The organism is Patulibacter ginsengiterrae (assembly GCF_056269115.1).
This window is the reverse complement of record NZ_JBWDOG010000021.1, coordinates 1-55,317: the sequence shown is the minus strand read 5'-3', so window position 1 is coordinate 55,317 and position 55,317 is coordinate 1. Positions and strand designations below refer to the sequence as shown.

General features: G+C 73.1%; 52 protein-coding genes and 1 pseudogene (1 of these 53 only partly in view). 33 read left to right on the top strand and 20 right to left on the bottom strand.

The window, feature by feature from the left end:
- On the bottom strand, nucleotides 1–570 hold the 5' portion of the coding sequence (locus tag ACVUH9_RS20060; RefSeq protein WP_475760201.1) for a hypothetical protein. It extends 111 nt beyond the left edge of the window; 570 of the gene's 681 nt are visible here — the first part of the coding sequence; the start codon lies at nucleotides 568–570; its stop codon lies beyond the left edge, outside the window.
- A 176-nt stretch (nucleotides 571–746) separates the two neighbouring features.
- Here ACVUH9_RS20060 and ACVUH9_RS20055 point away from each other — a divergent pair, with 176 nt between their 5' ends.
- The 3 genes from ACVUH9_RS20055 to ACVUH9_RS20045 are packed head-to-tail and all read left to right on the top strand — an operon-like array spanning nucleotide 747 to nucleotide 5,937.
- The gene (locus ACVUH9_RS20055; RefSeq protein WP_475760199.1) at nucleotides 747–3,071 is read left to right on the top strand and encodes a winged helix-turn-helix domain-containing protein; all 2,325 of its coding nucleotides are present in this window, start codon (nucleotides 747–749) and stop codon (nucleotides 3,069–3,071) included.
- Nucleotides 3,062–3,439 (top strand): response regulator, encoded by a 378-nt coding sequence (locus ACVUH9_RS20050; RefSeq protein WP_475760196.1) that lies wholly within the window; start codon nucleotides 3,062–3,064, stop codon nucleotides 3,437–3,439. Before ACVUH9_RS20055 ends, ACVUH9_RS20050 begins: the two co-directional genes overlap by 10 nt.
- On the top strand, nucleotides 3,436–5,937 hold the full coding sequence (locus tag ACVUH9_RS20045) for an ATP-binding protein (protein ID WP_475760194.1): 2,502 nt from the start codon (nucleotides 3,436–3,438) through the stop codon (nucleotides 5,935–5,937). The genes ACVUH9_RS20050 and ACVUH9_RS20045 overlap by 4 nt, the downstream gene beginning before the upstream one ends.
- Nucleotides 5,938–5,956: 19 nt before the next feature.
- Here ACVUH9_RS20045 and ACVUH9_RS20040 read toward each other — a convergent pair whose 3' ends face one another.
- Entirely contained in the window at nucleotides 5,957–6,541 is a 585-nt protein-coding gene (locus ACVUH9_RS20040; RefSeq protein ID WP_475760192.1) for an SET domain-containing protein-lysine N-methyltransferase, read from the bottom strand.
- A gap of 150 nt (nucleotides 6,542–6,691) precedes the next feature.
- Entirely contained in the window at nucleotides 6,692–7,138 is a 447-nt protein-coding gene (locus ACVUH9_RS20035) for a winged helix-turn-helix transcriptional regulator (RefSeq protein ID WP_475760190.1), read from the bottom strand.
- A 124-nt stretch (nucleotides 7,139–7,262) separates the two neighbouring features.
- Between ACVUH9_RS20035 and ACVUH9_RS20030 the strand changes: the two genes are divergently transcribed.
- On the top strand, nucleotides 7,263–8,711 hold the full coding sequence (locus tag ACVUH9_RS20030; RefSeq protein ID WP_475760188.1) for an MFS transporter: 1,449 nt from the start codon (nucleotides 7,263–7,265) through the stop codon (nucleotides 8,709–8,711).
- Between the two features lie 28 nt (nucleotides 8,712–8,739).
- On the opposite strand, the gene ACVUH9_RS20025 is transcribed toward ACVUH9_RS20030, so the two are convergent.
- Nucleotides 8,740–9,114 (bottom strand): hypothetical protein, encoded by a 375-nt coding sequence (locus tag ACVUH9_RS20025; RefSeq protein WP_475760186.1) that lies wholly within the window; start codon nucleotides 9,112–9,114, stop codon nucleotides 8,740–8,742.
- Nucleotides 9,115–9,476: 362 nt separating this feature from the next.
- Between ACVUH9_RS20025 and urtA the strand changes: the two genes are divergently transcribed.
- The 8 genes from urtA (at nucleotide 9,477) to ACVUH9_RS19985 (ending at nucleotide 17,870) form a co-directional block, all read left to right on the top strand.
- Nucleotides 9,477–10,724: an urea ABC transporter substrate-binding protein gene (urtA, locus tag ACVUH9_RS20020; RefSeq protein WP_475760183.1), complete on the top strand. Its 1,248-nt coding sequence runs from the start codon at nucleotides 9,477–9,479 to the stop codon at nucleotides 10,722–10,724.
- A gap of 73 nt (nucleotides 10,725–10,797) precedes the next feature.
- Nucleotides 10,798–11,688 (top strand): urea ABC transporter permease subunit UrtB, encoded by an 891-nt coding sequence (urtB, locus tag ACVUH9_RS20015; protein ID WP_475760181.1) that lies wholly within the window; start codon nucleotides 10,798–10,800, stop codon nucleotides 11,686–11,688.
- Entirely contained in the window at nucleotides 11,685–12,818 is a 1,134-nt protein-coding gene (gene urtC / locus ACVUH9_RS20010) for an urea ABC transporter permease subunit UrtC (protein WP_475760179.1), read from the top strand. Before urtB ends, urtC begins: the two co-directional genes overlap by 4 nt.
- Entirely contained in the window at nucleotides 12,815–13,663 is an 849-nt protein-coding gene (urtD, locus tag ACVUH9_RS20005) for an urea ABC transporter ATP-binding protein UrtD (protein ID WP_475760177.1), read from the top strand. Before urtC ends, urtD begins: the two co-directional genes overlap by 4 nt.
- Nucleotides 13,660–14,358, top strand: coding sequence for an ATP-binding cassette domain-containing protein (locus ACVUH9_RS20000; RefSeq protein WP_475760175.1), 699 nt, complete (start codon nucleotides 13,660–13,662; stop codon nucleotides 14,356–14,358). Before urtD ends, ACVUH9_RS20000 begins: the two co-directional genes overlap by 4 nt.
- 211 nt (nucleotides 14,359–14,569) lie before the next feature.
- On the top strand, nucleotides 14,570–15,265 hold the full coding sequence (locus ACVUH9_RS19995; RefSeq protein WP_475760173.1) for a TetR/AcrR family transcriptional regulator: 696 nt from the start codon (nucleotides 14,570–14,572) through the stop codon (nucleotides 15,263–15,265).
- Nucleotides 15,262–16,260, top strand: a complete 999-nt coding sequence (locus tag ACVUH9_RS19990) for an AurF N-oxygenase family protein (protein WP_475760171.1) — start codon at nucleotides 15,262–15,264, stop codon at nucleotides 16,258–16,260. The genes ACVUH9_RS19995 and ACVUH9_RS19990 overlap by 4 nt, the downstream gene beginning before the upstream one ends.
- Nucleotides 16,261–16,298: 38 nt before the next feature.
- The gene (locus ACVUH9_RS19985; RefSeq protein ID WP_475760169.1) at nucleotides 16,299–17,870 is read left to right on the top strand and encodes a 4Fe-4S binding protein; all 1,572 of its coding nucleotides are present in this window, start codon (nucleotides 16,299–16,301) and stop codon (nucleotides 17,868–17,870) included.
- A gap of 93 nt (nucleotides 17,871–17,963) precedes the next feature.
- On the opposite strand, the gene ACVUH9_RS19980 is transcribed toward ACVUH9_RS19985, so the two are convergent.
- Nucleotides 17,964–18,545 carry a TetR/AcrR family transcriptional regulator gene (locus ACVUH9_RS19980; RefSeq protein ID WP_475760166.1) on the bottom strand — a complete coding sequence of 194 codons (582 nt, stop codon included), beginning with the start codon at nucleotides 18,543–18,545 and terminating at the stop codon, nucleotides 17,964–17,966.
- Between the two features lie 114 nt (nucleotides 18,546–18,659).
- Between ACVUH9_RS19980 and ACVUH9_RS19975 the strand changes: the two genes are divergently transcribed.
- The 3 genes from ACVUH9_RS19975 (at nucleotide 18,660) to ACVUH9_RS19965 (ending at nucleotide 20,503) form a co-directional block, all read left to right on the top strand.
- Entirely contained in the window at nucleotides 18,660–19,727 is a 1,068-nt protein-coding gene (locus ACVUH9_RS19975) for an oxygenase MpaB family protein (protein WP_475760164.1), read from the top strand.
- Between the two features lie 192 nt (nucleotides 19,728–19,919).
- On the top strand, nucleotides 19,920–20,123 hold the full coding sequence (locus tag ACVUH9_RS19970) for a DUF6290 family protein (RefSeq protein WP_475760162.1): 204 nt from the start codon (nucleotides 19,920–19,922) through the stop codon (nucleotides 20,121–20,123).
- Nucleotides 20,120–20,503: a type II toxin-antitoxin system death-on-curing family toxin gene (locus tag ACVUH9_RS19965; protein ID WP_475760160.1), complete on the top strand. Its 384-nt coding sequence runs from the start codon at nucleotides 20,120–20,122 to the stop codon at nucleotides 20,501–20,503. The genes ACVUH9_RS19970 and ACVUH9_RS19965 overlap by 4 nt, the downstream gene beginning before the upstream one ends.
- Before the next feature lie 58 nt (nucleotides 20,504–20,561).
- Here ACVUH9_RS19965 and ACVUH9_RS19960 read toward each other — a convergent pair whose 3' ends face one another.
- From ACVUH9_RS19960 to ACVUH9_RS19950, 3 genes are read right to left on the bottom strand one after another with little or no spacing between them, the layout of a single operon-like run.
- Nucleotides 20,562–22,328 (bottom strand): urease subunit alpha, encoded by a 1,767-nt coding sequence (locus tag ACVUH9_RS19960; RefSeq protein ID WP_475760158.1) that lies wholly within the window; start codon nucleotides 22,326–22,328, stop codon nucleotides 20,562–20,564.
- A 40-nt stretch (nucleotides 22,329–22,368) separates the two neighbouring features.
- Nucleotides 22,369–22,854, bottom strand: coding sequence for an urease subunit beta (locus tag ACVUH9_RS19955; protein ID WP_475760156.1), 486 nt, complete (start codon nucleotides 22,852–22,854; stop codon nucleotides 22,369–22,371).
- A gap of 12 nt (nucleotides 22,855–22,866) precedes the next feature.
- On the bottom strand, nucleotides 22,867–23,169 hold the full coding sequence (locus ACVUH9_RS19950) for an urease subunit gamma (RefSeq protein ID WP_475760154.1): 303 nt from the start codon (nucleotides 23,167–23,169) through the stop codon (nucleotides 22,867–22,869).
- A 155-nt stretch (nucleotides 23,170–23,324) separates the two neighbouring features.
- On the opposite strand from ACVUH9_RS19950, the gene ACVUH9_RS19945 reads away from it, so the two are divergent.
- Entirely contained in the window at nucleotides 23,325–24,488 is a 1,164-nt protein-coding gene (locus ACVUH9_RS19945) for a HoxN/HupN/NixA family nickel/cobalt transporter (protein WP_475760152.1), read from the top strand.
- Between the two features lie 13 nt (nucleotides 24,489–24,501).
- Here ACVUH9_RS19945 and ACVUH9_RS19940 read toward each other — a convergent pair whose 3' ends face one another.
- Nucleotides 24,502–25,698 carry a S1 family peptidase gene (locus ACVUH9_RS19940; protein ID WP_475760150.1) on the bottom strand — a complete coding sequence of 399 codons (1,197 nt, stop codon included), beginning with the start codon at nucleotides 25,696–25,698 and terminating at the stop codon, nucleotides 24,502–24,504.
- A 146-nt stretch (nucleotides 25,699–25,844) separates the two neighbouring features.
- The gene (map, locus tag ACVUH9_RS19935; RefSeq protein ID WP_475760148.1) at nucleotides 25,845–26,714 is read right to left on the bottom strand and encodes a type I methionyl aminopeptidase; all 870 of its coding nucleotides are present in this window, start codon (nucleotides 26,712–26,714) and stop codon (nucleotides 25,845–25,847) included.
- Nucleotides 26,715–26,981: 267 nt separating this feature from the next.
- Between map and purF the strand changes: the two genes are divergently transcribed.
- The 4 genes from purF to purN all read left to right on the top strand — a co-directional run bounded on the left by purF (nucleotide 26,982) and on the right by purN (nucleotide 31,924).
- Nucleotides 26,982–28,415 (top strand): amidophosphoribosyltransferase, encoded by a 1,434-nt coding sequence (gene purF / locus ACVUH9_RS19930; RefSeq protein WP_475760146.1) that lies wholly within the window; start codon nucleotides 26,982–26,984, stop codon nucleotides 28,413–28,415.
- A 70-nt stretch (nucleotides 28,416–28,485) separates the two neighbouring features.
- Entirely contained in the window at nucleotides 28,486–29,277 is a 792-nt protein-coding gene (locus tag ACVUH9_RS19925) for a GNAT family N-acetyltransferase (protein WP_475760144.1), read from the top strand.
- A 105-nt stretch (nucleotides 29,278–29,382) separates the two neighbouring features.
- On the top strand, nucleotides 29,383–31,311 hold the full coding sequence (locus ACVUH9_RS19920; protein WP_475760142.1) for a RecQ family ATP-dependent DNA helicase: 1,929 nt from the start codon (nucleotides 29,383–29,385) through the stop codon (nucleotides 31,309–31,311).
- A complete protein-coding gene (gene purN / locus ACVUH9_RS19915; protein ID WP_475760140.1) occupies nucleotides 31,304–31,924 on the top strand; it encodes a phosphoribosylglycinamide formyltransferase in 621 nt (206 codons plus the stop codon). Before ACVUH9_RS19920 ends, purN begins: the two co-directional genes overlap by 8 nt.
- Before the next feature lie 31 nt (nucleotides 31,925–31,955).
- Here the strand turns inward: purN and ACVUH9_RS19910 are convergent, their stop codons facing one another.
- A complete protein-coding gene (locus tag ACVUH9_RS19910) occupies nucleotides 31,956–32,429 on the bottom strand; it encodes a hypothetical protein (protein WP_475760138.1) in 474 nt (157 codons plus the stop codon).
- 112 nt (nucleotides 32,430–32,541) lie between these two features.
- Here ACVUH9_RS19910 and purH point away from each other — a divergent pair, with 112 nt between their 5' ends.
- Together purH and ACVUH9_RS19900 are read left to right on the top strand one after the other, a co-directional pair.
- Nucleotides 32,542–34,200, top strand: coding sequence for a bifunctional phosphoribosylaminoimidazolecarboxamide formyltransferase/IMP cyclohydrolase (gene purH / locus ACVUH9_RS19905; protein WP_475760136.1), 1,659 nt, complete (start codon nucleotides 32,542–32,544; stop codon nucleotides 34,198–34,200).
- A gap of 374 nt (nucleotides 34,201–34,574) precedes the next feature.
- Nucleotides 34,575–34,997, top strand: coding sequence for a RidA family protein (locus ACVUH9_RS19900; RefSeq protein WP_475760134.1), 423 nt, complete (start codon nucleotides 34,575–34,577; stop codon nucleotides 34,995–34,997).
- Nucleotides 34,998–35,017: 20 nt separating this feature from the next.
- Here the strand turns inward: ACVUH9_RS19900 and ACVUH9_RS19895 are convergent, their stop codons facing one another.
- The 7 genes and pseudogenes from ACVUH9_RS19895 to ACVUH9_RS19865 all read right to left on the bottom strand — a co-directional run bounded on the left by ACVUH9_RS19895 (nucleotide 35,018) and on the right by ACVUH9_RS19865 (nucleotide 40,555).
- Nucleotides 35,018–35,695 carry a hypothetical protein gene (locus ACVUH9_RS19895; protein WP_475760132.1) on the bottom strand — a complete coding sequence of 226 codons (678 nt, stop codon included), beginning with the start codon at nucleotides 35,693–35,695 and terminating at the stop codon, nucleotides 35,018–35,020.
- A gap of 273 nt (nucleotides 35,696–35,968) precedes the next feature.
- Nucleotides 35,969–37,567, bottom strand: a pseudogene (locus tag ACVUH9_RS19890) (polyamine aminopropyltransferase); the annotation flags it as partial.
- A gap of 31 nt (nucleotides 37,568–37,598) precedes the next feature.
- Nucleotides 37,599–38,033, bottom strand: coding sequence for a DUF350 domain-containing protein (locus ACVUH9_RS19885; protein ID WP_475760130.1), 435 nt, complete (start codon nucleotides 38,031–38,033; stop codon nucleotides 37,599–37,601).
- A gap of 46 nt (nucleotides 38,034–38,079) precedes the next feature.
- Nucleotides 38,080–38,871 (bottom strand): hypothetical protein, encoded by a 792-nt coding sequence (locus ACVUH9_RS19880; RefSeq protein ID WP_475760128.1) that lies wholly within the window; start codon nucleotides 38,869–38,871, stop codon nucleotides 38,080–38,082.
- Entirely contained in the window at nucleotides 38,868–39,305 is a 438-nt protein-coding gene (locus ACVUH9_RS19875) for a DUF4247 domain-containing protein (RefSeq protein WP_475760126.1), read from the bottom strand. Before ACVUH9_RS19875 ends, ACVUH9_RS19880 begins: the two co-directional genes overlap by 4 nt.
- Nucleotides 39,302–39,883, bottom strand: a complete 582-nt coding sequence (locus tag ACVUH9_RS19870; RefSeq protein WP_475760124.1) for a DUF2617 family protein — start codon at nucleotides 39,881–39,883, stop codon at nucleotides 39,302–39,304. Before ACVUH9_RS19870 ends, ACVUH9_RS19875 begins: the two co-directional genes overlap by 4 nt.
- A gap of 69 nt (nucleotides 39,884–39,952) precedes the next feature.
- Complete coding sequence (locus ACVUH9_RS19865) at nucleotides 39,953–40,555, bottom strand: DUF4178 domain-containing protein (RefSeq protein ID WP_475760122.1); 603 nt, start codon at nucleotides 40,553–40,555, stop codon at nucleotides 39,953–39,955.
- Between the two features lie 259 nt (nucleotides 40,556–40,814).
- Between ACVUH9_RS19865 and ACVUH9_RS19860 the strand changes: the two genes are divergently transcribed.
- The 11 genes from ACVUH9_RS19860 to ACVUH9_RS19810 all read left to right on the top strand — a co-directional run bounded on the left by ACVUH9_RS19860 (nucleotide 40,815) and on the right by ACVUH9_RS19810 (nucleotide 52,919).
- The gene (locus ACVUH9_RS19860) at nucleotides 40,815–41,885 is read left to right on the top strand and encodes a substrate-binding domain-containing protein (RefSeq protein WP_475760121.1); all 1,071 of its coding nucleotides are present in this window, start codon (nucleotides 40,815–40,817) and stop codon (nucleotides 41,883–41,885) included.
- A 7-nt stretch (nucleotides 41,886–41,892) separates the two neighbouring features.
- Nucleotides 41,893–43,383, top strand: a complete 1,491-nt coding sequence (locus tag ACVUH9_RS19855) for a sugar ABC transporter ATP-binding protein (protein WP_475760119.1) — start codon at nucleotides 41,893–41,895, stop codon at nucleotides 43,381–43,383.
- On the top strand, nucleotides 43,380–44,387 hold the full coding sequence (locus tag ACVUH9_RS19850; protein WP_475760117.1) for an ABC transporter permease: 1,008 nt from the start codon (nucleotides 43,380–43,382) through the stop codon (nucleotides 44,385–44,387). The genes ACVUH9_RS19855 and ACVUH9_RS19850 overlap by 4 nt, the downstream gene beginning before the upstream one ends.
- Nucleotides 44,384–45,370 carry an ABC transporter permease gene (locus ACVUH9_RS19845; RefSeq protein ID WP_475760115.1) on the top strand — a complete coding sequence of 329 codons (987 nt, stop codon included), beginning with the start codon at nucleotides 44,384–44,386 and terminating at the stop codon, nucleotides 45,368–45,370. The genes ACVUH9_RS19850 and ACVUH9_RS19845 overlap by 4 nt, the downstream gene beginning before the upstream one ends.
- Nucleotides 45,367–46,203, top strand: a complete 837-nt coding sequence (locus tag ACVUH9_RS19840; protein WP_475760113.1) for a GntR family transcriptional regulator — start codon at nucleotides 45,367–45,369, stop codon at nucleotides 46,201–46,203. Before ACVUH9_RS19845 ends, ACVUH9_RS19840 begins: the two co-directional genes overlap by 4 nt.
- Nucleotides 46,200–47,675 (top strand): FGGY family carbohydrate kinase, encoded by a 1,476-nt coding sequence (locus ACVUH9_RS19835; protein ID WP_475760110.1) that lies wholly within the window; start codon nucleotides 46,200–46,202, stop codon nucleotides 47,673–47,675. The genes ACVUH9_RS19840 and ACVUH9_RS19835 overlap by 4 nt, the downstream gene beginning before the upstream one ends.
- Nucleotides 47,672–48,619 (top strand): phosphotriesterase family protein, encoded by a 948-nt coding sequence (locus ACVUH9_RS19830; RefSeq protein ID WP_475760108.1) that lies wholly within the window; start codon nucleotides 47,672–47,674, stop codon nucleotides 48,617–48,619. The genes ACVUH9_RS19835 and ACVUH9_RS19830 overlap by 4 nt, the downstream gene beginning before the upstream one ends.
- A complete protein-coding gene (locus ACVUH9_RS19825) occupies nucleotides 48,616–49,272 on the top strand; it encodes a bifunctional 4-hydroxy-2-oxoglutarate aldolase/2-dehydro-3-deoxy-phosphogluconate aldolase (RefSeq protein WP_475760106.1) in 657 nt (218 codons plus the stop codon). Before ACVUH9_RS19830 ends, ACVUH9_RS19825 begins: the two co-directional genes overlap by 4 nt.
- A gap of 4 nt (nucleotides 49,273–49,276) precedes the next feature.
- Complete coding sequence (locus ACVUH9_RS19820; protein WP_475760104.1) at nucleotides 49,277–50,008, top strand: creatininase family protein; 732 nt, start codon at nucleotides 49,277–49,279, stop codon at nucleotides 50,006–50,008.
- Nucleotides 50,008–51,138 (top strand): Gfo/Idh/MocA family protein, encoded by a 1,131-nt coding sequence (locus ACVUH9_RS19815; protein ID WP_475760102.1) that lies wholly within the window; start codon nucleotides 50,008–50,010, stop codon nucleotides 51,136–51,138. The genes ACVUH9_RS19820 and ACVUH9_RS19815 overlap by 1 nt, the downstream gene beginning before the upstream one ends.
- A gap of 71 nt (nucleotides 51,139–51,209) precedes the next feature.
- Entirely contained in the window at nucleotides 51,210–52,919 is a 1,710-nt protein-coding gene (locus ACVUH9_RS19810; protein ID WP_475760099.1) for a DEAD/DEAH box helicase, read from the top strand.
- 331 nt (nucleotides 52,920–53,250) lie between these two features.
- On the opposite strand, the gene ACVUH9_RS19805 is transcribed toward ACVUH9_RS19810, so the two are convergent.
- Both ACVUH9_RS19805 and ACVUH9_RS19800 read right to left on the bottom strand, forming a co-directional pair.
- Nucleotides 53,251–54,120, bottom strand: coding sequence for an ABC transporter permease (locus ACVUH9_RS19805; protein WP_475760097.1), 870 nt, complete (start codon nucleotides 54,118–54,120; stop codon nucleotides 53,251–53,253).
- Nucleotides 54,117–55,061: an ABC transporter ATP-binding protein gene (locus ACVUH9_RS19800; protein WP_475760095.1), complete on the bottom strand. Its 945-nt coding sequence runs from the start codon at nucleotides 55,059–55,061 to the stop codon at nucleotides 54,117–54,119. Before ACVUH9_RS19800 ends, ACVUH9_RS19805 begins: the two co-directional genes overlap by 4 nt.
- Nucleotides 55,062–55,317 lie beyond the last annotated feature (256 nt).

Below are 55,317 nucleotides of genomic sequence, written 5' to 3'. Positions count from 1 at the left end.
CCGGTCGAACCAGGCGGCCACGCCTTCGTCCGTCCAGCTTCGGTGCAGGAGCGCGACCAGCTTCCAGACCATCAGCAGCCGCCGGTCGGGCGGCGACGCGCTGTCCCGCAGGCGCGGGATCGAACGGCGGTCGACGCCGAGCAGCCGGGCCAGCTCGGCGACCCCCAGCCGCGGGACCCAGCCGGTGATCTGGGCGATCGCAGTAGCGGCAGTCAGGCCCGCCGGCGGGCTGCCGTCGAGGAGGTCGCGGACGATGTGCCGGATCGCCTCCGTCTCCATCAGCGCCCGGTCGGCCACGTCGAGCGGGCGCTCGCGGTCGGCGGGGTCGAGGGTCAGCAGGCGCAGGAACCGCTCGCGGATCTCGTTGGCGGCGTCGGGATCGATCGGGGGCGCGAGTCCGTCGTTGACGGCCGCGGCGAGTCGGCGCAGCGTCTCGGCCAGCCGCAGGCGGTGCTCGTCGTCGATCGCCCCCTCCTCGGCGGCGTCCTCGATCGAGGTCTGCCACTGGGCCAGCTGCCCTTCCACGTCTTGGAGCGATGCGCGTTGCGACGCATCGAGCGTTGCGGTCATCCGGTCCTCCGTCGGGGCGTCTGGCGCTGTCCCATCAGTGGGACATCGATGTACCGAGGCTAGCGCGTCGGGAGCCCCAAGGGAAGCCCGCCGCTGTCCCGGACGGACAAGTCGCCGCCCGTGCGGTTGGACAGCGGCCCCTACCGCCGGTCGCAACCTTCGGGTGAACTGGGGTGGTGGTCTCGCACCCCGCCACTCCGCCCGCCGTGTCCGGGGCGGTCTTCCCGCAGACGAAGTTCCACCGACCACCGCCGGGCGAGGAGCACGTGCCGCGGAGCGGGCTGCTCGATCGGATCGCTCGCAGCGGCGCCCGGATGCTCGACGTCAGCGCGCCGCCCGGGTACGGCAAGAGCACGCTGCTGGCGCAGTGGGCGGCCGTCCGTCCCGATCCGTCCCGGACGGCCTGGGTCGCGGTCGACGCCGACGATCGCGGCCCCCGACTGTGGTCGGCCGTGCTCGCCGCGCTGCACCCGGTCCTCGGGGACCGGCTCGAGCCGGCGCTCGAGGCCGCCGGCTCCGGCGACGCGGACCTCCGCGACGAGGTCCTCGTCGCGCTGCTCGACGCGCTCGCCGAGACCCCCGAGCCGGTCGCGTTGGTGCTCGACGACGTCCACCTCGTGCTCGACGACCGGCGGACCGCCGACGGCCTCGACTGGGTGCTCGACCGCTGGCCGGCACCGCACGCCGTCGCGCTCGGCTCGCGGCGCCCGTCCGAGCTGGCCGGACTCGGTCGCCGGCGGATCCGCGGCGAGCTGTTCGACGTCCGCACCGATGCGCTGCGGCTCGATCGCGGGGAGGCGACCCGGTTCCTCCGCGAGGGGCTCGGCCTGACGCTCGACGACGCGACGATCGCCACCCTCGAAGGGCGGGTCGAGGGCTGGCCGGCGGCGCTCCACCTGGTCGCCCTGCGGCTGCGACAGGGGGACCCGGCCGAGCGCGTGCTCGCTCGCTTGGGCGCCCGCGACGAAGGCCTGTTCGGGCACCTCGCCGACGAGGTCCTCGACTCCCGGCCGGAGCACCACCGGCGGTTCCTGCGCGAGACGTCGCTGCTCGGGCGCTTCACCGCCGACCTCGGCGCCCGCACGCTCGGCGGCGACGAGGACCAGGCCCGCGCGGCCTTCCGCGAGCTGACCCGGACCTCGCTGCTGCTGACCCCGCTCGACCGGACGCGAACCTGGTTCCGCTGCCACCCGCTGCTGCGCGACGTGCTCCGCGGACGGTTGGAGGACGAGGACCCGACCCGCGCTCGCGAGCTGCACCTGCGCGCGGGGCGCTGGCTGGAGAGCGAGGGCGGCGAGCACGAGCTGTACGAGGCGGTCGAGCACTACCTCGCCGCCCGCGCGTGGGATCCGGCCGCCGAGCTGCTGGCCCGGCACAGCCTGCGGCTGGTCGGCTTCGGCACCCTCGGCGAGCGGACTCGCGACTGGCTCGGACGGTTCCCGGCGACGGTGGTCCGCGACGACGCCCGCCTGGCCTACGTCAGCGCGCTGGTCGCCGCCGTCGACGGCGACCGGACCGCCCGCGACCTGTGGTTGGCGGCTGGGGCCGCGGCGGGCTGGACCGGGCCGATGCCGGACGGGACCGGCTCGTTCGCGCTCGCCGCCGAGACGCTCAGCGCGATGGTCTGCTTCGACGACCTCGGGACGGCGGTCGTCGCGGCCGAGCGGGTCCTCGACGAGCTGCCGCGGGCCGCGCCCGCCCGGACCGTGGTCGAGGCGCTGACCGCCTGGCACGAGCTGCTGCGGGGCCGGCACGACGCCGCCACGCTGCTGGCCGAGCGGGCGCTCGCCGGACAGGAGCTGCTGCCGTCGGTCGGGCTGCCGCTGGTCGGCTCGCTGTCGCGGGCGGTGCTGGCGCTGGTCGCGCTCGAGCGCGGCGCGGTCGACGGCGCCGTCGGTCTGGTCGAGGGCGCCGAGGTCGCGCTGCGTGCCGGTCCGTCCGGGACGGACCCGCACGGCCTGCCGGTGGTCTGCGCCCGAGCGCGGCTGCTGGTCGCCCGGGGGCAGCCGGCGGAGGCGGCCGATCGCTGCCGTGCGGCCCTCGACCAGACCGACGGCTGGCGCGACTCGTCGCTGATGCTGCCGGCGCTGCTGCTGGAGCTGGCGCGGGCCTGCGCCGCCGACGGCGACCGCGACGGAGCCCGCGATGCGGCCGGCCGCGCCCGCGCCCGGCTCGACGCAGCGCGCGATCCCGGGTCGTTGCGGTCGGCCCTGGCCGCCGTCGGCGGGGTCCGCGCGCTTCGACCCGCGACCGCCGGAGCGCCGGCGCCGCTGAGCGACCGCGAGCACGACGTCCTGCGTGCGCTCGCCGGCAGCGGCAGCCTGCGGGAGATCGCCGACGGCCTGCGGCTGTCCCGCAACACCGTCAAGACCCACGTCCGGACCCTCTACGCGAAGCTCGCGGTCGGCACCCGGCGCGAGGCGGTCGCCCGCGGCCGCGAGCTGGGCTACCTGGGTGGCCGTTCGCGCCACCGCGACCCGAAGGACCGACCATGCCCCTGAGCGACCGGACCGTGCTGGTGGTCGAGGACCACGCCTTCCAGCGCCGGACGATGCTCCAGATCCTCGCCAACCTCGGTGCGGACGGGCTGCTCGAGGCCGCCGACGGGGACGGGGCGCTGGCGCTGGTCGCCGACGGGCCGGTCCCGGACGTCGTGCTCTGCGACCTCGACATGCCGGGGCTCGACGGGGTCGGCTTCCTCCGCGAGCTGGTCGCGCGCGGGGTCGACGCCGAGGTGGTGATCGTCAGCGGGCTGGAGGGCCACCGGCTGGTCGCGGCCGAGCAGGACGCGCGTGCGGCGGGGGTCCGCCTCCGCGGCACGATCAGCAAGCCGCTGACCGCGCGGCGGCTGCTGGCGGTCCTGGGATGAGTGGCCGCGGCGGCCTGCGGTCGCCTTCCGTCCGCCAGGGCCTCGGTGCGCTGCTGGCGGCGGTCGTGGTGCTCGCGCTGGCGCTGCTGTTCGTCACGATCCTCCAGCTGCGGACCGCCAACGACCGGACGACCGCCGAGCAGGCGCGGATGGCCTCGTTCCGCTTGGCGGACCAGATGCGGCAGACCTCGAACGACCTGACGCGGATGGTCCGGCTCTACGTCGCCACCGGTCAGCGCCGCTACCGCGACTACTACGACCAGATCCTGGCGATCCGCCGCGGCGACGCCCCGCGTCCGCTCCGCTACGACAGCTCGTTCTGGGACCGGGTGCTCGCGCGGGGCCGCGCCGAGGTCCGGACCGGCCCGCCGATCTCGCTGCCGGACCTGATGCGACGGGCGCACTTCTCGCCGGAGGAGTTCCGGGCGCTGAACACGTCGCTGCGGCACTCCAACGAGCTGGCGGTGACGGAGGTGCAGGTGATGGCGCGGGTCGCGCCGCGGATCGCGCGCGGCGTCGACGGGCGCTACCCGCGTGCCGTGGCCGCGCAGTACCGGCGGCTGGTCGACGGCCGCTACCACCGGCAGAAGGACCAGATCATGGCCGCGGTCGAGCGCTTCACCAGCCTCGTCGACCAGCGCACCGGCCGCCGCGCCGACGCGCTGCAGGCCCGCACCAGCCGCCTGCTCGGGGCGCAGATGACGATCCTGGCCCTGTTCGTGCTCGCCGTCGCGGCGGCGCTGGTCTACTCGGCGCGGGCGGTGGTCCGTCCGCTCCAGCGGCTGGCGACGGTCGCGCGCGGGATCCGCGAGGGCGACTGGTCGCAGCGCGCGCGGCCGGGCGGCGTCCGCGAGCTGCGCCAGCTGGCGGGGGACTTCAACGAGATGGCCGACGCCGTCCAGGGCGACCTCGCCGGCCGGGTCGCGGCCGAGCGCGAGGCGCGCCGCGCGCGGGAGGCGGCGGAGACGGCCGACCGCGCCAAGTCCGCCTTCCTGGCGATGGTCAGCCACGAGCTGCGGACGCCGCTGGTGGCGGTCACCGGCACGCTCGAGGTGCTGGCGTTGGACGACCTCGACGGGCGCCAGCGTGAGCTGGTCGATGTCGCCCAGCGGTCGGCGTCGACGCTGCTGGCGGTGATCGGCGACGTTCTCGACTTCTCCAAGATCGAGTCTGGGCATCTCGACCTCGATCCGCAGCCGGTCGCGATCGGGCGGCTGGTCGAGGAGCTGGCCGCGCAGTACCGGCACACGGCCGCCGCCAAGGGCGTCACGCTGGGGATCCGCGTCGATCCCGCGCTGGCCGCCGTCCACCGGGTCGACGCCGAGCGGCTGCGGCAGGTGCTCGGCAACCTGGTCGGCAACGCGATCAAGTACACGCCGGGCGGGGCGGTCGAGCTGGCCGTCGAGGTCGAGGCCGGGCGGGCCGGCGACGCGGTCGCCCAGTCGCTCGTGTTCGCCGTCGCCGACAACGGGATCGGGGTCTCGCCCGAGGACCAGATCCGGCTCTTCTCCCCGTTCGCCCAGGCCCGCGCGCGCAGCGACGGCACCGGTCTCGGCCTGGTGATCGCCCGCCAGCTGACCGAGGCGATGGGCGGCGCGCTGACGATGCGGAGCGCGGTCGGCGCGGGCACGACGATGCGCGTCGTGCTGACGCTGCCCGTCTCCGCCGAGGGCGAGCGACGGCTCGGTTCGGCCGGCAGTGGCGGACCGACCGCCCGCCGGCGGCTGCCGAGCCGCGACGAGGCCCGCGCCGACGGCAGCCTGGTGCTGCTGGTCGAGGACCACCCCGTCAACCGGGCCGTGCTCCGGCGGCAGCTCGAGACGATCGGCTTCGTGACCGACGTCGCCGGCGACGCCGAGGCGGCGCTGGAACGGCTGCGCGGCGAGCGCTACGGCCTGGTCTTCAGCGACATCCAGCTGCCCGACGTCGACGGCTACGAGCTGGTCCGGCGCTGGCGGACGGAGGAGCGGACGATCGCCGGGCGGGCGCGGGTCCCGTTCGTGGCCCTGACCGCGAGCGCGCTGCGGGGCGAGGACGAGCGCTGTCGGGCGGCGGGGATGGACGACCTGGTCACCAAGCCGGCGCCGATGGCGGCGCTGGCGGGGACGCTGCGGCGGTGGCTGCCGCACGTCGACTGGGCCGAGCCGATCGGCGACGGCCCGGGCCCGCTCTTCGACCGCGACGTGCTGGCCGAGGTCACCGGCGGCGACGAGGACCTCGAGCGGACGCTGCTCGTGACCTACGCGGCGTCGCTGCGCGAGGACCTGGAGCGGGCCGAGCGGGCGCTGGGCGACGGCGACGGGCCGTCGTTGCGGCGGGTCGCCCACCAGATCGTCGGAGCCAGCCGGACCGTCGGGGCGAGCGGGGTCGCGGAGGCCGCGGCGCGGGTCCAGCGGGCGGTCGCCGACGGCGAGGACCCGGCCGCGCTCGAACGTCGGCTGGCGGCGCTGCGCGAGCAGATCGCCGTGGTGACCGGGCCGCCCGCCGCGGTCGGCTAGGCGGATCGGTCACCGGGGATCAGCCGGCGATCGGCTCCAGCGCCTCGCGGTCGATCGCGCGCAGGTACGGCGCGACCAGCTCGCCGTAGGCGGCCTTGCGGTCGGCGGGCAGGTCCTTCCAGCCGGTCACCGAGCCGCGGCACTCGCCGGCACCACAGAGGCAGCTGGCGGGGAAGTGGTCGATCGTCAGGTTCCGCATCGCGTAGTCGAACGTCAGCTCCTGCCCGCTGGCGATCGGCTCGCGCGCGACGAAGTCGAACGCCTGGCCGGCGTTGAGGCGGACGCCGCAGTTCGGCGCGCAGGAGTGGTTGACCTTCGGGCCGAGTCCGCCGTGGCGGGCCCAGCGGTCGCGCCCGACCTGGGTCGCGTGCGAGTCGTTGCCCGACAGCGCGCCGATCAGGAAGCCGACCATCACGGTCTCGCCTGCCGCGAACGGGCGGGTCGCCAGGACGCCGTCGCCGGTGCCGTCGGGGGTCTCGCGCAGCACGATGCCCTCGTCCGGAGAGACGCTGGCGGTGGACGGCTCGCGCTCGGCGAGGACCGGGGATGCACCGTCGGGCGTCGCGGAGGCGGCGGACAGTGGGGACGAACGAACGTGGGGCAAGGAGACCCTCTCGATTGACGTCCTTGAACGGCGAGTATAGGCCGGGGCCTCGAGCGTGCCCCGGGGTTGACGGCCGGAGCCACCACCGACCGCCGTCCGCGACGACCGCGTCGCGCCCGGCGCGAGTCGACGCTCGCGTTCGGGTCTCGCTCAGCCCTTGCCGGCCACCAGCTGCTCCTCTGCCGTGCGCTCGTCGTAGGCGGCGCGGGCGGCGGCGATCTGGTTCTGGTGGGTCTCGGTCCAGGCCACGAGCGACTGGATCGTGTCGAGCAGGGTTCCGCCGAGGGCGGTCAGCTCGTAGTCGACCCGCGGCGGGACGACGGGATGGATGGTCCGCTTGACCAGGCCGTCGCGCTCGAGCTGGCGGAGGGTGACGGTCAGCATCCGCTGGCTGATCCCGTCGATCTTGCGCTGGAGCTCGGTGAAGCGCAGGGACCGGCCGTCGAGCAGCGCGACGGTCAGCAGCGACCACTTGCCGGCGATCCGGTCGAGGATCTGGCGGACCTCGCAGTCCTCGCGGGTGTCCCACTGGAACGCGTCGCAGTCGTCGTCGGTCGTGCAGAGGTCAGTCGGTGACTTCGAAGTGCCGTCTTCCATTTGCGCCAATGGTGACGCATCATGGGCCTACGTACTAGAGGTAACCGACCGGCCGTCGAGGAACTGCGGCCGGTGCGGCCTCTTGCATCCGTTTCGTCTCGCCGCCTGTCCAGGAGGAATCCGCATGTCCGTACCCGTCGCCCCGCCCGTGGGGGCCTTGCCCGGGATGAGTGCCCGCGCCTGGGCGATCCTGCTCGTCCTCAGCGGGGCGATCTTCCTCGAGGGCCTCGACGTCTCGATGATGGGCGTGGCGCTGCCCTCGATCCGCCGCGAGCTGGACCTGTCGACCGCGAGCCTGCAGTGGGTGGTCAGCGCCTACGTGCTCGGCTACGGCGGCTTCGTGCTGGTCGGTGGACGTGCCGCCGACCTGTTCGGCCGGCGGCGGATGTTCCTGCTGTGGCTGGGGATCTTCGTCGTCTTCTCCGGCCTTGGGGGCCTCGCGCAGGACGGCTGGATGTTGATCCTGGCACGGTTCGTGACCGGCGTCAGCGCCGGCTTCATGGCGCCGGCGGGGCTCTCGATCATCACCACCAGCTTCGCCGCCGGCGAGGCCCGCAACCGCGCGCTGCTGGTCTACGCCGGGGCCGCTGCGGCCGGCTTCTCGCTCGGGATGGTCGCCGGGGGAGTCCTGACCTCGATCGGCTGGCGGTGGGTGTTCTTCGCACCGGTGCTGGTCGCTGCGGCGATCCTGGTGGCGGCGACCCGGCTCCTGCCGCGGGAGTCCCGGCCGGAGCGCCGGCCGCAGCGGATCGACGTCGGTGGGGCGATCACCGTCACCGCGGCGATGCTGCTGCTCGTCTTCGCCGTCGTGCGCGCGCCCGACGTCCCGTGGCTGACGACGGCGGCGGCGGTCGCCGCGAGCGCTGCGCTGGCGGTCGCCTTCGTGGCGATCGAACGTCGGTCGGCGGCACCGCTCGTGCGGCTCGGAGTGCTGCGCTCCGGGCCGCTGGTCCGGGCCAACCTCGGCGCGCTGCTGTTCATCGGGTCGTTCGTCGGCTTCCAGTTCATGGCCGTGCTGTACCTGCAGGAGCTGCGCGGCTGGACCCCGATGCAGACCGGGCTGGCGCTGCTGGTCGCCGGGATCGACGCGATCCTCGCGCCGACGCTGACCCCGTGGCTGGTGCGACGCTTCGGCAACCTGCGGGTGGTGGTCGCCGGGATGGCCACCGGGCTCGTCGCCTACCTGCTGTTCCTGCCGGTCGGGGCGGAGTGGAGCTACCTGCTGATGTTCCCGACCATGCTCCTGCTCGGAATCGCGTTCGCGCTGACCTACGGGCCGCTGACGATCGCGGCGACCGACGGGATCGAGGCGCACGAGCAGGGGCTGGCCAGCGGGTTGCTGAACGTGTCGGTCCAGTTCGGTGCCGCCCTCGGGCTGGCGGTGGTGACGGCGGTCAACCTGGCGGCGACCGGCGGCGACGGTTCGGCGGCGGGCCTGTTGGACGGGTACCGCGCGGCGCTGGTCGTGCCCGCGGTCGCGGCCGGGCTCGGCCTGCTGGTCACCGCCTCCGGGCTGGTCCGGTGGCCGCGCTGGTCCGGGTCGAGGCCCGAGCAGGCGTGCGATCTGGGGTGAGGGCCGGGCCCGCGGGGAGCGTTTCGGGCTAGGGGCAGCCGGAAGGGATGCATTCGATGGCGAACCCCCCGATCACGACGACGATGGCCACGACCGGTGCCGCGACCAGGGCCACCAGCACGGTCTCGCTGAGCGCCCGGCTGCGAAGCTCCGCCGCGTGGGGCCCCTCGCGCCAGCGGCGGATCGCGTAAGCGGCGAGCGCGTAGACGAGCGAGAACCCGAGATAGGTCAGGATCGGGAGCGGACGAACGCTGAACAGCGGCTCGCCGTCGCTGCGCCCCAGCGCGAAGATCACCCAGACCCCGCCGAGGGCGAGCAGCAGCGAGCCGGCCGCGATCAGCGCGGCGTGGGCTTCGCGCCCGAAGCGCGGGGATGGTCGCCGCTGGTGATCGTCGTGTTGCACCTCCGCAGTATCGGGGTGCCACGACCTCGGCGGGGAAGGCTTTGGGGTACTTCACCCCGGGTGATCGAGCCGGTCCCGGTCACCCCGGCTCACCCCTAGCACCGCCCCGGGTGAGGTGAGCACCACCTCACCCCGCCTCCGCGGCGCGGCGACCTGCGCCATCCGGCCACCAGCGGGTCGTCGTCCGCGCTCCAGAGTTGATCGGGGTTCGTGGCCCACCGCTCCGCCGGCGCCGTTGACAGGGCGGCGCCGGCGGGTTGGGAGGTCACGGGCCTCGGTCGGGATCCCGCCGTGGGCGGGGACCGGTCGACCGCCAAGCGGCGGGGCCCGTGTGGTCCCGCCGACCGAACGAGGAGACCACCGTGCAGGTACGACGGCAACTGGGGAACGTACGAGGATGGCTACTGGCTGGAGCGGTCAGCGTGGCGGCGATCGGCGCGATCGGCTGCGGGGCCGACGACGGCGCCTCGACCGCGTCGGCCGACGCCGACGGCGGCAAGACGATCAAGGTCGGGGTCCTCCACTCGCTGAGCGGGACGATGGCGATCTCCGAGGTCTCGGTCAAGGACGCCGAGCTGCTCGCGATCGAGGAGCTCAACGCCGAGGGCGGGGTGCTCGGCAAGCAGGTCGAACCGGTCGTCGAGGACGGCGCCTCCGACTGGCCGACCTTCGCCGAGAAGGCCCAGAAGCTGATCAGCCAGGACCAGGTCGCCGCGACCTTCGGTGGCTGGACGTCGGCCAGCCGCAAGGCGATGAAGCCGGTCTTCGAGCGCAACAAGTCGCTGCTCTACTACCCCGTCCAGTACGAGGGGATGGAGTCCTCGCCCTACATCTTCTACTCGGGCGCGACGACCAACCAGCAGATCATCCCGGCGCTCGAGTACCTGAAGAAGGAGAAGGGCGCCAAGTCGCTGTTCCTGGTCGGCTCCGACTACGTCTTCCCGCGCACCGCGAACAAGGAGATCAAGGCCTGGGCCGCCGCCAACGGGGTGAAGATCGTCGGCGAGGAGTACGCGCCGCTCGGCTCGACCGAGTTCTCGACGATCGTCAACAAGGTCAAGACGGCCAAGCCGGACGCGGTCTTCAACACGCTCAACGGCGACTCCAACGTCGCCTTCTTCAAGCAGCTCGAGGGCGCGGGCCTGCCGGCGACGAAGCTGCCGGTCGTCTCCGTCTCGATCGCCGAGGACGAGGTCCGCGGGATCGGCGCCTCGAAGGTCGAGGGTCAGATCGTGGCCTGGAACTACTACCAGACGACCCCGGGCCAGAAGAACGCCGACTTCGTCGCCGCCTACAAGAGGAAGTACGGCCAGAAGCGCGTCACCGACGACCCGATCGAGGCCGCCTACCTGCAGGTGAAGCTGTGGGCCGCCGCGGTCGAGAAGGCCGGCTCGACCGACGTCGAGAAGGTCAAGGCCGCCTCGAAGGGCCTGACCTACGACGCCCCCGAGGGCAAGGTCACGATCGACGGCGACAACCAGCACATCTACAAGACCGCCCGGATCGGCGTGATCCAGCCGGACGGCCTGATCAAGACGGTCTGGGAGTCGGACGGGCCGATCAAGCCCGATCCCTACCTCAAGACCTACCCCTGGGCCAAGGGCCTCTAGGACCCCACGCCCGGGAGCGCGTCGCCGGCGCGCTCCCGGGCGCCGTCCCGTCCGCCCCCTTCCGGAGCCCTCCATGGACCAGCTCTTCTCCCAAGTCTTCGTCGGGCTCAGCATCGGCTCGATCCTGCTGCTCGTCGCGCTCGGCCTGACCTTCACCTTCGGTCAGATGGGCGTGATCAACATGGCCCACGGCGAGTTCATCATGGCCGGGGCCTACACCACGTACGTGCTCCAGCAGGTGCTGGGGCCGGACGCGGTCTCGACCGCGTTCCTGCTCTCGCTGCCGGTCGCGCTGGTCGTCGCGGGCCTGATGGGCCTCGCGCTCGAGGCGCTGCTGATCCGCCGGCTCTACGGCCGCCCGCTCGACACGCTGCTGGTCACCTGGGGCGTCGCGCTGATGCTCCAGCAGCTCGCCCGCGACCTCTTCGGCGCGCAGAACGTCGAGGTCAAGACGCCGGGCTGGCTCAACGGCGGGACCACCCTGCTGGGCATCGACATGCCCTACAACCGGCTCTTCATCATGCTGCTCGCGCTGGCGGCGACCGCCGGAGCCTGGGTCGTGGTCAGCCGGATGAAGCAGGGCCGGCGGATGCGGGCGGTGATGCAGAACCGGCAGCTGGCCGCGGCCAGCGGGATCGGCACCACCGGCGTCGACCGCCGCACGTTCTTCCTGGGCTCGGGACTGGCCGGCGTCGCGGGCGTCGCGATCACCCAGCTCGGATCGGTCGGGCCGACGCTTGGCACCAACTACATCATCGACGCCTTCCTGGTCGTCGTCGCCGGCGGGCTCGGCAAGCTCCGCGGGGCGGTGATCGCGGCGCTCGTGCTCGGCCTCTGCAACTCGCTGATCGAGTACTGGACCGAGGCGAGCCTGGCGAAGGTGATCGTCTTCGTCCTGATCGTGGCGTTCCTGCAGCTGCGGCCGCAGGGGATCGTCGCCCAAGAGACCCGGGGTCTGGCATGAGCACCGCACTCGGCGGCGTCCGCCGCTACGTCGTCGGCACCCGCGAGGACCTGCCGGGACGGCTGGCCTTCGCGCTGGTCGCCTTCCTGCTGATCGTCGTCGCCCCGTCGATGCTCGGGGACTTCCGGCTCGGCCTGCTGGCCAAGTACCTGGTCTTCGCGATCGTCGCGGTCGGGATCGCGCTGGCGTGGGGGCGGGGCGGGATGCTCGTGCTCGGCCAGGGGCTGTTCTTCGGCCTCGGCGGCTACGCGATGGCGATGCACCTCCAGCTCGCCGAGGCCCCGAAGGGCGAGCCGCCGGCGTTCATGGCGCTGACCGGGGCCGAGCAGGTGCCGGGCCTGTGGGCGCCGTTCGCCTCGCCGGTCTTCACGCTCGCGATGGTGGTCCTGCTGCCGATGCTGGCGGCGACGCTGCTCGGGCTGCTGGTCTTCCGCAGCCGGGTCCGGGGGCCGTACTTCGCGATCCTGACCCAGGCCCTGGCCGCCGCGTTCGTGATCCTGCTGATCGGCCAGCAGCAGGTCACGGGCGGCACCAACGGCCTCACGGTGATGACGTTCTTCGGCCTCGACCTGGCCGATCCGGGCGACAAGCGCACGCTCTACCTGATCGTGGTCGTGACGCTCGGGGCCGTCTTCCTGCTCGCGCGGCAGCTGGTCCGCAGCCGCTACGGGCGGCTGCTGGTGGCGGTCCGCGACGGCGAGGACCGCGTCCGCTTCCTCGGCTACGACCCGACCCGGGTCAAGGTCCTCGCGTTCGCGGCCTCGGCCGGGATGGCGGGCCTGGCCGGCGCGCTGTTCGTCCCGATCGTGGGGATCATCTCGCCGACCTCGCTCGGGGTCGTGCCCTCGATCGAGATGGTGATCTGGGTCGCGGTCGGCGGGCGGCTCTCGCTGGTCGGGGCGATCGCCGGCGCGATCCTCGTCAACTTCGCCAAGACCGAGCTGAGCGAGCAGTTCCCCTCGGCCTGGCTCTACGCCCAGGGGCTGCTGTTCGTGCTCGTCGTCGCGTTCGCCCCGCGCGGGATCGCCGGCTTCGCCGAGTGGCTGTGCGAGCAGGCCGGACGGGTCCGCCGCCCCGGCCGTCACGACGCCCGACCGACCACCCCCGCGACCGCCGAGGAGGCGACATGACCAGGACCACCGCCGTCCGCCCGAACGATCCGCCGCAGACGCCGCCGGAGAAGGCCGGCGAGGCCTTGCTCCAGATCCGCGGGCTGGGGGTCAGCTTCGGCGGCTTCCGGGCCCTGACCGACGTCGACCTCGACGCTCGCGAGGGCGAGGTCCACTTCCTGATCGGCCCGAACGGGGCGGGCAAGACGACCCTGGTCGACATCATCACCGGCCTGACCAGGCCGACCACCGGCTCGGTCGTCTTCGACGGGACCTCGCTGGTCGGTCGCAAGGAGCACGAGATCGTCCACCAGGGCGTGGGGCGGACGTTCCAGGCGGCGACGGTCTTCGAGGCCCTGACCGTCGGCGAGAACCTCGACGTCGCGGCGAGCTTCCGGATGGGGCTGCGGCACCAGCTGCGGCGGTCGCGGGGGATCGCCCCGAAGGTGGCCGAGGCGCTCGAGGTGACCGGCCTCGGGCCGCTCGTCGACCGGCCCGCCGGCACGCTCGCCCACGGCCAGAAGCAGTGGCTGGAGATCGGGATGCTGCTGGCCCAGGGGCCACGGCTGCTGCTGCTCGACGAGCCGGTCGCGGGGATGAGCCCGGACGAGCGGACCCGGACCGGCGAGCTGATCCGCTACGTCGCCGAGACCCGGACCGTGCTCGTCGTCGAGCACGACATGGACTTCATGCGGCGCTTCGCCCACCGGGTGACCGTGCTCCACGAGGGCAAGGTCCTGCGGGCCGACGCGACGGTCGCCGAGGTCCAGGCCGACCCGGTCGTCCAGGAGGTCTACATCGGGCGGGCCAAGGACGACCGCAACAGCGTCTCGCGAGCGGCCACCACGAACGGGGAGCCGACATGAGGCTGACCGCCACCGACCTCGAGGTCGCCCACGGCCGCACCACGGTCCTGTTCGGGGTCTCGCTGGAGTTCGACGAGGGCGGCAGCTGCTGCGTGCTTGGCCGCAACGGCGCGGGCAAGACCTCGCTGATGAACGCGATCATGGGCGTGCTGCCGGTCCGCCGCGGACGGGTCCTGCTCGACGACCGCGAGATCACGAGCCTGCCGCCGTGGGAGCGGGTCCGGGCGGGGATCGGCTACGCGCCGCAGGAGCGGTCCGGCTTCGGCGGCCTCTCGGTGCGGGAGAACCTGCTGGTGGTGCTCGAGTCGCGGCGCGGGGCGAAGCGGTCGGAGCTCGACGAGGTCCTCGACCTGTTCCCGCGCCTGAAGCCGCTGCTCGCGCGCCCGGCGACCTTCCTCAGCGGCGGCCAGCGGCAGCAGCTGGCGATCGCCCGCGCGTTGCTGACCAAGCCACGGCTGCTGCTGCTCGACGAGCCGACCGAGGGGATCCAGCCCTCGATCGTGGCCGAGATCGAGGAGGCGATCGTCCAGCTTCGCCGTCGCGACGGGATCGGGCTGCTGCTGGCCGAGCAGTACGTCGAGATGGCCTTGCGGCTGGCCGACGACTACGTGGTCCTGGAGGCGGGCAACGCCGTCGCCGCGGGCCGGACCGCCGAGATGGACGAGGCCGCCGCGGGGGCGCTGCTGGCGATCTGACCGCAAGCCGGCCGACGTCCGCCGCGATCCGCGCCGGCGGGCCGGAGCCGAGCGTCGGCGGCGGCGGATTCCCCGGCCCTGACTACGGATCCGTAGTCGGTGGACGACGGGCTTTGGCTACGGATCCGTAGTCGATCGACCAACGGTTCGACTACGGATCCGTAGCTTTGTCTTGACATGTGGCGTTGTCAGCTGCATCATCCTGACCCCCATGGTTGTCAAGAGTCGAGAGGGCGCGTCCGAGCTGGTGCGTCCGTGGCGGGGCAAGAGCCCCGAGCAGCGCGTCGCCGAGCGGCGCGAGCAGCTGCTCGACGCGGCCCTCGAGGTGTTCACCGCCGAGGGCTTCCACGGCGCCCGGGTGCGTGACGTCTGCCGGCAGGCCGGCCTGACCGAGCGCTACTTCTACGAGTCGTTCGCCGGCAAGGAGGCGCTGCTGGTGGCGCTCGCCGAGCAGATCGTCGCCGATCTGCTGGCGGCCGCCGCTCCGGGCATCGCCCTGGTCGAGAGCGACCTCGACGCCGGGGTCGACGCGGCCTCGCGGGCGGTCGTCTGCTCGCTGACCGACGACCCCCGTCGGGCGCGGATCCTGTTCGTCGAGGTCGTCGGCGTCAGCCGCGAGATCGAGGACCAGCGGCGGGCGATCATCGGCGGGCTGGCGGAGGTCGTCCGGGCCGCCGCCGCGCAGGCGTTCGGGCCGTGGGTGACCGAGTCGGTCGAGACCGAGTTGGTCAGCCGTGCCGTGATCGGTGCGGTGCAGGAGCTGCTCGTCGCGCATGTGCGCGGGGAGCTGTCGCTGGATCAGGACGACCTGATCCTGAACTTCGGACGCGTGTTCCGGCAGGCGGGGCCGATCGTGGCCGCGATGGCGGGGCAGCAGGACATCGAACGAGCAGGGAGCAGGACATGAGCACGACGACGGCACCGCAGACCCGCGGGGCGGACGAGGCCTACGAGGCGATGCTGCGGACCTTGTCCGAGGGCTCGGTGCACGTGCACTTCGACCCCTACGAGGACATCGACTGGGACGCCCCGGAGATGAAGATCGACCAGCAGGACCCGCGCTGGGTCCTGCGGGCGGAGAACGATCCGCTCGGCGCGACCGCCTGGTACCAGGCCCAGCCGCTCGAGCGGCAGATCGAGATCGGCCGCTGGCGCGTGATGAACGCCGTCAAGGTCGGCGGCGCGTTCGAGAGCATCCTGATCCGCGGGCTCATGCACTACGCGATGGGCCTGCGCAACGGCTCGCCCGAGTTCCGCTACTGCCTCCACGAGATGACGGAGGAGTGCAACCACATCCAGATGTTCCAGGAGCTGGTCAACCGCTCCGGGACCGACGTGCCCGGGATGCGTCCGCTGTTCCGTGCCACGGCGCCGGTGATCGGCCTCGCCGGCGGCTACCTGCCGGTGATCCTGATGATCGGGATCCTCGCCGGCGAGGAGCCGATCGACCACTACCAGAAGTCGATCCTGCGGGAGGGCATCGACATGCCGCCCGCCGTGCTGCGGTCGATGGAGATCCACATCGCCGAGGAGGCCCGCCACATCTCGTTCGCCGACGAGTTCCTGCGCCTGCGGATCCCGCGGCTCGGCCGCGCCCAGCGCGCGTTCCTGTCGGTCGCCTTCCCGATCATCATGCGCTGGCTGGCCGGCGAGATCATGACGATGCCGCGGTCGATCCAGCGCCGGTTCCAGATCCCGGACGAGGTCTACCGCGAGGCGTTCTGGGAGAGCCCGCACTCGCAGCGGATCATGGCCTCGTACTTCGGCGACATGCGGGCGCTGGCGACCGACGTCGGCCTGATGACCCGCGCCGGCCGGCGGGTCTGGAAGCGGCTCGGGATCGACGGCGAGCCGTCCCGCTACCGCGGCGAGCCCGACCGCCGCGCGAGCCTGATCGCCTAGCGCGCCCGACCGCCCACCGTGACTCGAGGGAACCCCTGATGCCGTACGTCGTCACCCAGTCGTGCGTCGGCGACGGCTCGTGCGTCTTCGCCTGCCCGGTCAACTGCATCCAGCCGACGCCGGACGACCCGGCGTTCGAGCTGGCCGAGATGCTGCACGTCGATCCGACGACCTGCATGGACTGCGGCGCCTGCGTCAGCGCCTGCCCGGTCGACGCGATCAAGCCGCACACCGAGCTCGAGGACCACGAGCGCGCGTTCGCGCTGATCAACGCGGCCTACCACCGGGTCCCGCGACGCCGCAACCTGCTGGCCCAGGTGCGGCCGGCGCTGACCGTCCGTGACCGCGGTGAGCCGCTGCGGGTCGCGATCGTGGGCTCCGGTCCGGCGGCGATGTACGCCGCCGAGGAGGTCCTCACGATCCCGGGCGCGCAGGTCTCCGTCTACGAGCGGCTGCCGGTTCCGGACGGCCTCGTCCGCAACGGGGTCGCGCCCGACCATCGGCGCACGCGCCGGGTCAGTCGCCAGCTCGAGCAGATCCGCCAGCACCCGGGCCTGACGATGCACCTGGGCACGGAGGTCGGCCGGGACGTCACCCACGAGCAGCTGTTGGAGACGCACCACGCCGTGATCTACGCGGTCGGGGCGGCCACCGACCGGCGGCTCGAGGTCCCGGGGGCCGACACGCCCGGCGTCCTCTCGGCGACCGAGCTGGTCGGTTGGTACAACGGCCATCCCGATCACGCCGACCGGACCGTCGACCTCTCGCACCGGCGGGCGGTCGTGATCGGCAACGGCAACGTCGCGCTCGATGTCGCGCGGATCCTCACGCTCGATCCGGAGGAGCTGGAGGAGACCGAGATCTCGCCGGTCGCGCTGCAGGCGCTGCGGGCGAGCCGGATCGAGGAGGTCGTCGTGGTCGGCCGCCGCGGCCCGGAGCACTCGGCGTTCACGCTGCCGGAGCTCGTCGGCCTGCGGGCGACGCCCGGCGTGAGCGTGGGCATCGCCGCCGAGGAGGTCGCCGGGCTCTCCGGCGACGACCAGAAGCTGGAGCTGTTGCAGAGCCTGGATCCGCCGGCGCGGTCCGGCCGCCGGATCACGCTGCGCTACCGGCTCGCCGCCGCCGCGATCGACGGTGACGAGACGCTGGAGGCGGTCCGCTTCACGCGCACCGCGCCGCTGCCGGAGGGCGCCGTGGGCACGGGCGAGCCGGATGAGGCTGCGGGTGTGGGCGAGCCGGACGAGGGCACGGGCGGTTCGGAGCGGATCGAGGCCGGCCTGGTGGTCGCGTCGATCGGCTACCGCGGCCTGCCGGTGGCCGGCCTGCCCTTCGACGCCGCGACCGGCACGGTCCCGAACGACGACGGTCGCGTCGTCGGGTCGGCGACGGCCGAGGTCGTGCCCGGCACCTACGTGGTCGGCTGGATCAAGCGCGGTCCGACCGGCTTCATCGGCACCAACAAGGGCTGCTCGCAGGACACCGTCGCGGCCCTGGTCGAGGACTACAACGCGGGCCAGCTGCCGTCGCCGCCGCGCGTTCCGGAGCCGGAGGCCCCGCGGCGGGAGACGCTGCGGACCCGCACCCGCCGCGTGCTCGTCGGCAGCCGCTGAGGATCTCGTCCTCGGGGCGCGCGGGCGCATCGAGGACGGGCGCACCGAGGATCGCCGCGGCGGGGGCGCGGGGCGCTCGTCGTCGGCGGGCCCTCAGGGGCGGAGGGCGGCGAGCACCGCGCTGACCGTCGCCGTCAGGCGGTCGGCGTCGAAGCGCTCGGGGTCGACGACGAGCAGCCGGGCGAAGTGCTCGAGGATCGCCATCAGCGCGTGCGACATCACCTCGCCGTCGAGCTCCGGTCCGCCCCGCAGGGCGAGGCCCGATTCCAGCAGCAGCGCGACCCGCTGGCGGAGGACCTCGCGGTCGCGTTCGATCCGTTCGCGGACGGCCTGCGGCGTCCCGTCGGGGGCGAGCAGGATCGGCCGCCAGGTCAGCGCGTCGCTGGTCACGATCTCGATCATCCGCCGGACCGTCGCGACGACGAAGGCGTCGGGATCCTGGGCCCCGAGGTCGGTCGGCAGCACGTCGACCAGCTGCTGGAGGGCCCGCTGCTCCTGGCGGTCGAGCAGCGCGTAGAGCAGCGGCTCGAGGCCGTCGAAGACCCCGTAGACGACCGGCCGGGTGACGCCGGCCTCGCGCGCGACGGCGTCGATCGAGACGCCCCGGTAGCCGTCGCGGACGATCACCTGGATCGCCGCGTCGAGCAGTTGCTCGCGGCGGGCCTCGGGCGACATGCGCGGCGTGTAGGGGCGGCGGCGGGCCGGGGGCATCGGGGATGGAGCCTGCCAGAAAGCCGGTCGGAAGCACCAGCACTGGCAATTACTACACCGATGTAGTATTTGTTCCGCATGCCACTCACGTTGCGCCGGGGCACGCCGGTCGAGCCCCACGAGGACTACGGCTTCTTCGGCCCCGAGTCGGTCACCTGGCGGGTCTGGAGCTACCCGACCTCGCTGACCGTCGGCTTCCAGCGATCGGTCGTGATCGAGGAGCTCGATCCGGCCCTGATCGCCGCCGTCGACAAGACGAGCGACGTGCGCTACCGGCCGCGGACCCGCTACGACCGCACGCTCCGGTACTTCGCGCTGGTCGCCTTCGGCTCGACGCGGGCGACGAGCAAGGCCGCCGACGTCCTGGTCAAGGTCCACTCGAAGGCGGTCGGGATCGAGCCGCTCAGCGGGAATCCGTACGACGCCAACGATCCGCACTCGCAGCTCTGGATCCACCTGACCGCGTGGCACTCGATCCTCTACGCGTACGAGAGGTACGGGCCGGGCAAGCTCTCGGCCGAGGACGAGTCGCGCTACTGGGCGGAGTGCGCCGTTGCGGCCGAGCTGCAGACCTGCGACCCGACCGACGTGCCGTCGTCGCGGGAGGGGATCCGCGAGTACTTCGCCTACATGCGTCCGCGGATCGCCGGCTCCGAGGCGGCCCAGTCGATGATGGACCACCTGCTCAACGCCGAGGTGATGCTGCCACCGATGCCGCGCGCGCTCGGGCCGGGGCGGTGGCTGGTCAACGCGGTCCTGCGGCGGGCGACGATCGCGACGATGCCGCGCTGGATGCGCAAGATGGGCGGGCTCGAGCAGTCACGGTTGGTCGACGCGCTGGTCACGCCGGTGATGAAGCTCAGCTTCCGGGTCGTCCACGCCAGCCGGCGGCTCGAGCTGCTGCTGATCGGCCAGCTCTCGCCCGGGACCAAGCCGATCGTGGCGCCGATCCTGCTCGGGATCGCCCCCCAGCGGGAGGAGACGCTGACCCCGGCCGAGGCCCGCGAGCGCTACGGCTACCAGAAGCCCGCCGAGGCCCACCACGCGTGGCGGGCGAAGCAGCGCGCCCGCGTGCTGGAGGAGGGCGAGGAGCCGAGCGACGCCGGCCTGGTCGAGTCGCAGGCGGTCCTGGGGTCGTTGGCCTGAGGCCGACGTGGGGTGGTCGGGACGGAGGACCACGATGCAGAGTCCGGGGTCGCCCGCGGCGCTGAGATCGAGGCGGACTTCTTCCTGGCCCTGATGGGGGTGGGCTCATCGCTGATGGGGTCGGCCCATATCGCTCGTAGGTGACCGGCGACACGAGATGACAAGTGGTATCGCGGGCGGTATCGTCGGGACATGGCGATGACGTTGCGACTGACCGATGAGGAAGCGGACGCTCTCCGTCGTCGGGCCGAGCTCGAATCCCGCTCGATGCAGGAAGTGGCGCGGCAGGCGGTCCGCGAGTACGTCGAGAACCACAGCCGCAGCGAGCTGCTCGACCAGGTGCTCGACGAGGAGCTGCCGCGATACGCCGAGGCGCTGGAGCGCCTCGGGCAGTGATCTATCTGACGCTGGACGAGCTGCTGTACGTCGCCGACCGGGCGATCCTCGGCGACGTCGTCGTGCGCGATCACGGACTGTTGGAGTCCGCGCTGGCCCGACCTCGCGCCTCGGCCTTTGGGGCACCCGCCTACGCGACCTTGGAGCAGCAGGCCGCAGCGCTACTGCACTCGCTCGCCCGGAACCACCCGCTGATCGACGGCAACAAGCGTCTGGCGCTGGCGGGGACGATCGCCTTCCTCGGCCTCAACGGGCGACGGCTCACCTGCACCAACGACGAGGCCTACGACCTGGTGATCGCGGTGGCGACCGGGGTGCTGGATGACGTTACGGCGATCGCGCGCGAGCTCGAAGCCATGACCGAGCCGCGGCGACGCTAGGTTCGCCACACCAACGGGACTCCTGGCGCGCTCGGTCGCGGCGAGATCCCGCCAACCCTCAGAACAGGAAGTACCGCTGCGTCATCGGCAGCGACGCGGCCGGCTCGCTGTAGGCCCGCTCGCCGTCGACGGTGACGACGTACGTCTCCGGGTCGACCTCGATCTGCGGGGTCGCGTGGTTGTGGACCATGTCGCGCTTGCCGATGGTGCGGGTCCCGCGGACGGCCGCGACGCGGCGCTCGAGGCCGATCGCCTCCGGCACGCCGTCGTCGATCGCGGCCTGCGAGAGGAAGGTCACGGCCGTGGAGGCCGGCCCGCCGACCCCGCCCGCGAGCGCGCCGAACATCGGTCGCATCAGGACCGGCTCGGGGGTCGGGATCGAGGCGTTCGGATCGCCCATCTGCGCCCACGAGATCGATCCGCCCTTGAGCACCAGCTCGGGCTTGACCCCGAAGAAGGCCGGCTCCCAGAGGACCAGGTCGGCGAGCTTGCCGACCTCGACCGAGCCGATCTCCTCGGCCATCCCGTGGGTGATCGCCGGGTTGATCGTGACCTTGGCGACGTAGCGCTTGACCCGCGCGTTGTCGCCGCGGTCGACCACGTCGCCGGTCGCTGTCCCGTCCGGCCCGGCCAGCCGTCCGAAGCCGTCGCCGTCGAGCGGCCCGCGCTGCTCGCGCATCTTGTGGGCGGTCTGCCAGTTGCGGGTCCAGACCTCGCCGACCCGCCCCATCGCCTGCGAGTCCGAGCTCATCATCGAGAGCACGCCGAGGTCGTGGAGCACGTCCTCGGCGCCGATCGTCTCGCCGCGGATCCGCGACTCCGCGAACGCGACGTCCTCGGGGATCTCGCGGCTGAGGTGGTGGCAGACCATCAGCATGTCGAGGTGCTCCTCGAGCGTGTTGGTCGTGTACGGCCGGGTCGGGTTGGTCGACGACGGCATCACGTGCGGCTCGCCGGCCAGGCGAACGATGTCGGGGGCGTGCCCGCCGCCGGCGCCCTCGGTGTGGAAGGTGTGGATCGCGCGGCCGGCGATCGCCTCCAGCGTGTCCTCGACGAACCCCGCCTCGTTGAGGGTGTCGGTGTGGATCGCGACCTGGACGTCGAAGCGGTCGGCGACCTCGAGGCAGGTCCGGATCGCCTGTGGCGTCGATCCCCAGTCCTCGTGCAGCTTGAGCCCGCAGACCCCCGCCCGGATCTGCTCCTCCAGCGGGGCGGCCGCCGAGACGTTGCCCTTGCCGAGCAGCCCGATGTTGACCGGCAGGGCCGCGGTCTGGAGCAGCATCTGGTGGACGTGCCAGACGCCGGGCGTGCAGGTCGTCGCCTTGGTGCCCGCCGCCGGCCCGGTGCCGCCGCCGATCATCGTCGTGATCCCGGAGGCGATCGCCTCGTTCGCCTGCTGGGGGCTGATCCAGTGGATGTGGCTGTCGACTCCGCCCGCGGTCACGATCCGGCCCTCGCCGGCGATCACCTCGGTGCCGCCCCCGACGGGCAGCGTGACCCCGTCCATCGTGTCGGGGTTGCCGGCCTTGCCGATCCCGGCGATCCGCCCGTCCCTGATCCCGATGTCGGCCTTGACGATCCCCCAGTGGTCGACGATCAGCGCGCCGGTGATCACGGTGTCGAGCGTGCCCTCGGCGGAGCTCATCGTGCCCTGGCCCATCCCGTCGCGCAGCGACTTGCCGCCACCGAAGACGGCCTCCTCGCCGGCCACGGTCAGGTCCTGCTCGACGCGGACGGTCAGGACGGTGTCGGCCAGCCGCACGCGGTCGCCGACGGTTGGGCCGTACATCCGGCCGTAGCGGTGGCGGGAGAGACGGTCGTTCATCGGCAGGCCTCGGTCGTGCGGGACGGCTGGACGTCGCGGGTCATGCGGTCGTCTCGGGCCGGAGGAAACCCTGGGCCTGCGCCCGCTCGAACGCCCGGGCGCGAACCGCCGGGTCGTCGAGCGCGCCCTCGACGAGGCCGTGGAAGCCGCGGACGATCCGGCGGCCGCCGAGCGGTACGACCTCGACCTCGCGGACCTCGCCCGGCTCGAAGCGGACGGCGGTCCCGGCGGGGATCGCCAGCCGCATCCCGTAGGCGGCCTCGCGGTCGAAGCGGAGCGCGCGGTTGGCCTCGAAGAGGTGGAAGTGGCTGCCGACCTGGACCGGCCGATCGCCGGTGCTGACGATCCGCAGCGCCGTCCGCGGGAGGCCAGGGGAGAGGACGACGTCGCCGGGCCCGGCCAGCAGCTCGCCGGGGACGATCGGGTGGGGCGGCGCGTCGAGCTGCGGCGTCGCCCCCGGTGCACCGGCGAGCGGGCTCGGCGTCGCGGGCGACGAGACGTCGGCGGCGGGGTCGGGCGGCAGCATCGCGAGGCCGCCTCAGACGATCGGGTCGTGGACGGTCACGAGCTTGGTGCCGTCGGGGAAGGTCGCCTCGACCTGGACCTGGGGGATCATGCTCGGGACCCCGTCGATCACGTCCTCGGCCCGCAGGATCTGCTTGCCGTGGCTCATCAGCTCGCTGACCGTGCGGCCGTCGCGCGCGCCCTCCAGCAGCTCCGCGGTGATCAGCGCGACCGCCTCGGGATGGTTGAGCCGCAGGCCACGCTCGCGCCGCCGTCGGGCGACGTCGGCGGCTAGGTGGATCAGCAGCTTCTCCTGCTCGCGAGGGCTCAGGCGCATCGAGGATCGATCCTAGGTCGCGCCTCGCGGTGCGCCCTGCTCCCGATGTCCAAGCCGGTCGCGCGGGCCGGGCCTGGGGAACGCCGGGAACCGGCCTCGCAGTTGGACGTCTGGACAACGGTGGCCCCCCGGCCAGCTTCTAGCGTCTTCGGACCATGCGCAAGACGACGGCACGGCTCTCGACGACGGCCCTCGGTGGCCGATCGTCGGGCGCTCGCGGGAGCGGTGTCTCCGGGGAGCGACGGCGCTCGGGCGCAGGGCCCGATCCGGCCTCGGACCGGGTCCGGATCGCCGGGATGGTGACCTTGATCGTGGTCCTCCACGTCGTCGGCTTCGGGCTGCTGTGGGCGGGATCGGGCGGAGACCACGTGCTCTCGGGTGGCGCCACCTTCGGCGTCGCGACCGGGCTGCTGGCCTACACGCTCGGCCTCCGCCACGCCTTCGACGCCGACCACATCAGCGCGATCGACAACGTCACCCGCAAGCTGGTCGGCGACGGCGGCCGTCCGTTGTCGGTCGGGTTCTGGTTCTCGCTCGGGCACTCGACGGTGGTGCTGGCGCTGGCGATCCTGCTCGCCTTCGGGGTCGACGCGCTGGGCTCGGCGGTCAGCGACGAGGACTCCGCGCTGCACGTCGTCACCGGACTGATCGGCCCGATCGTCTCGACGGTCTTCCTGCTCGTGATCGCGCTGGCCAACGTCGCGCTGCTGCGGGCGGCGCTGCGGCGGCGGCGCGCGCTCGTGAGCGCGGCCGAGGGGGACGAGGCTCCGGAGCCGGACGGCCCGCTCGTCCACGGGCCGCTCGCCTACGTCTTCGGGCCGCTGATCCGGCGGGTCGACGCGGCCTGGAAGATGTACCCGCTCGGGTTCTTCTTCGGCCTCGGCTTCGACACCGCGACCGAGGTCGCCCTGCTCGTCCTGGCCGGCGGTGGCGTCGCGGCGGGGCTGCCGGTCACGGCGATCCTGGCGCTGCCGATCATCTTCGCGGCCGGCATGTGCATGTGCGACACGGTCAACGGCCTGTTCATGCGCGTCACCTACGACCGGGCGACGACCGATCGCCGCCTGAAGTCGACCTACGACGTGGTCGTGACCGGGCTCTCGGTCGCCGTCGCGCTGTCGATCGGGATCATCCAGGCGATCTCGATCACCGGCGAGCAGCTCGACCTCACGGGCGGGATCTTCGCCTGGGCGGAGGGGATCGACATGACGATCGTCGGCTACGCGATCGTGGCCCTGTTCGTCGCCGTCTGGGCGCTGATGCTGCTCCGGCTGCGGCGCGGCGTGCCCGGTCCGCCACGGACCGAGCACGCGCACTGAGGGGCGCAGCGCCTCAGCGCACGGTCCGCACGGTCCGCGAGAACGCGACCCCGGTACCGCCGGCGTTCGAGGCCTCGACGGCGCAACCGACCTGCCAGCCGCGGTCGGACGCGCGCAGCTGGTGCGTCCGCTTCTTGCTCGGGTTGGTCCACTGCTCCTGCTTGCCCTTGATCCGGAAGAACGCGTACCGGAACTTCGGGGAGCCGGTCCAACTCCCGGCTCGGCAGGTGAGCGTCCGTCCGGCCGCCGCGCTCCCGGTCGTGACCACGCGCCGGCCGCCACGGGGAGCGATCGGGATCTGGTCGCGGGTCAGGTCCTGCTCGAGGACCGCGGCGTCGATGAAGGTCCGGAGCTCCGGGGCGGCGACGTTCGCGAACAGGTTGAGGCCCGCGGCGCAGTCCTTGACGGCGAGATCGGTGACGCCGATCAGTGCCCGCGGCGACCCGATCGTCGCGGTGCCGCCGCTGTCGCCCTCGCAGGCGGCGTGCTTGTCGCGGTAGGTGCAGAGCATCGCGGCGGGGGCGGTGGTCCCGCAGAGCGCGGCGGTGACGGCGCGGGTCGTCACGCTGCGGAGCGTGCCGAAGTCGTCGGAGCCGGTGCTGCTGATCCCGAAGCCGGTCACGCGGACCGATCGTCCCGTGTCGACGGTGGTGCCGACCGGAGCCATCGGCAGCGCCGCGACCTTGCCGGTGGTCAGGTCGAGCGGAGCGGTGAGCGTGAGCACGGCGACGTCGTCGGCGAACTGGGAGCTGACGTAGTGCGGGTGGACGCGGACCCGGGCGACCCCGGCGATCGTCGCCAGTGCGACACCGGCATCGCTGACCAGGTCGCTGGCCCCGGCGGCGACGCGCACGTTCTCCGGGGCCGCGATCCCGCCCTCGTGGACGACGCAGTGCGCGGCGGTCAGGACATGGAGCGGATCGAGCACCGTTCCGCTGCAGCGACCGACCTCATTGGCGGTGAACTTCGTCTGGAGCGCGACCGTGTAGGGGGCCGAGCTGGTGTTGGGGAGGGCCGTTCCGCCGACGATCCGCGGGGCGGCCTGTCGGCCGACGGCCGCGTGGCCGGCGGCCGTGGTGAGCGACGCCGAGGGCCCGAAGCGCTGGTCGGCGGACGCGCTCGTGGCGAGGCCGAGGCCGGCCGCGAGCGCGACGACGAGGGCGGTCAGCGATCGGGCTGTGCGGCGGGGGTGATGGGAGCCGTCGAACATGCGGGTACTTCCTCCTGGGACGGCCGGCGACGCCTGGTACGTGCGTCGTGCGTTCTGCCACCGTAGACGTCGCGCGCGTGACGTGTCGCGGTTCGTGTCCGGTCGAGCGGGCCTCGATCACCGTCGCGGGACGAGCCCGCTCCGCCTCAGAGCGGGACGTGCGTGGTCAGGACCTCGGCCCCGGACTCGGTCACCAGGATCGTGTGCTCCTCCTGGGCGCAGCGCGAGCCGTCGACGGTGACCGCGGTCCAGCCGTCGGCCTCCCAGATCCGCGCCTCGGGCTTGCCGAGCGTCAGCATCGGCTCGATCGTCAGCGTCATCCCGGGGAAGAACCGCTCGGTCGCGCGCCGGTCGTAGTTGTGCTGGACGTGGAGGCCGTCGTGGAAGGCGGGACCGATCCCGTGGCCGCCGAACTGGTGCACGATCCCGAAGCGGTTGCGGACGAACTGCTCGATCGCCTTGCCGATGTCGCGCACCTGGCCGCCCGGCTTGACCGCCTCGATGCCGGCGTCGAGCGCCCGGCGGGTGGCCTCCATCAGGTCCTTGGAGTGCTGGTCGACCTCGCCGACGGGGAAGGTCTGGTTGAGGTCCCCGTGCACGCCGTCGATGTACGCGGTCACGTCGATGCAGATGATGTCGCCCTCGAAGAGGGTCGTCTGCAGGTCGGGGATCCCGTGGCAGATCACCTCGTTGATCGAGGCGCAGATCGACTTCGGGTAGCCGTGGTAGTTGAGCGTCGACGGGTAGGCCCCGCGCGAGATCATCGCCTCGTGCGCGACCGCGTCGAGCTCGTCGGTGGTGACGCCCGGGGCGATCGCCGCGGCCGCCGCCGCCAGCGCCTCGCTGGCGATGTCGGAGGCGTGCCGCATGCCCTCCAGCTCGGCCGCGGTCCGGGGACGCGGGGGCTGGGTCGGACCCGGCTCGCCGAGCAACGCGTACGACGGACGCTTGATCTCCCGCGGGACCTTGCGGCGGGGGGAGAGCGGGCCGGGCGTGAGCGGGGGGCGCGGAGTCACCCGTCGAATCTAGCGCGCGACTCCGCGCGGCCCGATCGCGGGGGCGCGCGGACGAATCGCTGCAGGGACCTCGCCCGGCCCCGAGAATGTCCGGCGTTGCAGGGAGGTTTCGCGGCGGGCGGAAGTCGATCGGCGGGCGGGCACGCGGTCGCGGCGGGAGGGTGCTGCGCTGCCGGTCGGGGAAAGGTGAACCGGCTGTTACTCTCGGAGAAAGCGTCCCGGTGACTCCTCGCTCCCTGAACCGGTCGCTCACTCATGGCCTCTGATATGCCCGATCACCGTGAGGGACCCCGCGACGAGTGCGGGGTCTTCGGCGTCTATGCCCCCGGGCGCGACGTCTCGAAGTTCGCCTACTACGGGCTGTACGCGCTACAGCACCGTGGGCAGGAGTCAGCCGGCATCGCCGCCGCTGACCTCGGCGGCTACATCATCACCCAGCGCGCGCTCGGGCTGGTGAGCCAGGTCTTCAACGAGCACGACCTGCGCGCGCTCTCCGGGGACATGGCCGTCGGCCACACCCGCTACTCGACGACCGGCGGCAACGACTGGGAGAACTCCCAGCCCGTCCACCGCAACGATCGTCGCGAGCTGGCGCTGGCCCACAACGGCAACCTCGTCAACGCGATCGACCTCCACACCGAGCTCGACGCGCAGGGCGTGAGCTTCCGGGCGACGACCGACTCCGAGATCATGGCCGCGCTGCTCGCGACTGCCGAGGCCGACAGCCTCGAGGAGGCGATCGTCCAGGCGATGCCGAAGCTGAAGGGCGCCTACTCGACCGTGGTCATGGACCGCGACCGGGTCCACGCCTTCCGCGATCCGCAGGGGATCCGCCCGCTGGTGCTCGGCCGGATCGAGGACGACGCCTGGGTCGTCGCCTCCGAGACCTGCGCGCTCGACATCATCGGGGCGAAGTTCGTCCGTGACGTCGAGCCGGGCGAGCTGGTGATCCTCGACGAGCGCGGGGTGACGAGCCGGATGGTCCAGCCCGGCCAGCGGCAGGCGTTCTGCCTCTTCGAGTACATCTACTTCGCGCGACCCGACTCGCGGATGAACGGCAACCTGCTCCAGCGCAGCCGGGTCCGGATGGGCGAGATCCTCGCTCGCGACGCCCCGGTCGAGGGCGCCGACCTGGTCGTGGCCGTGCCCGACTCGGGGATCCCCGCCGCGCGCGGGTTCTCCCAGGCGAGCGGGATCCCGATGGACGACGGGTTCGTCAAGAACCGCTACGTCCAGCGGACCTTCATCCAGCCCGGCAACGAGCTGCGCCAGCAGGGCCTGCGGCTGAAGTTCAACCCGCTGCCCGAGGTCGTCGAGGGCAAGAGCCTGGTGGTCGTCGACGACTCGATCGTTCGCGGCAACACGACCCGCCAGCTGGTCAAGATGCTGCGCGACGCCGGCGCCCGCGAGGTCCACTTCCGGATCAGCGCGCCGCCGATCCGCAACCCCTGTCACTACGGCGTGGACATGTCCAGCCGCGAGGAGATGGTCGCGCACGAGCGGACCATCGAGGAGATCCGCGAGCACATCGGCTGCGACTCCCTGGCGTACATGACGCTCGAGGGCGTCTACGAGGCCGTTCGCGGCGAGCGCAGCGACCATTGCGACGCCTGCTTCAGCGGCAAGTACCCGCTCGAGGGCACCGAGCAGCACCTCGGCAAGTTCGCGTTGGAGAACGCGCTGCCGATGGCGCCGGCCTAGCGCTCCGGCGCCGCGCCGGGGGACGGAGACGACACGACGCCCCGGCGTCGTCGTCGGTGACACTGCAGGCATGTTGCTGCTGGAGCAGATGGAGGACAACCTCGCGAGCCACGCGACCCATCTGCACGCAGCGGTCCCCGGCGCGTCGGCGACGCGCACGGGGATGGTCTGGATCGCCGACAGCGGGCTCGGGCACGACACCTTCAACGTCGTCTCCCGCGGGCGGTTCGGCGGTGAGCACGGCGTGGCGGCGGCGACGGCCGTGGTCGCCGAGCTGCGGGCCAGCGGGCGTCCGTTCTCGTGGTGGGTGGCGCCGACCTCGGCGCCGGACGACCTCTCCGACCTGCTCGTCCGGGCCGGTGCGCCGGTCAGCGAGACGGAGGAGGCGATGGTCGCGCCGCTGGACGCCGTGCCGCTCGACGCCGTCGTGCGGTCGGGCGTGGACGAGCTGCGGGTCGAGGTCGTGCGCACGGCCCGGCAGGTCGAGCAGTACGGCCGGCTGGTCGCCGCCAACTGGGAGCCGCCGGCCGACCCGGTCGCGCGGTTCTACGCGCTGGCCACCGACGCGATCCTCGACCCCGCGTGCCGCAGCCGGTTCGTCGTCGGCTACGTCGGCGACGAACCGGTCGCGGGGGCGGAGATCCACCTCGACGCGGTTGCCGGGCTCTACGGGGTGGTCACGCGCGAGGACCACCGCCGCCGCGGCTACGGCACCGCGGTGACGGTCCACGCGCTCCGCCTGGCCCGCGAGGCCGGCCACACGACCGCGGTCCTGCAGGCCTCGGGCGACGGCGCGCCGGTCTACCGCAAGCTCGGCTTCACGACCGTCGGCCGCTACGTCGAGCACGCGATCGGCGGCTGAGCACGGGCGACCGGTGACGGGATCTGCGGCGACGCCGCACCGAGTTCGTGCCAAGAGGCCCCTCGCAGCGCTCTCGTCTCGGGGCGTCACTACCGTGGAGGGTCGATGTCGGCCGAGCATGCTTCCCCTGACCTGCTGCGCGAGAAGCTGCAGGGGATCTTCGGCCATCCCGCCTTCCGGCCCGGCCAGGAGGACGCCGCGCGTGCGGCGTTCGAGGGGCGCGACGCGCTGGTCGTGATGCCAACGGGTGCCGGCAAGTCGCTCACCTACCAGCTGCCGGCGCTCTGCCGCGACGACCTGACCCTGGTCGTCTCCCCGCTGGTCTCGCTGATGCGCGACCAGGTCGACCAGCTCAACGCCCGGGTCGCCCGCAGCGACGTCGCCCGCGGCGGGCCGCCGGCCGCGCTGCTCTCCGGCCAGCAGGACCCGGCGGAGAACATGGCGACCCTCGCCCGCGCCGTCGCGGGCGACGTGCGGCTGCTCTACGTCGCGCCGGAGCGGTTCGGGTCGGCCGCCTTCCTCGAGCGGATCCGGCACGCCCGCGTCGGCCTGTTCGTGGTCGACGAGGCGCACTGCGTCAGCCAGTGGGGGCACGACTTCCGCCCCGACTACTTCCGGCTCGCCGACGCCGCGCGCTGGCTCGGCGTCCAGTCGATCCTGGCGGCGACCGCGACGGCGACGCCCCAGGTCGCGCTCGACATCGAGCGCCGGCTGCACCTCCGCGATCCCGTCCACGTGCGGACCGGCTTCGACCGGCCGGCGCTGTCGTTCGTCGTCCGCCGCTGCGCCGGCCAGGTCGAGCGTCGGGGTCGGCTGCTGGCGGCGCTCCGCGAGCCCGACGCGCTGCCGGCGATCGTCTACGCCGGCACCCGCGACAACGCCGACCGGCTCGCCTCCGATCTCGGCGCGGCGCTCGGCGTCGAGGCCGTCTCCTACCACGCCGGGCTCGACCGGCGGACCCGCGACGCGGCCCAGCAGCGCTTCATGAGCGGCGAGGTCCCGCTCGTCTGCGCGACCAACGCCTTCGGCATGGGGGTCGACAAGGCAGACGTGCGGACCGTCGTCCACGACAGTGCGCCGCCCTCGATCGAGGCCTGGTACCAGGAGGCGGGCCGCGCCGGCCGCGACGGCGAGCCGGGCCGTGCGATCCTGCTCGCCGACGGACGCGACAAGGGCCTCCACCGCTACTTCATCGAGCGAGCCGAGGTCGACGAGCCGACCCTCGACCGGATCGCCGGGGCGATCCAGCGCGGGTCGGTCGAGAACCGCTTCGACCTCGCCGTGAGCGAGCTGGGCGGCGGGGCGGGCGACGCCGAGTCCGCCCGCGCCGTCTTCGGGCACCTGACGCAGGCGGGGATGGTCCAACCGGCTCCGGGCCCGCCCGACCGCGTCAAGGGACGGCTGCTCGGCCCCTACGACGACCGGGTCCGAAACGAGATCCAGGAGCTCGCCCGCGAGGCGCAGCAGAAGCGCTGGACGCAGTACCACGCGCTCTGGAAGTTCGTGGAGAGCGAGACCTGCCGGCGGGAGGCGGTCCTCCGGCACTTCGGGGACCCGGCCACGGAGACCGGCGGAGCACCGACGGTGGCTTGTTGCGACGCCTGCGTGCCGCTGCTGCTGCCCGACGCCGAGACGGCCGCGTCGGCACGGGCGGGAGGGCGCCGCCAGTCGGCGGAGGCGAAGGCGGCCGCGGCACGGCTGAGCGGGGGCCGCCCGATCGAGGGCGAGCTGCGGGAAGCGGTCGACGCCTCGATCGTCGAGGCGGTCCGCGACGCCGATCCGGCGGTCGGCCGGACCCGGGTCGTCGAGATCGTCCGCGGGGGGCGTTCCCAGAAGCTGCTGGCCAACGGCTACGACGGCCTGCCCGTCTACGGGCGGCACGCCGACCTGCGGGCCGCCGACGTGCTGGCCCGCGTCGACGAGCTGCTCGAATCGGGGTTGATCGCCGCGACCGGCGGTCACTACCCGGTGCTCGAGGTCGTCGACGACCAGGCGAGCCTGTCCGGGTCCGTATCCTCGGCCGGCGATGGCTGACCGAGCGAGCGAACCCTTCCGCGTCGGCGTGCTCGCCTCGGGGGAGGGCACCAACCTCCAGGCGCTGCTCGACGCCTTCGCCGGCCCCGCCGCGGAGACGGTGGCCGGGGAGCGTCCCGTCGCGATCGTCGCCGTGGCCTCCGACAAGCCCGGGGCCCGCGCCCTCGAGCGGGCCGACGAAGCCGGGATCGGCCGTCGCGTCTTCCCGCGGTCGGACTACGACGCCCGCGAGGACCGCGACGCGGCGATCGCCGCCTGGCTCGACGCGCAGCGGGTCGATCTGGTCGTGCTCGCCGGCTACATGGCGATCCTGACCCCGGTCTTCATCCGCGCCTTCCCCGACCGGATCGTCAACGTCCACCCGTCGTTGCTGCCGGCCTTCCCGGGGATCCGCGCGATCGAGCAGGCGGTCGAGCACGGGGTGCGGGTCTTCGGCGTCACCGTCCACCTCGTCGACGAGGGCGTCGACACCGGCCGGATCCTGCTCCAGGACGCGATCCGCCTCGAGGGCGAGCCGGACGCGGACGCGGTCCACCACGCGCTGCGTCCGATCGAGCACCGGCTGCTGCCGGAGGCCGTGCGCCGGGCGGCACGCGGCACGCTGGACGGCTAGCGACGCGGCGGGTGCCGCCCGCCGCTGCGGCCTACTTCTGCAGCTCCTCGATCTTCTTGCGGGCCGCGTCCAGCTGCTTCCTCGCCTCGGCCGGCAGGTTGCTGCTCTTCTCGAGCCGGTCGAGCACCTCCGAAGCCCGCTTCTGGGTGTCCTCGCGGAGCCCCCTGGTCAGCTCGTCGACCTTCTTCTTGCTGTCGGCGGCGCTGATCTCCCCGCTGCGGACCTTCTCGTTCAGCTCCTGGACCTTGGTCTGGACGTCCTTGGCCCGGTTCTGGAGGTCCTTGCTGGCCGCCTGCGCGCTGTCGCGGGCGCCTGAGGTGCGGTCCTGGAGCGCCTTGCCGGCCCCCTGCACCTGCTCCTCGACCTGCTTGGCGCGGTCCTGCAGGTCCTTGCCCTGCTGCTCGACCTTGTCGGTGACGTCCTTGGTCTCGCCGTCGCTGCCGCACGCGCTGAGTCCGAGCGCGGCGACGGCGAGCAGGGGAACGGTGAGCGGGCGGAGCTTCATGCTCCAGATCCTTTCGCATGTCCGAGCGTCCGGCGTAGCGGTCCGGTGACCGCACCGGCGGGCGGCTCGCGACTGTGGATCCCCGGCGGCCCGTATCCTCGAACGCGCGCCTATGCTGGATCCTCTCGACGTCACCCCGCCCGACCGCGTCCCCGTTCGCCGAGCTCTGCTCTCGGTGTCCGACAAGACGGGGCTGGTGGAGCTGGCGCGTGCGCTGCACGACCAGGGCACCCAGCTCGTCTCGACCGGGGGCACCGCCAAGGCGATCGCCGACGCGGGCCTGCCCGTCGTCGCCGTCGACGACGTCACCGGCTTCCCGGAGATGATGGACGGCCGGGTCAAGACCCTGCACCCACGGCTCTTCGCCGGGATCCTCGGCGTGCGTCAGATCGACGCCCACGCCGAGGCCGCGCGCGAGCACGAGATCGACTGGATCGACCTCGTCGTCGTCAACCTCTACCCGTTCGAGGCGACGATCGCCCGTGACGGCGTGACCAACGCCGAGGCGATCGAGAACATCGACATCGGCGGCCCCTCGCTGATCCGCGCGGCGGCCAAGAACCACGCCTACGCCTCGATCCTCACCGACCCGGCGCAGTACCCCGCCGTGATCGAGGAGCTGCGCGAGTCCGGCGACGGCTCGCTCGGGCTCGTCACCCGCCGCAACCTCGCGCTCCAGGCCTACGCCACGACCGCCCGCTACGACGCGGCGATCAGCGGCTTCCTCCAGGACCAGGACGAGTTCAACGGCAGCCAGCTGCCGCTCGGCCACCCCGCCGGGCGCCCCGCCGCCGGCGGTCGCGTGCCGTTCCCGCCGCAGTTCTCGCGCGGCTACGTCAAGGACCGCACGCTCCGCTACGGCGAGAACCCGCACCAGCGCGGCGCCTACTACCGGCGTGCCGGCTCGCCCGGCGGCGCGCACCTGCTCGGCGGCGTCGAGCAGCTGCACGGCAAGGAGCTGTCCTTCAACAACCTGCTCGACCTCGAGGCGTCGCGGGCGATCGCGCGCGAGTTCGACGAGCCGGCCTGCGTGATCGTCAAGCACAACAACCCCTGCGGCGCCGCGATCGGCACGTCGAGCCTGCAGGCGTTCGAGCGGGCGCTGGCCTGCGACCCGGTCTCGGCCTTCGGCGGGATCGTCTCGCTGACCCGTCCGGTCGACAAGGCCGCGGCCGAGGCGCTCGCCGGCCTCTTCGTCGAGGTCCTGTTCGCCCCGGCCTTCGACGACGACGCGCTCGAGATCCTGACCCGCAAGCCGAACGTCCGGCTGCTGCGCGGCGACGACGCGTCGCTCAAGGGCCTCGAGCACCTCGACGTGCGGCCCGTCGCCGGTGGCGTGCTCGTCCAGGACGCCGACGAGGTCGTCGTCGACCGCGAGACGATGAAGGTCGCCTCGGCCGCCCAGCCGAGCGAGGACCAGTGGCGCGACATGCTCTTCGCCTGGCGCGTGATGCGGCACGTCAAGTCGAACGCGATCGTCTACGCCAAGGACGGCGCGACGGTCGGGATCGGCGCCGGCCAGATGAGCCGCGTCGACTCCGCCCGGATCGCGATCGACAAGGCCGGCGAGCACGGTCTCGACCTGACCGGCGCGGCGATGGCGTCCGACGCCTTCTTCCCCTTCGCCGACGGCGTCGAGGTCGGCCTCGACGCCGGCATCCGCGCCGTGATCCAGCCGGGTGGCTCGGTTCGCGACGAAGAGGTCGTGGCCGCGGTCGACGCGGTCGGGGCGACGATGGTCTTTACGGGGCGGCGCCACTTCCGCCACTAGGCGGTTACGTCTGAGGCGGCCGTGGACGCTTCGCATCTCGGGCCGGTTGGCACTCGGCAGGCCTGGCGGCCAGCTCTCGCACCACCCGCCCCGACCTGCTTGGTCCACGACCACCTCAGACGCAACCGCCGCGGTCCTGTCTGAGGTATCTGGCCCGCGTGGACCTCGGCAGGGCTGGCGCCCAGCTCTCGGACCCACGCTCCGTCTCACGATTCGGCCGGCCTTGCCGCGGCAGGCGCAAGCTCGACCGGTCGGGGCTGGGAGTTCTCGGCCGGCAGCAGGAACGGCGGCATCTCGCGTCGCGTGGCCGGGTGGCGTCATCTCGCGTCGCCGCCGCTCATCGCCGTTGCCCCACCCCGCCTAGTCTCTGGGGCATGAGTCGCGATCAGGACCGGGTCCAGCGCTTCCATTCGGGTGGTCCGTGGGAGACCGAGGTCGGCTACTCGCGGGCAGTTCGGGTTGGCGATCGGGTGCTGGTCTCGGGCACGACCGCCGCGCGCGGCGACGACGCGCCAATCCCCGAGGACGCCGGGGAGCAGGCGAAGCTGGCGCTGGAGACGATCGCCCAGGCGCTGGAGCAGGCCGGGGCCCGGCCTGCTGACGTCGTCCGCACGCGGATGTTCGTGGTCGACGTGGCCGTCAACGGCGACGCCGTGCTCGCCGCCCACGGCGAGCTGCTGCGGGAGGTCCGCCCGGCCAGCTCGATCCTCGGCGTCGCGGCGCTGATCGATCCGCGGCTGCTGGTCGAGATCGAGGCCGAGGCGATCGTCGGGGCGGGGGACGTCTTCGCGGGCTGAAGCTCGGCGCGCCGCTGACCTCAGGAGGCCGGCGGCACCGTGCCCAGCGCGGGCACGTCGATCAGCGAGGCCGGCGCGCGGTCGCCGATCCAGACGTTCCAGGGGCCGGCACCGTCCGGGCCGACGGTCCGCTCGCAGATCAGGCGCCGCCGCGGCAGCGCCTCGCGCCCGAAGGCCACGTACTCGAGCGCGCCGGCCGCGATCTCCTCGATCGGGTCGTGGGCTGCGCCCTGGCGCTGGCCGGTCGCGACCGCCGGAGCGACGACCGGCGGCTCCAGCGGCAGCCAGTCGAGGTTCCGCCAGTGCACGCGCTCGGCGAGCGGGTCGACCGTCTCGGGGTGCTCGGCGCGGACGCCGATCACGATCTGCTCGAGGTCGCCGTCGGTCGTCGCCATCCAGCCGGACTGGCCCTTGTCGTCGAGGTGCCAGACGGTCCAGGCGGGGCCGTCGGCCGGCGTCACCCGCTGGGTGCCCCGCACGAACCACGGCTGTCCGTCGTAGGTGACCTCGGCGCCGATCGCCAGCCGCTCGAGCGCGCGGTTGACCCGCGGCGGACGCGGGCTGGTGGATCCGGCGGCAGCGACGGCCGGGGTCGCCCCGGGCCCCGGCTCCCCGGAGCGTCGGGAGGCGCGCAGCGCGACCACGAACACGGCCACCGCCACGATCGCGAGCAGGCCCAGGAGGATCGCGAGCAGCATCACCTCGAGCATAGGCCAGGACGGTGCTCCGACCCGATCCCCGCGGTCGAGAAGGCGGCATGTATAAATTCTGATCAGAAATAAGGAAGTGGAGATCGCGCCGTGTGATCTCCGCAGAACGCCACTCCGCGGGCGGCGGCGGGGGCGCTCGGGATCGGCGACGGGGTCCACGTCGTCGTCTACGCCCAGGCCTCGCCGAGCTGGTCGACCCGGAGAGCGGCCGGCTGCTGCCGCTCGTGACCGGCTGCGCGGGCCCGCTGGACCGAGGCGCGGCTAGTAGGCGGCCCAGCCCTTGCGCGTGTAGTCGAGGATCGCGGGCCGGTCGAGGGTCGTGGGACGGACGTCCCGCGGCCCGCGGTCGGGGGCGAACGTCGCCGCCGCGCGCAGCACCTCCGGGCTCAGGAACCGGAGCCCGTCCGGGGCACCGGCGAGGGTCAGCGGCGGCGGGTCGCGGCGCACGTCGGACGGGGCGGCGAGCCAGAAGCCCCAGTCGCCGAAGGTCGGCACGTCGACGTGGTAAGGGCGTCCGCGCCAGCCGGCCAGCTTGAGCGTCCGGCCGACCGACCAGAACGCGTCGGGGGCGAAGTACGGCGAGCCCGACTGCACGACGATCGCTCCGCCCGGGGCCAGCGCTCGGGTGCGCACCATCCCGTAGAGCTCGGCGCTGTACAGCCGCGCGAGGCCCTGGTCGTCGGGGTCGGGGAAGTCGAGCACGATCACGTCCCAGCTGCGGGCATCGGTGCCGCGCAGCTTGCGGATCCAGGTGAACGCGTCGGTGTTGGTGACGGTCACCCGCGGGTCGTCGAGCGCACTGCGGTTCAACCGCCGCAGCCGCTGGTCCTCGCGCGCCAGCCGGGTCATCGCGGGGTCGAGGTCGACCAGCCGGACCTGCTCGACGCTCGGATGCCGGAGGATCTCCCGCACCGCCATCCCGTCGCCGCCCCCGAGCACCAGCACCCGTCGCGGCCCGCGGGCCGCTGGGCCAGGCCCGGCCGTGGCGGCGGCGGTGCTCATCGCCGGGTGGACCAGCGCCTCGTGGTAGCGGTACTCGTCGCGACTCGACAGCTGGAGGTCGCCGTTGAGGAACAGCCGCACGTCCTTGGTGCCCGAGAAGGTCGCGCTCTCGGTGATCTCGATCTCCTGGTACGGCGTGCGCTCGCTGACCACGATCGGGTCGTCGAACAGCTGCTGCCGGGCCGAGACCTCGAACCGCCCGGCGTAGCCGAGGCCCGCCGCGACCGTGACCGCCCCGAGCAGCAGCACCGCGACCGCGCCGGCCCGGGCCCCTCGCGAGAGATCGCCGCGGAACACGATCAGCACGATCACCGCGGCACAGACCAGGTTCAGCAGGCCGGCGGCCAACGCCCCGCGCAGTTGGCCGAGCAGCGGCAGTAGAAGGAACGGGAACGCGAGTCCGCCGACCAGCGCGCCGATGTAGTCGGCCGCGGTCAGGTCGGCGACGGCTCGCGCCGGGTCCTGCCGGCGGACCCGCTGCAGCAGCTCCATCAGCAGCGGCAGCTCGGCCCCGACCAGGGCCCCGCAGACCAGCGACATCACGACGACCGCGGGCGTGTAGAAGCCGGCGTAGGCGAAGACGGCGAAGCAGACGAGGACCGAAAAGCCACCCGCCACGGCGACCCCGGTCTCGATCACCACGAACGAGCCGAGCGGCCGCGACAGCAACGGCTTGGCGGCCAGCGCGCCGAGCCCGAGCGCGAACACGAAGAGCGAGACCACCAGTGAGGTCTGGGTCACCGACGAGCCGACGAGGACGCCGCCGAGGGCGACCAGCGCCAGCTCGTAGATCAGGGCGCAGGCGGCGCAGGCCCCGGCAGCGCCGAGCAGCAGCGCGCGGGATCCGCGCCTCATCGGGGTGTGGCCGCGCGTCGATTCCCGCCGGCCCTCACGAGATCGAGGCGGCGACGATCGCGCCGACCGCCAGGTGCGTGACGACGGTGATCCAGACGGCGGGGTGGTGCTCGTCGTCGGCGACGATCGCGCCGAGGTCGCCCGGCGTCAGCCGGTCGACGACCCGGAACACGAGCCCGATCAGGAGCACGCCGAGCAGGCCGTAGCCGGCCGCGTCGAGCAGGCCCTTGCCGAGATCGTCGTGGGACGACCAGATTGCGACGACGATCGTCACGGCGTTGGCGATCAGGCCCGAGGCGAGGACCACGGTCAGATCGCGGTTGCGGTCCTCCCAGATCTGTCGGCGCAGGTTGCCCGGGGTGGCGAGGTCGACGGTGACGAAGCCGGCCACCAGGACCAGCAGGCCGACGACGGAGTAGGCCGTGGCGGAGGCGAGGCCGTTGAGGAGGTCGTTGAGCGTGTCGGTCATCAGGCGGTGGGTGGGGTCGTGGAGGGCAGGAAGCGGTGCGGGACGCTCATCGGCGCGAGGGCCACTGCGGCCGCACTGGCCAGAGGAAGGAGATCGTCCCGAGCGCGATCAGCAGCGCGAGCAGCGCGGCGACCAGCTTGGCGACCTTGCCCCGCAGCCAGTCGGTTCCGGGGTCGCCGGTCAGGTGGTCACCGCTGGCGGCGGCCTGCTTCGCCGGGAGGTTGGCCGCGACCGGGGCGTCGAGCGTCAGCGGCAGCGCCGCGGTCGCGTCGCGCAGCGCCCGGTCGCCGTCGTCGGTGAGCAGCAGGCCGCCCCCGCTCGGACGACCGACGAGGTTGAGCGGCGGGGCCTTGGCGAGCGGCGCGATCAGGTCGAGCCGGTGCTCGATGACGTCGGTGGTGAGGCCGGGCACGGTCGAGGTGACCTCCCACGAGGCCGAGTCCTCGGACTCGCACGAGTTGCAGGTGTAGGTCAGGTCGACCTGCAGCTCGATCGCCCCGTTCGGGCAGATGGCGTCCTCCGCCCGCACGTCGGGTCCGGCGTTCGAGACGCTGTCCTCGTAGCTTCCATCGGGGGTGTCCAGGGTGGCGTAGTAGCCGAAGCAGACGTCGTTCTCGTCGGTCGCTTCGGCGAGCACCGAGGCCAGCTCGACGCGGTCGGCGGCCTCGAGCAGCACCCCGTCGTTGGTGTCGGCGGCGGTGATGACAGGCTCCGTGGAGGCCCCGTTGGCGTCCGTCGAGTCCTGGGCGCGCGCGCCGAGCGGGGCCGCGAGCAGGAAGGCGACGACCAGCAACAGGGTCAGCAGCGGGCCGCGACGCCCCTGGGCCTGGGCGCTCACTTGCCGCTCCCCGGTCCGCCGCCGCGGAAGCCCTCGGCGGCGCCGGAGTAGTTGCCGAACCAGCCGCCGACGTACGGATACCAGTGCGCGTAGGCGCGCTCCGGATCGTCGACGTCGATCTCGCTGCCGCCGTAGGAGCCCGGACGGACCGCGACGAGGCTGTCGGCGTAGCGCAGGAAGACCCCACCCGGATCGGTCAGCCGGTCGGCGGGCTTCCAGGCGTCGGTGATGTCGGCGACGACCTTCTCGATCCGGTCCCCGCTCGTGTAGTGCCTGGCCCCGTCGCGCTCGCCGGCGCGCGTGTAGTGGTCGTCGACGTAGCCGTCGACCGACGACCCGCAGGACGAGAAGGTCGTCACGATCACGAGCACGGCGACGACGGCGACGAGCACCGCGGCCGCCATCGCGGCGGTGACCTTGTTCTCGAAGCTCATCGCACCAGCTCCCGTCGTCGGGGCCGGGCGTCGACCGGCGCCGCCGGAGCCGCGGCCGCGACGGAGACGGAGCTGCGGGTCCGGACGGCCTCGCCGCGCTCGGGGTAGAGGTGCCAGGTCTCCCAGCCGGCGGTGTCGTTCGGCGCGTCGTCGGGGTGGGCCAGGTAGACCGCGGTCAGCGCGCCCGGGGCCCCGGGAAACGCGGCGAGCAGGGCATCCGGTCGCCGGTCCCAGGTGGCCCGCAGCAGCTCGCCGAGCGCGACCACGCCCGCGGTGCCGCGTTCCTGGACCTCGGCCTGGAAGCGGTAGCGGAGGCCGTCGTGATCGACGACCGCCGGGGCGCTGGGCAGCGAGCGACCGTCGGGGGCGTCGCAGGCGACGACCTCGGTCAGGCGTCGGTCACCGGTCCGCACCTCGACCGCGTGCGAGGCGCCGAGCACGTGCAGGCGCAGGGCGACGGCCCCGGTCGTGACGGCGAGCGTGGCCAGCGCCGCGGGCGCGGCCGCGCCCGGCAGCAACGACCAGGCGAGGTCGGTCGAGGCCGCGTCCCGGAACGGGACGTCGAGCTGGAGCAGCACGTCAGGCGTCTCGGCGGACGGGCGCGTGGCGCGGGGCTGGTCGCCCGCCGACCGGGCGGGTCGGGGCGGTCACGCGTCCGCTCCGGTCCGCCCCGCCGGGTAGACCTCGAGCAGGTGGGCGGCGACGACCTCGCCGGTCGAGACCTCCCACGAACCGTGCTCGGACCAGCGCTCGAAGCCGAGCCGCTTGCCGCCCTCGGCCTGGTAGTCGACGTACCAGGCGTCCCCGCCGGCGGGGACGCCGGTGGTGCCGGTCGAGACGAAGCGGGCCTTGCCCGACTCGACCTTCGCGTAGGTCCGGCCGGCGTGGGTGACGGGCCCGGAGGGCTCCAACTCGCCGGCGCCCTCGGCGGGCCGCCAGAACGCCACGTCTGTGCCGTCGGAGAGGTCGACCGAGAGCCAGGTGCGCTCGTCGCCACCGGCGTCGAGGTGGTACTCCGACCAGACGTAGCCCTCCTCGTCGAAGCGGATCTGGCCGCGGACCACGTAGTCGTGGCCGCCGAAAGCGACGACGGCGCCGAGCCCGAGGCCGTCCAGCGGGCCGCCGGGGCCGTCCGCGAGCGGGTCGACCGGGGCGCTGAGCGGGGCTGGTTGTTGTTCGCGGCTGCGGGCCCAGAGCCCGATTGCGAGGCCGAGGGCCACGAGGGCCAGGATCACGAGTGCGATGACCATGGGCGGGCACCCTAGCGGGAGCACGTCACGCTCGCGTCGGCTACCGCGCGAGCGAGAAACACCCGACAAACGGTCGTTCGTGCTGTGTATGACGGGCGATCCGGCGTGGCCGGGACGGAACTCGGAGCTCGCGCGGAGCGACGGCACAGACGAATGGCTGATTCCCTGTACGGTCGACAGGTTGACTAGTCGACTGGTCTTGTGTCAGGATGGCGATCGATCGGCGGCCTGCGCCGGTGAACCCAAACCGAGAACGACGATGACTTCCCACTTCAACCGGGTCCTTCGACGCCTGCTGGCGGCCGCGCTCACGCTGACCGCCGTCGTGGCGCTCGCCGCCTGCGGCAGCTCCTCCGTGTCGAACACCTCCAACGACGCCGCGCCCGAGGGCAAGAGCGGACCGTTCACGATCGGCTACGACGTCTACTGGCTGGGCAACAGCTGGTCGGTCCAGCTCTACCAGGAGTTCAAGGCCAGCGCCGAGCGCAACAAGGCCGACATCTCCAAGGTCGTCTACACGCAGTCGGACAACCAGGTCCAGAAGCAGATCTCGAACGTCCAGTCGATGATCTCGCGCAAGGTCGACGCGATCATCATGACCCCGATCTCGCCCTCGGCGACGGTCCCGGTCATCAAGCAGGCGCGCGCCGCCGGCATCCCCGTGATCCTGCTCTCGGCCGAGGCCGACACCAAGGAGTACACGTCGCTGGTCACCGTCGACCAGAAGAAGTTCGGCGCGGTCGGCGCCGAGTGGCTCGCCAAGGCGCTCGACGGCAAGGGCAAGATCTACGCGCTCAACGGGATCGCCGGGCTCTCGACCGACTCGCTGCGGTTCGGCGGGGCGAAGGACGTCTTCAAGAAGTACCCGGGGATCGAGATCGTCGCCGACAGCCACGCCAGCTGGGACGAGGCGCAGGCCAAGCGGGCCGTGTCGAACATGCTCTCCTCGCACCCCGACGTCGACGGCGTCTGGTCGCAGGGCGGCGCCATGACCCTCGGCGCGATCCAGGCCTTCCAGGCCGCCCGCAAGCCGCTCGTCCCGATGGTCGGCGAGAACAACAACGGCCTGATGAAGGAGTGGCTCGACCTTCGCGGCAAGGGCGCGTTCGACTCGATCGGCGTCACCAACCCGACCTGGCTGGCCGACGACGCGCTGAAGACGACGCTGGCCGCGCTCAAGGGCGAGAAGTTCGAGAAGGACAACATCCTCACGCCGCCGGTGATCACCGACGAGACGCTGGAGAAGTTCGCCCGGCCCGACCTGCCGGACTCGTTCTGGGTCAACACGCGCCTCAGCGACGCCCAGACCAAGTCGCTGTTCGCGAAGTAGCGACCTGATGTTCCGCTGCACCGACGTCTCGAAGCGGTTCGGCGCCACCCAGGCCGTCGCGGGGGTCTCGCTCGAGATCCCCGCCGGCCAGGTCCTGGCGCTGATGGGGGAGAACGGGGCCGGCAAGTCGTCGTTCATGGCGATGGTCGCCGGCGAGGTCGTGCCCGACGAGGGCGAGCTCTCGGTCGACGGTCACGTCCTCCGCGGCACCCCGGCGGACAGCCGCGGTGCCGGGGTCGCGATCGTCCACCAGGAGCTGAGCCTCTTCCCGAACCTCACGGTCGGCGAGAACATCTCCCTCGGCCGCGCTCCGCGCAACCGGATCGGCCTGACCGACCACCGCGCGGTCCGCGCCCGGGCGCTCGACGCGCTCGAGCGGGTCGGGTTCGAGATCGAGCCCGACCGGCCCGTGGCCTCGCTCGGTGCGGCCGAACGTCAGCTGGTCGAGGTCGCCAAGGCGATCGCGACGACCCCCAAGCTGCTGATCCTCGACGAGCCGACCTCGTCGCTGGAGCAGGGCGAGGTCCGGCTCCTGCACCAGGCGGTCCAGCGGCTCACGGCCGAGGGTACCGCCGTGATCTTCGTCTCCCACCGGCTCGACGAGGTCTTCCAGTTCTCCGACCTGATCGCGGTGATGCGGACCGGCGCGCTGGTCGACGCCGCGCCCGTCGCCGAGTGGGACGAGGACCGGCTGATCCGGACGATGGTCGGTCGCGAGATCGAGCAGCTCTACCCGCCGCGCGCGGCCCCGGCGCCCGACGGCGCCGACGTCCTGCTCGAGCTCGACGCGGTCAGCGGTCACGGCGTCCACGAGATCTCGCTCGCGGTCGGACCGGGACGGATCGTCGGCATCTCCGGGCTTGAGGGCCACGGGCAGCACACCGTCGCCGAGCTCGCCGTCGGCGTCCGCACCCCGGACGCCGGCCAGCTGAAGGTCGACGGCCGGCCGACCCGCCTGCGCAACCCGCGCGCGGCGCTCCGCTCCGGGATCGCCTACGTCCCGCCGAACCGGCGCGAGGCGGGGCTGTTCCTGCCGCTGTCGATCCGCGACAACCTCGCGACGGCCGCCCAACGGCGGCTGCACCCGCACGGGATCGTCAGCCCGTCGCGCGAGTCGCGGGCGATCGACCCGGTGATCGAGCGGCTCCAGCTGCGCTACAGCTCGACCTTCCAGCGGGTCTCCGACCTGTCCGGCGGCAACCAGCAGAAGGTCCTCTTCGGGCGCTGGCTGCTCGTCGGCGACCTCCGGGTCCTGGTCCTCGACGACCCGACGCGCGGCGTCGACGTCGGGGCCCGGGCCGAGATCTACCGGCTCCTCCGCGAGCTGACCGAGAACGGAATGGGAGTGCTGCTCGTGTCGACCGACATGCTCGAGCTGCTCGGGCTCGCCGACGAGATCCACGTCATGTACGAGGGACGGATCACCGGCGTCGTCGACGGCGCCGAGGCGACCGAAGAGCGGATCATGGCGCTGGCGACCGGGCGGAAGGCCGCATGAGCGCCGTGCTCGGGGCGACCACCCGCTCCAACCTCCGGCCGACGATCCCGATCTGGATCATCACGATCGTCGCGGTCGTCGTCGCCTACGCGATCTCGGTCCCGTTCCGCTCCGGCACCAACGTCAGCTCGCTGCTGCTGGGGATGGCCCCACTGCTGCTGGTCGCGGCCGGGCAGGGAATCGTGATCCTGACCGGCGGGATCGACCTCTCGGTCGGCTCGGTCGTGAGCCTGGCGACGGTGCTCGCCGCCTCCACGATCGGGATCGACGGATCCGGGACCTTCAACGTCGTGCTGGTGCTCGTCGCCGGCCTGGCGATCGGCACCGCCAACGGGATCGGGGTCGTCGCCGGGATCAACCCGCTGGTGATGACGCTGGCCTCGATGGGGATCGTCAAGGGCGGCGCGCTGCTGATCATGGACTCGCCGGGCGGGGCCGTCCCGACCGGCCTGCTCGAGCAGCTGACCTGGTCGTTCGGCTCGATCCCGATGGTCTTCGTCTTCGCGCTGCTGGTCGTCGTGGTGATCTGGCTCGGGACGAGCGAGACCCGCTTCGGGCAGTCGCTCTACGCCGTCGGCCACAGCGCCTCCGGCGCCCGCCGCGCCGCCCTCCGCAGCAACCGCGTGCTGATCGCGGCCTACGCCCTCAGCGGTCTCTGCGCCGCGCTCGGCGGGCTCGCGCTCGTCGGCCGCGTCTTCTCCGGCGACCCGCTGATCGGCGACGCGTTCGCGCTCGACTCGATCACGGCGGTGCTGCTGGCCGGGATCGCCGTCACCGGCGGTCGCGGCGCGATCCTCGGGGTGATCCCGGGCGTGCTGCTGCTGGCGCTGGTCGACAACCTGCTGAACCTCGCCGGCGTCTTCTCCTACTACCAGTACATCACCAAGGGGCTGATCCTGATCGTCGCGCTCGCGCTCTACAACGCCGCGGGCGGCGAGCTCAAGATCGCCGGGATCCGCCTGCTCGGACGCCGCAACGGCGACGACGAGGAGGCGACGGCATGAGCACCGAACCGGCACCCGCCGGGCGGCTCCAGTCGCTCTCCCGTCACCGCGGCCTGCTCGTCTCGTACGGGCTCGCGCTGGCGTTCGTGATCGCCCTCGGGCTGACGACCAAGAACGGCTTCGCGCCGAGCCGGATCCTCGACATCATCGGGCAGGACGCCCAGCTCGGGATGGCCGTCGTCGGCCAGGCCGTCGTGATGCTCGCGGGCGGGCTCGATCTCTCGATCGGCCCGGTCATGAACCTGGCCAGCATCGTCTCCGCGGTCGTGATGGACGGCAGCAACGGCAACATCGCGCTCGCGGTGCTGCTGACCCTGGCCGCCGGCGGCGCGGTCGGGATGGTCAACGGCCTGCTGGTCAGCAAGCTGCGGATCGCGCCGCTGCTGGCGACGCTCGCGGTCGGCACGATCGTCCAGGGCATCTACTACGTCTGGACGGAGGGCCAGCCGAAGGGCAACGTGGCCCCGGCCTTCCGCTCGATCGCCGATGACCGCCTGCTCGGGATCCCCGTCTCGCTGCTGGTCTGGCTCGCGCTCTGGGCGATCGTCGCCTTCGTCCTCTACCGGACCACCTGGGGCAAGGGCCTCTACGCGACTGGCGCCAACCCGCGGGCCGCCTGGCTCTCGGGGATCGCGACCGACCGCAAGGTGATCGGCGCCTACGTGATCGCCGGCCTCTGCGCCGCGGTCGCCGGGATGCAGCTGACCGCCTACTCCGGGACCGCCTCGGTCAACGCCGCCGACAGCTACACGCTGATGACGGTCGCCGCAGCGGTGATCGGCGGGGTTGCCTTCGTCGGCGGGATCGGCGGCCTCGCCGGACCGTTCGCCGGGGTCCTGGTGCTCGTGTTCCTCAACACGATCCTCGAGACACTGAACGTTCCCTCGGCCGCCCAGTACATCGCCCAGGGACTGATCCTGATCGTCATGATGCTCGTCACACGCAGGCTGATTCGCGGGACCGGGGGCCGGGAGGACACATGAGCAGTTCCGAGAACAGCCTGTCCGCATCGCGGCTGGCGCCGATCGACACGAGCACCGGCGTACCGATCTACCGCCAGATCGTCGAGCAGCTGATCGGGCTGCTCGAGGCCGAGGCGACCGGTACCCGGCTGCCGTCGGAGGCGGAGATCGCGCGCGCCGTCGGGGTCAGCCGGGGCACCGCCGTGCAGGCCCTCCGCGAGCTCGAGCACCAGGAGCTGGTCGTCCGGGTCCAGGGCCGGGGCACCTTCAAGGCCAGCCCGAAGCCGGGCAGCTTCACCCGCGACCTCCAGTCGGGGCGGCTGCCGAGCTTCACCGAGGACCTGCGACGCGCGGGCCACGAGACCCGCGAGCTGGTCCGCCGCTGCGACCGGGTCGCGGCGACCGCGACGGTCGCGACCGCGCTCGGCGTGCCCGAGGGCGCTCCGGTCTGGGCGCTGGAGCGCACGATCCTGGCCGACGAGCGCCCGGTCGTCCACCTCAGCTCGTGGCTGCCGGTCGCGGTCTACGACGAGCTCGACGGCGACGAGATCGCCTCGGCCTCGCTCTACCAGTACCTCGCGACCCGCTACGGCGACGCCGGCCGGCCGAGCTGGGCGGACGAGGAGTACACCGCCGGGACCGCCGACCGCGACCTCGCGGCGACGCTCGGCGTGCCGCTCGGGTCCGCGGTGCTGGTGGTCCGCCGGACGGCCTTCGTGGCCGACGGGCAGGCCGCCGAGTTCGTCGAGAGCTTCGTCCGCGCCGACGCCTACCGGGTCAAGATCACCGTGCTCCCCGCGAACGGGGACGGCACGCCGCACCCCGTCCCCGCGCTCGCGGACAACCAGCGGTGAGCGCGGTGAGCCGGCCGCTGCTGCTCGGCGTCGACATCGGGACGTCGAGCGTCAAGGCGCTGCTGCTGAGCGCCGACGGCGAGGTCGTCGAGGTCGCCCGCGCCGAGCACGCCCTGCACCCGACCGCGGGCGTGGTCGAGGCCGACGCCGACGGCTGGTGGACGGCGACCCGCGCGGCGATCGCCGCGCTCGACTCCGACCTCGCGACGGTCGTCGCGGTTGGCCTCTCGGGCAACATGAGCGCGGTCGTGCTGGTCGACGACGCGGGCCGGACGCTGCGCCCGGCGCCGCTGCTGGCCGACCCCCGCGGGGCCGCTCAGATCACGGGGCTCGGTCCCGAGCTGCGGGCCGCGATCGAGCAGGCCGGCGGCAACGCCCTGACCACGGCGATGTCGGTCTCGAGCCTGCTCTGGCTGCGCGACGCCGAGCCGGAGCTGCTGGACCGGGCGGCCGCCTGGCTCAGCGCCAAGGACCACGTCCGCCTGCGCCTGACCGACGTCGTCGCGACCGAGCCGACCGACGCCGCCAACTGCTGCTTCCTCGACGTCGCCACCCGCGCGTGGCGCTTCGACCTGATCGAGCGCGCCGGGCTGCCCGGCCGGATCTTCCCGCCGCTGCTCGACGCCGCCGAGGTCGCCGGCCAGGTGACCGCCGCCGCGGCCGCCGCGACCGGGCTGCCGGCCGGGATCCCCGTCGTCGCCGGCGGTGGTGACATGGCGACGGCCGCGATCGGTGCCGCCACGACCGCGGCGGGGGCGGTCTGCATCTCGCTTGGCACCTCGGTGACCGTGATCGCCGCGCTCGGCAGCGAGCCGCCCGATCCCGCCTGGCGCGGCCAGCTCACCTACCACCCGTTCCCGGGGGCGGCCGGCGGCTACGCGCTGGCCTCGCTGCTGACCGGCGGCCTGGCCCTGAACTGGCTGCGGTCGCTGGCCGGCGGCCGGATCGACTTCCCGAGCGAGGTCGTCCCCGATCCCGCCGACCCGCTGGTCTTCGTGCCCCAGCTCGCCGGCACCGGAACGCCGGACTTCATCCCAGAGATGCGCGGCACGCTGCTCGGCCTGACGCCCCACACCGGTGCGCCCGAGATCGCCGTGGCGCTGTTCGAGGCGATCGCCTTCGAGGTCGCCGACGTGCTCGAGACGCTCGGCGGCGACCGCGACCGGCCGATCCGGACGACCGGCGGCGGGACCCACGTCGACGCCTGGCTCCAGATCCTCGCCGACGTGCTCGAGCGCCCGGTCGAGGTCCTCAAGCAGACCGACGTCTCGGCCGTCGGCGCCGCCCTGCTGGCCGCCCCGGCCGCCGGCCTCGAGCTCGATCCCACGACCGTCGCCCGGGTCCAGCGCCGCCGCACGCCGCGCCCCGAGCACCGGGCCGCCTGGCGCCAACGCGCCGCCCGCTACGCCGAGGCGCGCGCGCTGGCCCTCGACTTCCACCAACGCAACAGCGCAGGAGATCCCCCCGCATGATCCGTACCGTCACGGGTGACATCGCCCCGGAGGAGCTGGGCTCGACCCTCTCCCACGAGCACCTCGTCGCCAGCCCGCCCGCGTGGATGGCGGCGAAGGATCCGGATCTCGTCGTGCTCGACGTCGACAAGGCGATCGCCGACACCGAGCTCTTCCGCGACGCCGGCGGCGCGGCGATGTTCGAGGCCAGCGCCTGGGACTACGGCCGCGACGCGTCGGCGCTGCGGCTGATCTCGGAGCGGACCGGCGTCAAGATCATCGCCTGCGGCGGCTTCAACAAGGGCCTCTGGTTCCACGAGCCGACCGCCGGCTGGACGACCGAGCAGTACCAGGAGGTGATGGTCCGCGAGATCACCGAGGGAATCGGCGAGACCGGCGTCCGCGCCGGCGTGATCAAGTTCGGGACCGGCTACAACCAGATCTCGGAGGCCGAGGAGCGCGTGATCCGCGCCGCCTGCCGCGCGCACCTGCTGACCGGCGCCCCGCTGCATTCGCACACCGAGGCCGGCACGATGGCGCTGGAGCAGCTCGAGATCGTGCGTGAGGAGGGCGTCGACCCGCGCCGGGTGACGATCGCCCACCTCAGCCGCAACCTCGATCCGTGGCTGCACCGGAAGGTCGCCGAGAGCGGCGCGATGGTCCTCGTCGACCAGCTCTCGAAGGTCAAGTACGGCCCCGAGAGCGGCCGGATCGACATGTTCGTCGACCTCGTCGACGGCGGCTTCCTCGACCAGCTGCTGGTCGGCGGCGACCTCGCCCGCCAGAGCGACATGCGCTCCTACGAGCGCGGTCCCGGGATCCCCTGGATCCTCACCGACTGGCTGCCGCGCCTGCGCGAGCGGCTGGTCGAGCGCGGCCGGACGCCCGACGAGGCCGACGCGATCGTCCACCAGGCGATGGTCGAGAACCCCCGCCGTCACTTCAGCTTCGGAGCCCCCGCATGAGCACCACGACCACCACCCTGCTGGACCAGCTCGGCGACGCCTTCGTGATCGCCACCCTCCGCGCGCCCTCGACCGAGGCCGCGCTCGGCGCCGCCGCAGCGCTGCTGGCCGGCGGCGTCCGCGCGATCGAGGTCACCTACACGACCCCCGACGTCCCCGGCGTGCTGCGGGCGATCCGCGAGCGCCACGGCGACGACGTGCTGCTCGGCGCCGGCACCCTGCTCGATCCGCACCAGGCCGAGGAGGCGTTCGCGGCCGGAGCCGGGTTCCTCGTCTCCCCGGGGCTCGACGACGAGCTGATCGCGGCGATGCAGGCGACCGGCGCGGTCACGATGGCCGGTGCGGTCACCCCGACCGAGGTGATGCGTGCGCGCCGGCTCGGCGTCGACGTCGTGAAGCTCTTCCCGGGCTCGCTCGGCGGCCCGTCGCACCTGAAGGCGCTGCGGGCTCCGCTGCCGGACCTGACCTACATGCCGACCGGCGGGGTCTCGGCGGACAACCTCGACCAGTGGCTGGCGGCCGGCGCGTTCGCGGTCGGCGCCGGCGGCGAGCTCTGCCCGGGGCCGGCCCTGGCCGCGGGGCGCTACGAGGACGTCCAGGAGCGAGCCGAGCGGTTCACCGCGGCCCTGCGCGCCTACCGGGCGCGAGACTGAGCGCATGCGCTTCGACCGCCTGACCTCCGCCGAGGCCGTCGCCGCGTTCGCGGGGCGGCCGGTCGCCCTGCTGCCGCTCGGGGCGATCGAGAACCACGGCGACCACCTGCCGCTGGGGACCGACAACGACCTCGCGCTGGGCGTCGCGGAGGCGGTCGAGGCGCGGATCGACGGGGCGCTGCTGCTGCCCCCGATCGCCTACGGCCAGGCCTGGTCGACGGCCGGCTACCCCGGCACCCTCAGCCTCTCGGTCGAGACCCTGACCGGGATGCTGGTCGACCTCGGCGTCAGCCTCCGCCGCCAGGGGATCGAGGTGCTGGCCCTGATCAACGGCCACATGGGCAACCTCGACGCGATGAAGCTCGCCGCCCGCCGGCTCTACGACGAGCACGAGATGACCGTCCTGACGCTGACCTACCCGGGCACCGCGGAGGTCACCGCCGAGGTCCTGGAGGCGCCCCGCTGGCACGGCACCTACTTCCACGCCTGCGAGATGGAGACCTCGCTGATGCTGCACCTGGCGCCCGAGCAGGTGCGGATGGAGCACGCGCGGCCGAACCACCCGGTCCCGACCCCGACCTTCGACGTCACCCCGACGCCGTGGACCGAGATCTCCGACAGCCCGGTGCTCGGCGACCCGCAGCTGGCGACCGCCGCCAAGGGCGAGGCGATCATCGACGCCGCGGTCGCGTCGATCGTCGCGCTGATCGGCCACGCCCGCCAGGCCCGCGGCTGATGTCCGGCGCCCCGGCTCCCGCGGGAGCCCCGATCCGCGCCGCCCTGCTGGGCATCCGGCACCCGCACGTCTTCGTCCGGCTCCAGCTGCTGCGCGCGCAGCCGGACGTCGAGGTCGTCGGCTTCCACGAGCCCGACGCCGCGCTCGCGGAGCGGTTCGCCGCCGCGACCGGCCTGCGGCGGTTCGCCTCGGTCGCGGAGGCGCTCGAGCTCGATCTCGACCTGGCCGTGGTCGAGGGCCTCGACACCGAGGTCCCCGGCGTCGCGCTGGAGGCCGCGCCGCGGGTCCGGGCGCTGCTGCTGGAGAAGCCCGGTGCCCCGGACCTGGAGCAGATGGACGCGCTGGTGGCTGGGCTCTCGGCGTTGCCGGTCGACGTCACCGTCGGCTACGAGCTGCACCACGCCCCGGCGGTGATCCGGACCCGCGAGCTGCTGGCGACCGGGGTGCTCGGGCACGTGACCGCCGTCCGCGCCCACGGCGGCTGCCCCAACGGCTGCGGCGACGAGCTCTGGCAGAGCGTTCCCGGCGACCTCGGCGGGGTCCTCTACACCGAGGGCTGCCACCTGCTGGAGCTGCTGCTCGACGCCTGTGGGACGCCGGAGACGGTGCTCGGGGCGGTCGCACGGCTGGAGGGCGGGACGGAGGTCGCCTCCGACGTCGTCAAGCGCGACCTCTTCGACCCGCCCGCGCCCGGCGACGTGACCCGGGTCGGCGGGCTGATGTTCGAGGACGTCGCCGCGGTGATCCTCGGCTACCCGGACAAGCTCGTGACGATGGACGTGACCGCCTGGGAGGCCGGCGACTGGGTCGAGCTGTGGCGGCTGGACTTCGTCGGCACCAGCGGCACGCTGTCGCTGTTCCCGCTCCCCGGCCGGGTCGAGCTCGACGTCCGCACCGCTGGTGGGGGCTTCGAGGTCGGGCGGATCGTCCAGCAATGGCCGCATCCGCAGGGCGAGCCGACGCTGACCGTCGATGCGGCCTACGAGAACGAGATGACGGAGATCCTCGACCGCCTGCGGACCGGAGCGGAGCCCGCGCAGGAGAGCCTCCGGCTGGCCCACGACGTGGTCCGGGTGCTGGACGCCGCATACCGGGCGGCGGCCCGGCCGGCGGTGGGCGTCGGCGGCTGAGGAGACGTCGGCGGGGCCCGGCGGGCCACCCGCGGGCGCCGAAACCCGGCGCTTGCGGGGAGGTCCTGACCGTGGCCCCGTCCGTCTGCTCGGTGGGCCAAGATTGGTCGTCGCTTTTGTCTGCGTCTCTTCCCGTTCCCCCCGGTCTTCGTCAGTGGCAGCACGAGGTGCTCGAAGCCATGACGGCGTGGCAGCAGGGTGCCTTCCTGGTCGCCGCTGCGCCCGGCGCGGGCAAGACCCGCCCGGCCCTCGAGCAGGCCGTCCGGCTGCTCTACGCGCGTGAGGCGGACCGGATCGCCCTGATCTGCCCGACCGCCCCGCTGACCCGTCAGTGGGCCGAGGCGGCCGGCCGCCTCGGCGTCCACCTCGCCCCCGACGCGACCGAGCTGACCCCGCCGGCCGGCTTCCACGGCGTGGCCGTGACCTACGCCCGCGTGGCGCAGTCCGCCGAGCGCTGGGCCGGCCAGTGCACCGAGAGCACGATCGTGCTCGCCGACGAGGCCCACCACCTCGGCGACGAGCTGGCGTGGGGCAAGGGCTTCTCGCAGGCGTTCGGCCGGGCGAAGCGCTGGCTGTTGCTCTCGGGGACGCCGTTCCGCTCCGACGCGAGCGCGATCCCGGGCGTCCAGTACGACAGCGACGGGGTCACCCAGCCCGACTACTCCTACGGCTACGCCGACGCGGTTCGCGACGGGGTCTGCCGGCCGGTCACCTTCATCCCGTTCGACGGGTCGATGTCGTGGCAGTCCGGTGACGAGACCGTCGAGGCCTCGTTCGCCGACGCCGTCTCCAGCGACCAGCGCGCCCGCCGCTACCGGACCGCGATCTCGGCCGAGCTCGAGGGCGCGCTGCCGAAGATCCTGCGCGACGCCCACCGCCGCCTGCTCGGCCTGCGGGAGACGTCGCACGCCGAGGCCGGCGGCCTGGTCGTCGCCTCCGACGGCGTCCACGCCCGGGCCGTCGCGGCCTCGCTGCACCGGATCACCGGCACGCCGCCGGTGGTGGTGATGCACACCGATCCCCAGGCCCACCAGAAGCTCGAGGCGTTCACCCACAGCAGCGAACCGTGGATCGTCGCGGTCAACATGGTCAGCGAGGGCGTCGACATCCCGCGGCTGCGGGTCGGCGTCTACGCGACGGCGGCGAAGACGGCGATGATCTTCCGCCAGATCGTCGGACGCTTCGTGCGGACGATGCCGGGACGGCCGATCGAGAGCTCGTGGCTGTACATGCCGGCCGAGCCGACGCTGCGGGCCCACGCGGCCGAGATCGACCGCGAGCTGGTCCCGTTCCTCCGCCGCAAGGAGGACGCCGACCCCGACGCGATGGAGGCGATGCTCGACGAGCCCGCGGCGAAGGCCGAGGACGAGATGGGCCTCGCGCCGGAGTTCAAGGCGCTCAACGCCGACATGGCGCCGGCCGCTCAGCTCGACCTGTTCGGCGGAGCGACGCCGCTGAGGACCGCGGAACGGGCGATGCAGCCGATCGGCGGCGGGGCCCCGTCGCCGATGGCGTCGCTGCCCGGGAGGCCAGCGGTCGGCCCGTCCGGTGGCCCGCCGGTCGCCTCGGTCGAGGTCCCGCTCTGGCAGCAGCGCCAGCGGCTGCGCGAGACCCGCCACCGGCTGGTCAGCGAGCTCGGCCGCGCCCGCCGCGCGACCCAGCGCGAGATCAACGCCTGGGTCAACAAGCAGGTCGGGGTCTCCAAGGTCGAGGACGCGAGCCTCGAGCAGCTCGAGCAATCGGTCGACCTGATCGAGCGCGCCCTGATGGGGAAGGCGTAAGGGTCCCTCTCGTCTTCCCGTGGAGTCGTGGCGGGTGGCGACCCGAGGAGGTCGTCTCGGACACCCGAGAGTCAGGTCGAGACCTGACTGAGGGTGCGCGAGACGAGATCTGACTCGTCGCCGGCCGCCACGGACCGCGCGAAAGCGAGAGGGGCCCTAAGCTCGGAGCATGCGTACCCGAATGGCCCTCTGCGCGGTCCTGCCCTACGCCGTCGCCGTCGTGGTGATGACCTTCGGGGGCTGAGGCCCGCCCCGGACTCGACGGGTCCTCCCTGCCCGGCGGGGGAACGCGGCGCGTCGAACGCGCCGCGCCACCCCGTCCCGGTCGTCCTCAGCGCAGCTTGCCGGCCTCCTTCAGCCGCCGCTGCTCAAGGGTCGATCCCGACTCGCGCCGCGCCGCCCGGGTCATCAGCCAGACGGCGAGGATCCCGCCGAGCACGCTCCACGCCCCGAGCACGAGGAAGACCTCGCCGAGCGCCCAGCTGCCCCCGAGCTCGGCGGTCTGGGCGCTGTCGGGCAGCAGCGACGAGCGCAGTCCCTGGGCGATCCAGCGCATCGGGAAGAGGCTGCCGATGACCTGGACGATCTCCGGCGACTTCGACAGCGGCGCGTAGACGCCCGAGACGAAGATCAGGGCGATGTAGGGGATCGAGATGAACCCGATCGCCTCGCGCCCGTTGGGCAGCAGCGCGCCGACCGCGACCCCGACCATCCCGGTCGCGACCAGGCCGAGCAGCGTGACCCAGACCATCGTGAACCAGCGCGCGGGCGTCGACGGCAGGTCGAGCCCGACGAACGCGGCGCTGGCGATCAGCACCAGCGCGACGGTGATCACCGTCAGCAGCAACGTGACCGCGGTTCGGCCGATCAGGTAGGTCGGGATCCCGCGGGGGAGCGATCGGGCCCGCAGCAGACTGCCGTCCTGACGGTCGACGGCGATCGCCTGGGCGAACCGCATGAAGCCGAACTGGACGACGATCACGCCGAGGAACCCGGGGATCAGGAAGGTCGACTGGCTGACGTCGGTGCCGGCGATGTCGTCGCCGCCACCGCTGGCGATCGCGACGATGATGATCGGCCAGAGCGCGACCTGGGCGAACAGCTGGCCCTTGGCGCGCCAGAGGCCGGCCCACTCGATCCGGGCGCGGTCGAGGCCGACGGACACGACCGACGGCAGCACGCTGCGGGTCTCGCTGCTCATGCGGCCAGCTCCTCGCGGCCGGTCTCCGCTGACCCGTCGCTCTCGCGCTGGTGCTCGGCGACCATCTGGAGGTAGGTGTCCTCGAGCGTCGGCCGGATCACCTCGAGCCCGGGGATCGGCGCGGTCGCCCGCTGGTGGAGGTCGAAGACGAGCCGCGACGGGTCGTCGGTCCGCTCGACCCGCGGCTGGCCGTCCTCGGTCCAGCGGACCTCCGCCTCGGTGCGGGCCTGGGCGGCCAGCTCGTCGGGGGTGCCGAGCGCCTGGAGCCGACCCCCGAGCAGGATCCCGATCCGGGCGGCCAGGAACTCCGCCTCGTCGAGGTAGTGCGTGGTCAGCAGGATCGTGGTGCCGTCGGCGGCGAGGCTCTGGACCAGCGTCCAGAAGCCGCGCCGGACCTCGGGGTCGAAGCCGGTCGTCGGCTCGTCGAGGAACAGCACCTCGGGTCGGCCGATGATCCCGAGCGCGACGTCGAGCCGCCGCCGCTGGCCGCCGGAGAGCGAGCCGACGTTCTTCTCCGTCTCCGCCTCGAGTTGGACGAGCCGCAGGACCTCGTCGACCGGTCGGGGGTTCGGGTAGTGGCGGCCGACGTGGCCGACCAGGTCGCCGACCCGCCAGCTGGCGTGGTCGGTCCAGGCCTGGAGCACGAGCCCGACGCGGGTCCGCCAGGCGGCGCCGGCCTTGGCGGGGTCCTCGCCGAGGACGCGGGCGCTGCCGCCGATCGGCTCGCGGAAGCCCTCGAGGATCTCGACCATCGTCGTCTTGCCGGCGCCGTTGGGGCCGAGCAGGGCGAAGATCTCGCCGTGGGGGATGGCCAGGTCGACGCCGCGCAGGACGGCGTGCGAGCCGTAGGCCATCTGCAGGTCGCGGACCTCGATCGCGGGCGTGCCGGGCGGCGCGTTGGCCGGGGCGGCGTCGGACGACGGAGCGGTGATGGGGGGCATCGGTCCCCACCGTAGTGGCTGGGGACGACGGGGAGCCGCGGCGGGCGACCGGAGGCGACGGCGGTGGGGTGACGCCAGGCGTACGTCGGCCCGAGGGGACCGCGTCAGCGCCCGTCACCGGAAGGGGAGGGCGGAGAGGGCCCGGGGCGGGTGAGGAGGCCGGGGCGGAGCCGCCGATCCGGTCGATCAGCGGCACGACGCCGTGCCGGCGCGCCTCACGGTCGAGGATCGTCAGGTCGAAGCGGGCGTTGAAGGC

Coding starts and splice junctions, on each gene's coding strand:
- ACVUH9_RS19925 (WP_475760144.1), top strand. CDS start 28,486: ATGTTGCTGCTGGAGCAGATGGAGGACAACCTCGCGAGCCACGCGACC.
- ACVUH9_RS19970 (WP_475760162.1), top strand. CDS start 19,920: ATGGCGATGACGTTGCGACTGACCGATGAGGAAGCGGACGCTCTCCGT.
- ACVUH9_RS19900 (WP_475760134.1), top strand. CDS start 34,575: ATGAGTCGCGATCAGGACCGGGTCCAGCGCTTCCATTCGGGTGGTCCG.
- ACVUH9_RS19945 (WP_475760152.1), top strand. CDS start 23,325: ATGCGCAAGACGACGGCACGGCTCTCGACGACGGCCCTCGGTGGCCGA.
- ACVUH9_RS19910 (WP_475760138.1), bottom strand. CDS start 32,429: ATGAAGCTCCGCCCGCTCACCGTTCCCCTGCTCGCCGTCGCCGCGCTC.
- urtB (WP_475760181.1), top strand. CDS start 10,798: ATGGACCAGCTCTTCTCCCAAGTCTTCGTCGGGCTCAGCATCGGCTCG.
- ACVUH9_RS20045 (WP_475760194.1), top strand. CDS start 3,436: ATGAGTGGCCGCGGCGGCCTGCGGTCGCCTTCCGTCCGCCAGGGCCTC.
- ACVUH9_RS19975 (WP_475760164.1), top strand. CDS start 18,660: ATGCCACTCACGTTGCGCCGGGGCACGCCGGTCGAGCCCCACGAGGAC.
- ACVUH9_RS19825 (WP_475760106.1), top strand. CDS start 48,616: ATGAGCACCACGACCACCACCCTGCTGGACCAGCTCGGCGACGCCTTC.
- ACVUH9_RS19815 (WP_475760102.1), top strand. CDS start 50,008: ATGTCCGGCGCCCCGGCTCCCGCGGGAGCCCCGATCCGCGCCGCCCTG.
- ACVUH9_RS19980 (WP_475760166.1), bottom strand. CDS start 18,545: ATGTCGCCCGAGGCCCGCCGCGAGCAACTGCTCGACGCGGCGATCCAG.
- ACVUH9_RS19800 (WP_475760095.1), bottom strand. CDS start 55,061: ATGCCCCCCATCACCGCTCCGTCGTCCGACGCCGCCCCGGCCAACGCG.
- ACVUH9_RS19990 (WP_475760171.1), top strand. CDS start 15,262: ATGAGCACGACGACGGCACCGCAGACCCGCGGGGCGGACGAGGCCTAC.
- urtC (WP_475760179.1), top strand. CDS start 11,685: ATGAGCACCGCACTCGGCGGCGTCCGCCGCTACGTCGTCGGCACCCGC.
- ACVUH9_RS19850 (WP_475760117.1), top strand. CDS start 43,380: ATGAGCGCCGTGCTCGGGGCGACCACCCGCTCCAACCTCCGGCCGACG.
- purF (WP_475760146.1), top strand. CDS start 26,982: ATGCCCGATCACCGTGAGGGACCCCGCGACGAGTGCGGGGTCTTCGGC.
- ACVUH9_RS20050 (WP_475760196.1), top strand. CDS start 3,062: ATGCCCCTGAGCGACCGGACCGTGCTGGTGGTCGAGGACCACGCCTTC.
- ACVUH9_RS19875 (WP_475760126.1), bottom strand. CDS start 39,305: ATGAGCTTCGAGAACAAGGTCACCGCCGCGATGGCGGCCGCGGTGCTC.
- ACVUH9_RS19940 (WP_475760150.1), bottom strand. CDS start 25,698: ATGTTCGACGGCTCCCATCACCCCCGCCGCACAGCCCGATCGCTGACC.
- ACVUH9_RS19885 (WP_475760130.1), bottom strand. CDS start 38,033: ATGACCGACACGCTCAACGACCTCCTCAACGGCCTCGCCTCCGCCACG.
- ACVUH9_RS19865 (WP_475760122.1), bottom strand. CDS start 40,555: ATGGTCATCGCACTCGTGATCCTGGCCCTCGTGGCCCTCGGCCTCGCA.
- ACVUH9_RS19960 (WP_475760158.1), bottom strand. CDS start 22,328: ATGAACGACCGTCTCTCCCGCCACCGCTACGGCCGGATGTACGGCCCA.
- ACVUH9_RS19895 (WP_475760132.1), bottom strand. CDS start 35,695: ATGCTGCTCGCGATCCTCCTGGGCCTGCTCGCGATCGTGGCGGTGGCC.
- ACVUH9_RS19820 (WP_475760104.1), top strand. CDS start 49,277: ATGCGCTTCGACCGCCTGACCTCCGCCGAGGCCGTCGCCGCGTTCGCG.
- ACVUH9_RS19995 (WP_475760173.1), top strand. CDS start 14,570: ATGGTTGTCAAGAGTCGAGAGGGCGCGTCCGAGCTGGTGCGTCCGTGG.
- ACVUH9_RS20030 (WP_475760188.1), top strand. CDS start 7,263: ATGTCCGTACCCGTCGCCCCGCCCGTGGGGGCCTTGCCCGGGATGAGT.
- ACVUH9_RS19955 (WP_475760156.1), bottom strand. CDS start 22,854: ATGCTGCCGCCCGACCCCGCCGCCGACGTCTCGTCGCCCGCGACGCCG.
- ACVUH9_RS19845 (WP_475760115.1), top strand. CDS start 44,384: ATGAGCACCGAACCGGCACCCGCCGGGCGGCTCCAGTCGCTCTCCCGT.
- ACVUH9_RS19855 (WP_475760119.1), top strand. CDS start 41,893: ATGTTCCGCTGCACCGACGTCTCGAAGCGGTTCGGCGCCACCCAGGCC.
- ACVUH9_RS19805 (WP_475760097.1), bottom strand. CDS start 54,120: ATGAGCAGCGAGACCCGCAGCGTGCTGCCGTCGGTCGTGTCCGTCGGC.
- ACVUH9_RS19985 (WP_475760169.1), top strand. CDS start 16,299: ATGCCGTACGTCGTCACCCAGTCGTGCGTCGGCGACGGCTCGTGCGTC.
- ACVUH9_RS19860 (WP_475760121.1), top strand. CDS start 40,815: ATGACTTCCCACTTCAACCGGGTCCTTCGACGCCTGCTGGCGGCCGCG.
- purH (WP_475760136.1), top strand. CDS start 32,542: ATGCTGGATCCTCTCGACGTCACCCCGCCCGACCGCGTCCCCGTTCGC.
- ACVUH9_RS20035 (WP_475760190.1), bottom strand. CDS start 7,138: ATGGAAGACGGCACTTCGAAGTCACCGACTGACCTCTGCACGACCGAC.
- urtD (WP_475760177.1), top strand. CDS start 12,815: ATGACCAGGACCACCGCCGTCCGCCCGAACGATCCGCCGCAGACGCCG.
- purN (WP_475760140.1), top strand. CDS start 31,304: ATGGCTGACCGAGCGAGCGAACCCTTCCGCGTCGGCGTGCTCGCCTCG.
- ACVUH9_RS19840 (WP_475760113.1), top strand. CDS start 45,367: ATGAGCAGTTCCGAGAACAGCCTGTCCGCATCGCGGCTGGCGCCGATC.
- ACVUH9_RS19920 (WP_475760142.1), top strand. CDS start 29,383: ATGTCGGCCGAGCATGCTTCCCCTGACCTGCTGCGCGAGAAGCTGCAG.
- ACVUH9_RS20000 (WP_475760175.1), top strand. CDS start 13,660: ATGAGGCTGACCGCCACCGACCTCGAGGTCGCCCACGGCCGCACCACG.
- ACVUH9_RS19830 (WP_475760108.1), top strand. CDS start 47,672: ATGATCCGTACCGTCACGGGTGACATCGCCCCGGAGGAGCTGGGCTCG.
- ACVUH9_RS19950 (WP_475760154.1), bottom strand. CDS start 23,169: ATGCGCCTGAGCCCTCGCGAGCAGGAGAAGCTGCTGATCCACCTAGCC.